Annotated in this window: 43 protein-coding genes and 1 pseudogene (1 of these 44 running past the window's edge); 17 read left to right on the top strand and 27 right to left on the bottom strand. The window is 66.9% G+C overall.

What is annotated here, in order from left to right; all coding sequences use genetic code 11:
- On the bottom strand, positions 1-324 hold the 5' portion of the coding sequence (locus ABE464_RS18225; protein ID WP_346473076.1) for a glycosyltransferase family 2 protein. The gene continues 696 nt to the left of window position 1, outside the view; the window shows 324 of its 1,020 coding nt (coding positions 1-324); its start codon is at positions 322-324; the stop codon falls past the left edge of the window.
- A gap of 39 nt (positions 325-363) precedes the next feature.
- Complete coding sequence (mtgA, locus tag ABE464_RS18220) at positions 364-1,113, bottom strand: monofunctional biosynthetic peptidoglycan transglycosylase (RefSeq protein WP_346473075.1); 750 nt, start codon at positions 1,111-1,113, stop codon at positions 364-366.
- A gap of 79 nt (positions 1,114-1,192) precedes the next feature.
- On the opposite strand from mtgA, the gene ABE464_RS18215 reads away from it, so the two are divergent.
- From ABE464_RS18215 to ABE464_RS18200, 4 genes are all read left to right on the top strand, one after another.
- Positions 1,193-2,089, top strand: coding sequence for an Hsp33 family molecular chaperone HslO (locus ABE464_RS18215; RefSeq protein ID WP_346473074.1), 897 nt, complete (start codon positions 1,193-1,195; stop codon positions 2,087-2,089).
- A 152-nt stretch (positions 2,090-2,241) separates the two neighbouring features.
- Entirely contained in the window at positions 2,242-3,066 is an 825-nt protein-coding gene (locus ABE464_RS18210; RefSeq protein ID WP_346473085.1) for a hypothetical protein, read from the top strand.
- A gap of 530 nt (positions 3,067-3,596) precedes the next feature.
- Positions 3,597-6,371 (top strand): TonB-dependent receptor, encoded by a 2,775-nt coding sequence (locus ABE464_RS18205; RefSeq protein WP_346473073.1) that lies wholly within the window; start codon positions 3,597-3,599, stop codon positions 6,369-6,371.
- Positions 6,372-6,468: 97 nt separating this feature from the next.
- Complete coding sequence (locus tag ABE464_RS18200) at positions 6,469-6,921, top strand: hypothetical protein (protein WP_346473072.1); 453 nt, start codon at positions 6,469-6,471, stop codon at positions 6,919-6,921.
- 90 nt (positions 6,922-7,011) lie between these two features.
- On the opposite strand, the gene ABE464_RS18195 is transcribed toward ABE464_RS18200, so the two are convergent.
- Positions 7,012-7,614 carry a TetR/AcrR family transcriptional regulator gene (locus tag ABE464_RS18195; RefSeq protein WP_123730448.1) on the bottom strand — a complete coding sequence of 201 codons (603 nt, stop codon included), beginning with the start codon at positions 7,612-7,614 and terminating at the stop codon, positions 7,012-7,014.
- Positions 7,615-7,753: 139 nt separating this feature from the next.
- On the opposite strand from ABE464_RS18195, the gene ABE464_RS18190 reads away from it, so the two are divergent.
- From ABE464_RS18190 to ABE464_RS18180, 3 genes are all read left to right on the top strand, one after another.
- The gene (locus ABE464_RS18190) at positions 7,754-8,674 is read left to right on the top strand and encodes an alpha/beta hydrolase (protein WP_346473071.1); all 921 of its coding nucleotides are present in this window, start codon (positions 7,754-7,756) and stop codon (positions 8,672-8,674) included.
- Positions 8,671-11,148: an acyl-CoA dehydrogenase gene (locus ABE464_RS18185; RefSeq protein WP_346473070.1), complete on the top strand. Its 2,478-nt coding sequence runs from the start codon at positions 8,671-8,673 to the stop codon at positions 11,146-11,148. Before ABE464_RS18190 ends, ABE464_RS18185 begins: the two co-directional genes overlap by 4 nt.
- Before the next feature lie 63 nt (positions 11,149-11,211).
- The gene (locus ABE464_RS18180) at positions 11,212-11,682 is read left to right on the top strand and encodes a hotdog fold domain-containing protein (protein ID WP_346473069.1); all 471 of its coding nucleotides are present in this window, start codon (positions 11,212-11,214) and stop codon (positions 11,680-11,682) included.
- Positions 11,683-11,769: 87 nt separating this feature from the next.
- Here ABE464_RS18180 and ABE464_RS18175 read toward each other — a convergent pair whose 3' ends face one another.
- Both ABE464_RS18175 and ABE464_RS18170 read right to left on the bottom strand, forming a co-directional pair.
- Complete coding sequence (locus tag ABE464_RS18175; RefSeq protein WP_121038995.1) at positions 11,770-12,126, bottom strand: DUF1304 domain-containing protein; 357 nt, start codon at positions 12,124-12,126, stop codon at positions 11,770-11,772.
- A 31-nt stretch (positions 12,127-12,157) separates the two neighbouring features.
- On the bottom strand, positions 12,158-13,492 hold the full coding sequence (locus ABE464_RS18170) for an MFS transporter (protein WP_346473068.1): 1,335 nt from the start codon (positions 13,490-13,492) through the stop codon (positions 12,158-12,160).
- Positions 13,493-13,692: 200 nt separating this feature from the next.
- On the opposite strand from ABE464_RS18170, the gene ABE464_RS18165 reads away from it, so the two are divergent.
- The 3 genes and pseudogenes from ABE464_RS18165 to ABE464_RS18155 all read left to right on the top strand — a co-directional run.
- Positions 13,693-15,285, top strand: a complete 1,593-nt coding sequence (locus tag ABE464_RS18165; protein WP_346473067.1) for a choline dehydrogenase — start codon at positions 13,693-13,695, stop codon at positions 15,283-15,285.
- A gap of 166 nt (positions 15,286-15,451) precedes the next feature.
- On the top strand, positions 15,452-16,846 hold the full coding sequence (locus ABE464_RS18160; RefSeq protein ID WP_346473066.1) for a serine hydrolase domain-containing protein: 1,395 nt from the start codon (positions 15,452-15,454) through the stop codon (positions 16,844-16,846).
- A gap of 261 nt (positions 16,847-17,107) precedes the next feature.
- Positions 17,108-17,563: pseudogene (locus ABE464_RS18155) on the top strand (hypothetical protein); the annotation flags it as partial.
- Positions 17,564-18,487: 924 nt separating this feature from the next.
- Here ABE464_RS18155 and gcvH read toward each other — a convergent pair.
- The 8 genes from gcvH to nudE form a co-directional block, all read right to left on the bottom strand.
- Positions 18,488-18,883: a glycine cleavage system protein GcvH gene (gene gcvH, locus ABE464_RS18150; protein WP_123730439.1), complete on the bottom strand. Its 396-nt coding sequence runs from the start codon at positions 18,881-18,883 to the stop codon at positions 18,488-18,490.
- A gap of 97 nt (positions 18,884-18,980) precedes the next feature.
- A complete protein-coding gene (gcvT, locus tag ABE464_RS18145) occupies positions 18,981-20,093 on the bottom strand; it encodes a glycine cleavage system aminomethyltransferase GcvT (protein WP_346473065.1) in 1,113 nt (370 codons plus the stop codon).
- Between the two features lie 86 nt (positions 20,094-20,179).
- Positions 20,180-20,611, bottom strand: coding sequence for an NfeD family protein (locus tag ABE464_RS18140; protein ID WP_259259452.1), 432 nt, complete (start codon positions 20,609-20,611; stop codon positions 20,180-20,182).
- A gap of 1 nt (position 20,612) precedes the next feature.
- Positions 20,613-21,575 carry an SPFH domain-containing protein gene (locus tag ABE464_RS18135; RefSeq protein WP_046272684.1) on the bottom strand — a complete coding sequence of 321 codons (963 nt, stop codon included), beginning with the start codon at positions 21,573-21,575 and terminating at the stop codon, positions 20,613-20,615.
- Positions 21,576-21,671: 96 nt separating this feature from the next.
- On the bottom strand, positions 21,672-21,995 hold the full coding sequence (locus tag ABE464_RS18130; protein ID WP_259259448.1) for a YnfA family protein: 324 nt from the start codon (positions 21,993-21,995) through the stop codon (positions 21,672-21,674).
- Positions 21,992-22,804: a nucleoside triphosphate pyrophosphohydrolase gene (gene mazG / locus ABE464_RS18125; RefSeq protein WP_346473064.1), complete on the bottom strand. Its 813-nt coding sequence runs from the start codon at positions 22,802-22,804 to the stop codon at positions 21,992-21,994. Before mazG ends, ABE464_RS18130 begins: the two co-directional genes overlap by 4 nt.
- 16 nt (positions 22,805-22,820) lie before the next feature.
- Positions 22,821-23,624 carry a 3'(2'),5'-bisphosphate nucleotidase CysQ gene (gene cysQ, locus ABE464_RS18120; RefSeq protein ID WP_346473063.1) on the bottom strand — a complete coding sequence of 268 codons (804 nt, stop codon included), beginning with the start codon at positions 23,622-23,624 and terminating at the stop codon, positions 22,821-22,823.
- Positions 23,621-24,169, bottom strand: a complete 549-nt coding sequence (nudE, locus tag ABE464_RS18115) for an ADP compounds hydrolase NudE (protein ID WP_346473062.1) — start codon at positions 24,167-24,169, stop codon at positions 23,621-23,623. The genes cysQ and nudE overlap by 4 nt, the downstream gene beginning before the upstream one ends.
- A 50-nt stretch (positions 24,170-24,219) precedes the next feature.
- Here nudE and bioA point away from each other — a divergent pair, with 50 nt between their 5' ends.
- Together bioA and ABE464_RS18105 are read left to right on the top strand one after the other, a co-directional pair.
- Entirely contained in the window at positions 24,220-25,611 is a 1,392-nt protein-coding gene (gene bioA / locus ABE464_RS18110) for an adenosylmethionine--8-amino-7-oxononanoate transaminase (protein ID WP_346473061.1), read from the top strand.
- Entirely contained in the window at positions 25,602-26,336 is a 735-nt protein-coding gene (locus tag ABE464_RS18105) for a 16S rRNA (uracil(1498)-N(3))-methyltransferase (RefSeq protein WP_346473060.1), read from the top strand. The genes bioA and ABE464_RS18105 overlap by 10 nt, the downstream gene beginning before the upstream one ends.
- 61 nt (positions 26,337-26,397) lie before the next feature.
- Here the strand turns inward: ABE464_RS18105 and ABE464_RS18100 are convergent, their stop codons facing one another.
- The 7 genes from ABE464_RS18100 to pilG all read right to left on the bottom strand — a co-directional run bounded on the left by ABE464_RS18100 (position 26,398) and on the right by pilG (position 38,119).
- Positions 26,398-26,871 (bottom strand): chemotaxis protein CheW, encoded by a 474-nt coding sequence (locus ABE464_RS18100; protein WP_346473059.1) that lies wholly within the window; start codon positions 26,869-26,871, stop codon positions 26,398-26,400.
- Between the two features lie 29 nt (positions 26,872-26,900).
- On the bottom strand, positions 26,901-28,139 hold the full coding sequence (locus ABE464_RS18095; protein ID WP_346473058.1) for a chemotaxis protein CheB: 1,239 nt from the start codon (positions 28,137-28,139) through the stop codon (positions 26,901-26,903).
- Positions 28,126-34,632, bottom strand: a complete 6,507-nt coding sequence (locus tag ABE464_RS18090) for an Hpt domain-containing protein (RefSeq protein ID WP_346473057.1) — start codon at positions 34,630-34,632, stop codon at positions 28,126-28,128. Before ABE464_RS18090 ends, ABE464_RS18095 begins: the two co-directional genes overlap by 14 nt.
- 94 nt (positions 34,633-34,726) lie before the next feature.
- Positions 34,727-36,763 (bottom strand): methyl-accepting chemotaxis protein, encoded by a 2,037-nt coding sequence (locus ABE464_RS18085; RefSeq protein WP_346473056.1) that lies wholly within the window; start codon positions 36,761-36,763, stop codon positions 34,727-34,729.
- 43 nt (positions 36,764-36,806) lie between these two features.
- Positions 36,807-37,337 carry a chemotaxis protein CheW gene (locus ABE464_RS18080; RefSeq protein ID WP_346473055.1) on the bottom strand — a complete coding sequence of 177 codons (531 nt, stop codon included), beginning with the start codon at positions 37,335-37,337 and terminating at the stop codon, positions 36,807-36,809.
- Positions 37,337-37,699: a response regulator gene (locus tag ABE464_RS18075; RefSeq protein WP_123730426.1), complete on the bottom strand. Its 363-nt coding sequence runs from the start codon at positions 37,697-37,699 to the stop codon at positions 37,337-37,339. Before ABE464_RS18075 ends, ABE464_RS18080 begins: the two co-directional genes overlap by 1 nt.
- An 18-nt stretch (positions 37,700-37,717) precedes the next feature.
- Positions 37,718-38,119: a twitching motility response regulator PilG gene (gene pilG / locus ABE464_RS18070; RefSeq protein ID WP_121039045.1), complete on the bottom strand. Its 402-nt coding sequence runs from the start codon at positions 38,117-38,119 to the stop codon at positions 37,718-37,720.
- A gap of 258 nt (positions 38,120-38,377) precedes the next feature.
- Between pilG and gshB the strand changes: the two genes are divergently transcribed.
- Together gshB and ABE464_RS18060 are read left to right on the top strand one after the other, a co-directional pair.
- Positions 38,378-39,328 (top strand): glutathione synthase, encoded by a 951-nt coding sequence (gene gshB, locus ABE464_RS18065; protein WP_346473054.1) that lies wholly within the window; start codon positions 38,378-38,380, stop codon positions 39,326-39,328.
- Positions 39,325-40,212 carry an energy transducer TonB gene (locus ABE464_RS18060; protein ID WP_346473053.1) on the top strand — a complete coding sequence of 296 codons (888 nt, stop codon included), beginning with the start codon at positions 39,325-39,327 and terminating at the stop codon, positions 40,210-40,212. Before gshB ends, ABE464_RS18060 begins: the two co-directional genes overlap by 4 nt.
- Before the next feature lie 66 nt (positions 40,213-40,278).
- Here the strand turns inward: ABE464_RS18060 and tsaB are convergent, their stop codons facing one another.
- The 4 genes from tsaB to mrcB all read right to left on the bottom strand — a co-directional run bounded on the left by tsaB (position 40,279) and on the right by mrcB (position 46,106).
- On the bottom strand, positions 40,279-40,989 hold the full coding sequence (gene tsaB, locus ABE464_RS18055; protein ID WP_346473052.1) for a tRNA (adenosine(37)-N6)-threonylcarbamoyltransferase complex dimerization subunit type 1 TsaB: 711 nt from the start codon (positions 40,987-40,989) through the stop codon (positions 40,279-40,281).
- A gap of 5 nt (positions 40,990-40,994) precedes the next feature.
- Entirely contained in the window at positions 40,995-43,052 is a 2,058-nt protein-coding gene (locus tag ABE464_RS18050; protein ID WP_346473051.1) for an ATP-dependent DNA helicase, read from the bottom strand.
- Between the two features lie 69 nt (positions 43,053-43,121).
- A complete protein-coding gene (locus tag ABE464_RS18045; protein WP_346473050.1) occupies positions 43,122-43,649 on the bottom strand; it encodes a hypothetical protein in 528 nt (175 codons plus the stop codon).
- A gap of 15 nt (positions 43,650-43,664) precedes the next feature.
- Complete coding sequence (gene mrcB / locus ABE464_RS18040) at positions 43,665-46,106, bottom strand: penicillin-binding protein 1B (RefSeq protein ID WP_346473049.1); 2,442 nt, start codon at positions 46,104-46,106, stop codon at positions 43,665-43,667.
- Positions 46,107-46,202: 96 nt separating this feature from the next.
- Between mrcB and ABE464_RS18035 the strand changes: the two genes are divergently transcribed.
- The gene (locus ABE464_RS18035; protein WP_346473048.1) at positions 46,203-48,302 is read left to right on the top strand and encodes a glycosyltransferase; all 2,100 of its coding nucleotides are present in this window, start codon (positions 46,203-46,205) and stop codon (positions 48,300-48,302) included.
- Here ABE464_RS18035 and ABE464_RS18030 read toward each other — a convergent pair.
- Together ABE464_RS18030 and ABE464_RS18025 are read right to left on the bottom strand one after the other, a co-directional pair.
- The gene (locus tag ABE464_RS18030; RefSeq protein WP_346473047.1) at positions 48,299-49,861 is read right to left on the bottom strand and encodes a hypothetical protein; all 1,563 of its coding nucleotides are present in this window, start codon (positions 49,859-49,861) and stop codon (positions 48,299-48,301) included. The two genes, ABE464_RS18035 and ABE464_RS18030, sit on opposite strands and share 4 nt — an antisense overlap.
- Positions 49,862-49,890: 29 nt before the next feature.
- Positions 49,891-52,044: a bifunctional (p)ppGpp synthetase/guanosine-3',5'-bis(diphosphate) 3'-pyrophosphohydrolase gene (locus ABE464_RS18025; protein WP_346473046.1), complete on the bottom strand. Its 2,154-nt coding sequence runs from the start codon at positions 52,042-52,044 to the stop codon at positions 49,891-49,893.
- A gap of 132 nt (positions 52,045-52,176) precedes the next feature.
- Between ABE464_RS18025 and ABE464_RS18020 the strand changes: the two genes are divergently transcribed.
- Positions 52,177-52,713: a hypothetical protein gene (locus ABE464_RS18020; RefSeq protein WP_346473045.1), complete on the top strand. Its 537-nt coding sequence runs from the start codon at positions 52,177-52,179 to the stop codon at positions 52,711-52,713.
- Between the two features lie 49 nt (positions 52,714-52,762).
- Here the strand turns inward: ABE464_RS18020 and hrpA are convergent, their stop codons facing one another.
- Positions 52,763-56,866, bottom strand: a complete 4,104-nt coding sequence (hrpA, locus tag ABE464_RS18015; protein ID WP_346473044.1) for an ATP-dependent RNA helicase HrpA — start codon at positions 56,864-56,866, stop codon at positions 52,763-52,765.
- Positions 56,867-56,962: 96 nt separating this feature from the next.
- Here hrpA and ABE464_RS18010 point away from each other — a divergent pair, with 96 nt between their 5' ends.
- Positions 56,963-57,514 carry a Dps family protein gene (locus ABE464_RS18010; protein WP_019185151.1) on the top strand — a complete coding sequence of 184 codons (552 nt, stop codon included), beginning with the start codon at positions 56,963-56,965 and terminating at the stop codon, positions 57,512-57,514.
- Positions 57,515-57,671 lie beyond the last annotated feature (157 nt).

Here is a 57,671-nt window from a genome sequence, read left to right as displayed (position 1 = left end):
CTCCGGAATCAGTTCGGGCGGGTCCTGTCCATCGGCGTCGAGAATCATCACCGCGCCGTTGTCGACAAAATCCAGCCCGGCGGTCAGCGCCGCCTCCTTGCCGAAGTTGCGCGACAGCCGCAGCACGCCGACACGGGCGTCCGCGTCCGCCAACCCCTGCATCACGTCCCACGTCGTGTCGGCACTGCCATCGTCCACGTACAGCACCCGCGCATCGAGACCGTCCAGGCTGTCGAGCACCGTGCGCAGACGTGAATGCAGCATCGGCAGAGCCAAGGCTTCATTGTGGGCAGCAACCACGACGGTCAGGCGTTGGGCGTTCATGCCGCGATTGTAGCGTCAGCCAATCACGTACATGAATGCTCAGTCCTGATCGAGGTATGCGCCCCCGCCCAGCTGGCGCGCCTGCCGCTGGATCCACGCCGCACGGCGCTGGACATAGGGCCCCGGCTTGGCGGCGTTGTAGCGGCGCGGCGATGGCAGCACCGCGGCCAACCGGGCGCTTTCGGCCGGGCTCAGCCGCGAGGCGTCCTTGTTCCAGTACTGCCGTGACGCCGCCTGCGCGCCATAGATGCCGTCCCCGAACTCGGCGATGTTGGCGTACATCTCCAGGATCCGCGACTTGGGCCATAGCGCTTCGATCAGCACGGTGTACCAGACTTCCAGCCCCTTCCGGATCCAGCTGCGGCCCTGCCACAGGAACAGGTTCTTGGCGACCTGCTGGCTGATCGTGCTGGCCCCGCGCAGGCGGCCACCGCGCGCGTTGTGATCGCGTGCCTTTTCGATCGCCTGCAGGTCGAAGCCATTGTGGTCCGGGAAGCGCTGGTCCTCGGCGGCCACCAGCGAAATGGGCAGACTCGGTGCCATCTGGTCCAGGTCACGCCACTGGTAATGCAGACGATAGCCCCAGTCGCCCTGCCCCAGGGCCTCGCCGTAGCGCCACACCATCACGCTGGACACGGGCGGGTCGATGAAGCGCAGGGCCAGTACCTGCAGCACGCTGATGCCGACGAACAGCACCGGCAGCCACATCAGGCGTTTCCAGCGCCAGCGGCGCGGCGGTGACGGTTCCAGGTCCGGCTCGACCTTGAGGTTGCTGCGCTCTGCCCCCATTACTGGTGCATCCTTTACTTGCACGGTTGTCGGCGCATTATCCGGCAACCGGCACTCCTTTCGCGCAGCCACCGAACCGATGACCGCCCAGACCGACACCCTTGCCCGTTTCCTGCTCCCCGATGCCGGCGTCCGCGGCGTGCACGTGCACCTCGATGCGACCTGGCAGGAGATCCTGTCCCACGCCGCCTACCCGCCGGGGGCAGCCGAACTGCTCGGCGAAGCGAGCGTTGCCTCGGCGCTGTTCACCGGCCACACCAAGGTCGATGGCCGTCTGTCCATCCAGCTGCGCAGCAACACCGCGCTGCGCACCCTGTTCGCCGAGTGCACGGCAGCCGGCACCCTGCGCGGCATCGTCCAGCTGGCTGATGGCGGTGGCGATGCCCCGCGCGATCTGACCGCGCTGGGTGACGATGCGCTGCTGGCGATCACCATCGAGAACCCCGGCCTGGACCCGCGCGAACCACAGCGTTACCAGAGCCTGGTCGGGCTGAGTGCCGCTGGCCTGGACGAGGCCTTCGAAGACTACTTCCGCCAGTCCGAGCAGCTGCCGACCCGACTGCTGCTGGCTGCCGATGGCACCCGCGCTGCAGGCCTGTTGCTGCAGAAGCTGCCGGGCGATGAAGGCGACCAGGATGGCTGGTCGCGTGCCAGCGCGCTGTTCGAGACCCTGGGCAAGCAGGAACTGCTGGACGTGCCCGGTCATGACCTGCTGCATCGCCTGTTCCATGAGGAGCACCCGGAGCTGCTGGGCGACAAGGCGCTGCGCTTTGCGTGCTCGTGTTCGCGCGAGCGCGTCCAGGGCATGCTGCAGTCGCTGGGCGAAGACGAAGCGCGGGCGGCCGCCGAGCCGACCGGCGCGGTCGAGGTGCGCTGCGAATTCTGCGGGCAGGAGTATCACTTTCCGTTGACGGAATTCGACATACTGTTCCGCGAGATGGATGTATCCTCGCCGGCACCTGAACGGCTTCAGTAATTTTTGTACGAGTTTTGTTCTGGGGAGAACCAAGACTTGTTAAGAAATCATAAACGCCCTACGATCAATGTCCCGCTTCTGCGGGAACTTGTCATCACCGCGCTTGTCTGAGAGTTCCCATGCATCCCCTTCTGCGTCTACCGCTGGCCCTGATGATCGCCCTTGGCGCGGTCTCGGGCGCGCATGCGCAGGCCAAGGGCAAGCAGGACGGCACGGTACTGCCGGTCTGGAACAAGGGCAGCGGCAAGGTGGAAGCGCTGCTGTATCTGGAGCCGACCGGTGAACAGGCCGTCGGTGCCCGCTGGCACTTCGGGCGCAGTTCACTGGATGCGGCCTTCGGGCTGTCGTCCGGTGATTCGCTCGGCCTGCTGTGCAACAGCAGCCGCGGCACCAGCATCAGCGGGTTGGCCAGTCATTGCATGCTGGCCACCCTGGGCGATGAAGAAGACAACACGCTCAGCCGTCGGGTCAGCGGCACGGCCGCCTTCAACCGTCCCGGTGGGCGCGTGGGCATCACCGCCGGCAGCGGCCGTGACACCCTGCCAGCCTGGCTGGCAGGCCCGAACAAATCGCCGTCGCTGCGTGCCGAGCAGAACGATCTGACCGTCTTCGGGCAGAAGAACATCGGCCGCGAAGGCTTCGTATCGATCGGCGGCACCTATGCCAAGGCGCGTCTGGTCCCGATCGCGGACGCCTCGCCGGCCATCGTCGATCGCTGGGACAGCAAGAGCCTCACCATCGGTGCCGGCTACGGCAATTTCAGCGGCAACATCATCGGCCGCGTGGTCGACGTACCGGGGCAGCCCGGCAAGTGGGAAGGCCTGGGCGTCGGCTTGACCTGGCGCACGCCCTGGAGCGGTCAGCTCACCGTAGGCGCCGAGAACGTCGTGACCCGCGGCAAGAATCCGTTCGCTCCGCGCAATGAGAGCACCGACGAAGGCACCGTGCCCTACGTCCGTTACGAGCAGGATCTTTAAACCCTCGCTTACGGGCCGGCAGCGGTCTGCACTGGCGAACGGACGATCCCTCCCCCTACCTGTATTGATTCACCGCAGCCGGGTCTGCGGCGGCGTTGCCGTGCGCGTGTTCACCGTGCCCCCCCCTATTACCGCCACCTGCGTAACGACTCCTAGCATAAGGCGTGCCGAAACACCCGCTGACGGGACAATCGCGACGCTTCAGAAATTCGCGACCCGGTCGCGCGCGGGGTCCCGTGGCTGCCCATTCAGGCGAAATCGATACAAATCGACATAAAAAATGTGCCAAAAGTCATCACATCTCAGACGGCTTCGATAGGGCAAGAGAGCGGATGACACCTCAAACGCCTTGTGGCACAAGGACTTTGCCGAATTTCACCTGAATCACATGAAGTATTAACGGGTCTTTAATTTCTCCGAATACGTGGTTACTATCGAGTCAGCTTCGCGACTTGGAGACGCCTTTCGTCTCCGCCCCGCAGAAGCCAACTTCGTGTCGTACCCAAGCCCACTTGGAGAGAGAGAGAGCAATGAATTTCAAGCACAACAAGCTGCGTGATGCAGTGGTGATCGCGCTGGTCGCGACGGCAGGCACTGCCACCACCGCTGTCGCCCAGGAGTCGGCATCGCCGACCAACCTCGATCGCATCGAGGTCACCGGTTCCCGCATCCGCTCCGTGGACGTCGAGAACTCCCAGCCGGTCTTCATCATGGACCGCGCTGCGATCGAAAAGCAGGGTCTGACCTCGGTCGCCGATGTGCTCCAGCGCATCTCGGCCAACGGTGCCGGTCTGAACACCAACTTCAACAACGGCGGTGACGGCTCGTCCACCATCAGCCTGCGTAACCTGGGTTCGGAACGCACCCTGGTGCTGGTGAACGGCCGCCGTTGGGTGTCCAACACCTCCGGTTCGGTGGATCTGAACACCATCCCGGCCTCCATCATCGAACGCGTTGAAGTGCTGAAGGACGGCGCCTCGTCGGTCTACGGTTCCGACGCCATCGCCGGCGTGGTCAACCTGATCACCCGCGGCGATTACGAAGGTGCGGAAGTCAACGCCTACGTCGGCCAATACGGCCAGGGCGACGGTCAGCGCACCTCGTTCGACGCCACCGTCGGCACCAGCAGCGATCGCGGCAACCTGGTCATCAGCGTGTCGCGCGTTGAAGAAGACGCCGTCTCCGCCGGTGACCGCGCCATCTCGGCCGTGCCGGAATTCGGCCGCGGCAGCGCCACGTACAGCAGCTACTCGGCCAACGGCAAGATCAACGCCTCTGCAGCTGCAGGCGGCAATCTGGCCCTTCGCCCGGGCGCCATCGCGAGCGGTCTGGCCAGCGATCCGTACTACGCGCTGAACCAGTACATTCCGTACACCAGCGACTTCAACTACAACTTCGCCAAGGACAACTACCTGGCGACCCCGCAGAAGCGTAGTGCTCTGTTCGCGCAGGGCAGCTACAACCTGTCGGACAACATCACCTTCAAGATGGATGCGCTGTACAACGAGCGTCGCTCGGCCCAGCAGCTGGCCGGCTTCCCGCTGAGCACCATCAACACCGGCCTGAGCCTGAGCGGCGACAGCTACTACAACCCCTACAACGCTGCTTACGGCGGTGATGGGCGCGATGTCAGCTGGACCCACCGTCTGACCGAAGCGTCGCGTCTGTACGACCAGAACACCAAGACCAGCCACGTCTATCTGGGCCTGGATGGCTTCTTCGAGTTCGCCGGCCGCCAGTTCAACTGGGACGCCGGTTACGCGTTCAACAAGACCAACGAAGTGGAGACCCAGGTCGGCGACGCCAACCTGCTGTCGCTGGAAGCTGCACTCGGCGCGTCCGAAGTGCGTGGCGGCCGCGTGGTCTGCGTTGACGGCCCGGGCGGCGACATCATCAGCGGCTGCACCCCGTTCAACCCGCTGTCGCCGGCCGGTGGCGTGAGCCAGGAGATGCTGGACTACATCCTGTTCACCGCGCACAACACCTACCAGTACCGCAATGAGAGCGTCACCGCGAACCTGTCCGGTGAACTGTTCGAACTGCCGGCTGGCTGGCTGAGCTTCGCCGCTGGTTTCGAACACCGCAAGGAAAGCGGCTACTCCTCGCCGGACGCCTTCATCGCCAACGGCCTGACCTCGGGCAACTCCTTCACCGCGACCTCCGGCGAGTACTCGCTGGATGACGCGTACATCGAAGTGGCGATCCCGCTGCTGAAGGACCTGCCGGGTGCCCAGCTGCTGGAACTGAATGCTGCGACCCGTTACTCGGACTACAGCAACTTCGGCAACACGCTGAACAGCAAGTTCGGCTTCAAGTGGAAGCCGCTGGACGAAGTGCTGGTCCGCGGTAACTGGGCCGAAGGCTTCCGTGCACCGTCGATCACCAACCTGTACCGCGGTGACTCCGACACCTTCGCCACCTACTCCGATCCCTGCTCGGCCAATGGTCGCTTTGCCGGCAACGCTGCCGTGCTGGCCAACTGCGGCGCCCGCGGCGTCCCGGCTGGCTTCGTGGCCGATTACAACAGCGGCGGCGGCGTCAACGGTGGCCAGACCATCTATCCGTTCACCCTTGGCGGCAACCCGGATCTGACCCCGGAAACCGCCACCAGCAAGACGCTGGGCGTGGTGTACAGCCCGTCCTGGGCGACCGGCCTGAACATCTCGCTGGACTGGTGGTCCATCGAGCTGGAAAACCGCATCAGCAGCTTCGCGGCCAACACGATCCTGGACAAGTGCTACGTTGACAACATCTCCAGCTACTGCGACCTGATCACCCGTGATGCGACCGGTCTCGTCACCGGCATGTTCATCGGCCCGATCAACGCCGGTTTCCAGGAACTGGAAGGTTACGACCTGACCGTCAAGTACCGCCTGGCAGACACCAGCGTCGGCACTTTCGGCTTCACCCTGGATTCGACCTACGTCACCAAGAACCGCTCGCGCGATTCGACGCAGGACGATTGGGAAGCGCTGAACGGCAAGTACTTCGAGTCCGATCCGTACTGGCGTCTGCGTGGCAACCTGACCACCGACTGGACCTACGGTGATTTCAGCGCCAGCTGGATGATCCGCTACCGTTCGGGCCTGACCGAAGATGTGAGCGAAGGCACGCTGGAATCGATCACGTACCACGATCTGCAGCTGAGCTACAACCTGCCGTGGAATGCGACCGTGCGCGTCGGTGCCAACAACATCTTCGCCAAGGACCCGCCGGTCACGCTGGATGCGTTCGCCAACTCGTTCGACCCGCAGTACGACATCCCGGGTCGTTACATGTACATGCAGTACACCCAGCGCTTCTGATGGGTCTGAGGTAGTAGCAACCGCTTGAGGATGGCCCGGTTCGCCGGGCCATCCTTTTTTCCTTCCAGGACCGAGGATGAGCCCCATGAATAAAAGGATGTTGACCGGCCTGCTGCTTGCGTTCGCCGTTTCCGGCGCCGCGTGGGCGCAGGGCAAGAGCGTGATCGATCTCAATCGGTCGTTCGCCGAACAGCGCAAGACGGTCATGGCCGATCTTGAGAGCGACAAATATCGTGAAATTTCGCTGGAACAGAAGAGCTCGGTGGTGGCGGCGCTCAACCGCATCCAGGCCAAGCTCGGCACGGCCGACGATGTCTCTCGCCTGCACGAAAACGACCGCGTTGCGGTCATGAACGACCAGTCGCAGATCAATACGATCCTCACGCAGGCCGCCGCGGACAGCCGCCTGGTGTGCCGCCGCGAGAAGACCATCGGCAGCAACCTGCCGCAGAACAACTGCCTCACTGTCGCCGAGCGCGCCCGCCTGAAGCTCCGCGCGCAGGACGACACCGTCCGCGCACAACAGCGGATCGGTCAGAGCCAGAAGTAAGAAGATGCACCACCGCTGATACGCAAAGGCCTGCCCCGATCGGGGCAGGCCTTTTTTGTGCGTGCAGCGGTCATGCGTGCAGCACGGACTTCACCCGATCGGGATCAACGTCTCGATCACATGCTCCACATACGCTTCGAAGTCCTCGCGCGCCTGCTTGGGCTGCTGCAGCTGCAGCGACAACTGCAGGAAGCCGACATAGGCGGCATAGGCCAGGCGTGCACGATGCTGCGCGTCGGTACGGCTCAGGCCGGCCTGGCGGAACGAGGCGACCAGGTATTCCAGTCGACGATGCGAAACGCGGTCGATGACCGGGCGCACCATCGGGTGATCGAGCGCCTTGAGCAGCTCGCTGTAGATGATGTGCGGCTGCACTTCATGCGCCACCACCTGGAACAGCTGACGCAGGCGCACACGCGGATCGGTGACGTCGGCGAGGCTGCCAAACACCTGCTCCTGCTCGAACAGTTCCCAGCGCTCCAGTGCGGCCTGCAGCAACGCATCGCGCGAGGGGAAGTGCCAATAGAAGCTGCCCTTGGTGACACCGAGTCGACGCGCCAGCGGCTCCACCGCGACCGCGCCCACGCCTTGTTCGGCAATCAGATCCAGTGCGGCCTGGGCCCAGTCTTCGGCACTGAGGCGGCTGTTGCGGCCGGCACGTGGCTCGCCGGCGGAAGCTTCGGGTTCATTCATAGGTGGATTTAACCATACGCCGGGGTTGGTTGCAGTATGTGAATCACTCGAAGGGCGCTTCGCGCCTGCTGGCACAAGGGATGGACCCACCATACTCCGAAGTATTGACATCGCACAGGGCAGGTCCATACTAGCGAGTATGGTCACTCCTTCCTCTACCCTGCCCCGCTTTGACGATGAGCGACTGACTGGCGCGCATGACGCCGTGCTCGGCGCCACCCGTTCGGGGCCGGGGCGCCGCGGCACCGTCCTGTTCGCCCACGGCTTCGGCCAGACCCGGCATGCTTGGAACGCCACCGCGAACGCGCTGGTCGACGCCGGCTACCAGACCCTGGCCTACGATGCGCGCGGCCACGGCGATTCGGACTGGAATCCGGCCGACCTTGCCTACCACGGCGAACAGTTCGCCGATGATCTGATCGTGCTGGCCGGTGAACAGCCGCAGCCGCCGATCCTGATCGCCGCCTCGATGGGCGGTCTGTTCGGCCTGCTCGCCGAGTCGCGCTGGCCGGGTCTGTTTTCGGCGATGGTGCTGGTGGACATCACCCCACGCTGGGATACCGCCGGTGTCGAAAAAATCCTGATGTTCATGACCGCGCACCCGGAGGGCTTCGCGTCGCTGTCCCAGGCCGCCGACGTGATCTCCTCCTACCTGCCGCACCGCCCGCGCAAGTCTGAAGAGTCCCTGCGCGCATTGCTGCGCGAGGACGGCCACGGCCGCTGGCGCTGGCATTGGGACCCGCGCCTGGTCGCCGAACTGGCGCGTGACAGCGAACAACACCAGGACGCGCTTGCCGACGCGGCGCGCCAGGTGAAATGCCCATTGCTGCTGGTCAGCGGTGGCCGCAGTACCCTCGTCACCCCGCAGACGGTGGCCGAGTTCCTCGCGTTGGTGCCACACGCACGTCACGTGCAGCTGCCGGAGGCCACGCACATGGTCGCCGGTGATGACAACAACGCCTTTACCGCTACTGTGTTGGACTATCTGGACGTGTTGCCCTCGGCCTCCGCCGTCGCATCGTCCGCCATTACCGAGCACGTCACCGGAGCACGCTCATGAGCATTGTCGTTCCCTTCCTCGCGATCCTCCTGGCAGGTGCGTTCGTCGCCTACCACCGGATGCGCCTGATCACCTGGACGATCATCAGCCTGGTGCTGCTGGCCGCCTGCTGGTTCATCCCGTACGTCAACCAGACCGCCACGATCGTGGCCGCGGCCATCGTCGCCGTGATCGCCGTGCCGCTGCTGCTGCCCTTCATCCGCAAGCCGCTGCTGACCGCACCGATGATGAAGGTGTTCCGCAAGGTGCTGCCGCCGCTGTCGCAGACCGAGCGCATCGCGCTGGAAACCGGCTCGGTCGGTTTCGAAGGCGAGCTGTTCACCGGTGACCCGGACTGGAACATCCTGCTCAACTATCCCAAGCCGCAGCTCACCGCCGAAGAACAGGCCTTCCTGGATGGCCCGGTGGAAGAGCTGTGCAAGATGGTCAACGACTGGGAAATCACCCACGTTTACGCCGACCTGCCGCCGGAGCTGTGGAGCTTCATCAAGAAGAACAAGTTCTTCGGCATGATCATTCCGAAGGAATACGGTGGCCTGGGCTTCAGCGCGCTGGCCCACCACAAGGTGATCCAGAAGCTGGCCTCGGTGTCGAGCGTGGTCAGCTCCACCGTCGGCGTGCCCAACTCGCTGGGCCCGGGTGAACTGCTCAACCATTACGGCACCCAGGAACAGAAGGACCAGTACCTGCCGCGTCTGGCCGATGGCCGTGAAGTGCCCTGCTTCGGCCTGACCGGTCCGTTCGCCGGTTCGGATGCCACCTCGATTCCCGATTACGGCATCGTCTGCAAGGGCGAGTGGAACGGCGAGCAGGTGCTCGGCGTCAAGCTCACCTTCGACAAGCGCTACATCACGCTGGCCCCGGTGGCCACGCTGATCGGCCTGGCGTTCCGCATGTACGATCCGGACGGTTTGATCGGCAGCACCCGCGACATCGGCATCACCCTGGCGCTGCTGCCGCGTGATACCGCCGGTGTGGAAATCGGCCGCCGCCACTTCCCGCTCAACTCGACCTTCCAGAACGGCCCGATCCGCGGCAAAGATGTCTTCATCCCGCTGACCCAGCTGATCGGCGGCGCCGAGAAGGCCGGCAAGGGCTGGAACATGCTCAACGAGTGCCTGGCCGTGGGCCGCTCGATCACCCTGCCCTCCACTGCCAGTGGCGGTGCCAAGGCCGGTGCCGTAGTGACCGGTGCCTATGCCCGCATCCGCAAGCAGTTCGGCCTGTCGGTCGGCCGCTTCGAGGGCGTGGAAGAAGCGCTGGCCCGCATCGGCGGCAAGGCGTATGCGATCAGCGCGCTGTGCCAGGCCACGGCGGCGGCGGTGGACCGCGGCGACGTGCCGTCGGTGCCGTCGGCCATCGCCAAGTACCACTGCACCACCATGAGCCGTGAAGTGATCTCGGACGTGATGGATGTGATCGGCGGCAAGGGCATCATCCTGGGGCCGCGCAACTTCGCCGGCCGCAGCTGGCAGGCCGCGCCGATCGCGATCACGGTCGAAGGCGCCAACATCATGACCCGCAGCCTGCTGATCTTCGGCCAGGGTGCGATCCTCTGCCACCCGTGGGTACTGAAGGAAATGAAGGCCGCGCAGGATCCGGACACCCGTGCCGGCCTGCAGGAGTTCGACCGCAGCCTGTTCGGCCACATCCGCTACGGCATCTCCAACGCCGTGCGTTCGTTCTGGTTCGGCCTGACCGGTGCGCGTTTCGGCGCGGCCCCGGGCGATGCCTACACCCGCCGCTACTTCCGCAAGCTGGACCGTTACTCGGCCAACCTGGCGCTGATGGCCGACATCTCGATGATGACGCTGGGCGGCAAGCTGAAGTTCAAGGAATCGCTGTCCGGCCGCCTGGGCGATGTGCTGAGCCACATCTACATGACCAGCGCCATGCTCAAGCGCTACCACGACGAAGGCGCACCGACCGCCGACCAGCCGTTGCTGGCCTGGGCCTTCCATGACAGCGTGCACAAGATCGAAGAGTCGCTGTCGGCCGCCCTGCGCAACTTCCCGGTGCGTCCGATCGGCTGGCTGATGTGGGCGCTGATCTTCCCGTTCGGCCGCCGTGCCGAAGCCCCGGGCGACCGCCTGGGCCACCGCGTGGCCGCGCTGCTGATGGCGCCCAACGAAGCCCGCGACCGTCTGGCCAGTGGCGTGTTCCTGACCCCCTGCGAGAACAACCCGGGTGGCCGCATCAACAGCTACCTGTCCAAGGCGATCATGGCCGAGCCGGTGGAGCGCAAGTTCATCAAGGCGCTCAAGACCAAGGGCATCGAAGCGCTGGACTTCGTCACCCAGCTGGACGAAGCGGTAGCCGAGGGCGTGATCACGCAGGACGAGCGCACCCTGCTCGAAGAGCTGCGCACGCTCACCCTGGAAACGATCACCGTGGACGACTTCGATCCGGAAGAACTGCGCTCGGCGGGCTACTACAAGCTCCAGCAGAAGGACGCGCAGTCGCAGGCTGCGTGATCCCGCCCACCCTGTAAACGACAACGGCGGACTTCGGTCCGCCGTTTTTTTGGGAGATTCCCGATGTCCGCTCCACTGCTCACCCTGTATCGCCGCATGCAGCGCTGGCCCGCCGGCAACTGGCTGTTCTCGCGCGCGGTGTGCGTCAAGGCGCCCTATTTCGCGAGCATCGCCCCGCGCATCACCCTGCTTGAGCCGGGCCGCTGCGAAGGCCGCATCGCGCACCGGCGCAAGGTCACCAACCACATCGGCACGGTGCACGCGATCGCGCTGTGCAACCTGGCCGAGCTCACCGCTGGGCTGATGGTGGATGCTTCGCTGCCCAAGGGCATGCGCTGGATCCCGAAGGGCATGGAGGTGCAGTACCTGGCCAAAGCGACGGGCACCCAGCATGCGGTCGCCACACCCGAGCAGCCGATCGTGGCGGCCGAGGCAGGCTACGCGCTGCCGGTGAAGGTGCAGGTGCGCGATGACGCCGGCACGGCCGTGTTCGAGGCGCGGATCGCGATGTGGGTGTCACCGGTCAAGCGTTGATCGCTGGTGCGCAGCCACCCATGGGGTGGCGCTACCTCCGATCCGTCTGTCGCAGGGTGGCGCCACGCCATGCGTGGCTGGCGCCTGTCAGGCAGGCACCATCCACCATGCCGCCACGGCCAGGATCGCCGGCACTGCCTGGATGAAGAAGATCCGCTTGTTGACGCTGTACGCGCCATAGCAGCCGGCCACGATCACGCAGCCCAGCATGAAGTTCACCAGCATCGGCAGGTGATCGAACAGGCCCCAGAACAGGCCGGCGGCGAGGAAGCCGTTGTACAGCCCCTGATTGGCCGCCAGCACGCGCGTGGCCTGTGCCTTTTCCGGCGTATTGCGGAAGGTCTTCAATCCCAGCGGCTTGGTCCACAGGAACATTTCCAGGACCAGGAAGTACACGTGCAGCAGGGCGACCAGCAAGGTCAGTGACAGCGCGATCCAATACATGGGTTAAGGTTCCTGGAAGACTGCAGAGAGCTTACTCCGGGCGCTCGCCTGGCAGCTTCTTTTCTTCCCGCAGCAGGCCGAGGGCTGCAACGGTCATCGCGCCAGCCACGACCAGGCCGCCGACGAACACGATATGCGAGCCGAACAGCGACAGCCCCTTGTGCAGCCAGGCGAAGGTCAGATCGCCTCCGCGGTAGACTACGGTGTCGATCGCCGCGCCGGCCTTGTAGCGCCACTGGCGGTCCACCCGGGTGTAGATCGTCTCGCGCGCTGGCTTGGCCAGTGAGAATTCGCTGGCGCGGGTCATGACCTGCACTATCGCCACCATCAGGGGCAACGGGGAGGCAGCGAGGATCGAGAACCCGATGATGATCGCCGCGCCGGGAATCAACAGCGCCGGGGCGATCCCATACCGCGACAACAACCAGCGCGTGAAGCCAAGCTGGATGATCAGGGTCAGCGTGTTCACCGCCAGGTCCACGCGTGAAAAGAACGCCGTGCTTGCCGCCGCATCGGGGTACAGGCGGCGCACGATCGAGGCCTGCTCGTTGTAGAGCATCGTGCCCACGCCCACGCCGAACAGCACCAGTACGGCCAGCCAGCGCAGCAGCGGCTCACGCACGATCAGCTTCAGGCCGTCGAGCACGCTGCCGCCCATCGGGGTTTCACCCGACACCAACTGCTGCTCCTTCTCCCGCGCCACCGCCCACAACCGCAGCCGCCAGATGCAGACCAAGCAGGCACTCAGAAAGCCGGCCGAGACCAGCATCAGGTTGGCAATACCCACCCGCTCCACCAGCGCCGCAGTGATGATCGGCCCCAGGAACGCACCGAGAGTGCCCGCCGCGCCAATGTAGCCGTATACCTCGCGTGCCTGAGCGTTGGAAAACACGTCGGCCATGAAGCTCCAGAACACCGCCACCGCAAAGAGGTTGAACACGGCGGCCCAGAAGAAGAACGCCATGCCACGCCCTGGCACGCCACTGTCGAACAGAAGGTAGAAGCCCAGCAGGGAGACGATGAAGAAGACATACACCGCGGGCAGGAATACCCTCCGCGCATAGCGACTGACCACCGCGCCGTACAGCGGCTGCAGCACCAGCATGATGAAGAACACCCCGGTAAACAGGAACTGCAGCACGAAGTCCTGCACCGCAATGCCATGCGCGCTGAACCAGTCGATCAGTACCGGCGGAAACACCGCCTTAGCGTCGGCCGAGGCAGCCATTGCCTCGCGCACCGGACGCAGCACGTAATAGCCGCTCAAGAGGCAGAAGAAGTACAGGCACGCCCAGATCAGGGGCGGCGACTGCCGCAGCGCCCCACGCAGGCCCGATTGCACCGGTGCTGCTGCGGCAGCACTCATCGCACCCACTCCCGGCTTGGGCGGCGTGACAACGGCGGCATCGTGGAAACTCCGGGCAGGAAAGCGCGCAAGGTAAACGATGCACCGCAACATCGCCAGCCTCCGGCACGCCCATCGGCGCAACGCTGCGTGGCGCACCGGGCAGCCCCTGCCTGCCCCAACCTGTCTTATGCTCGGTGCGCACCCCGGCAAGGAGCGGCATGTACGACTACATCGTGATTGGTGCCGGCTCTGCCGGCTGCGTGCTGGCCAACCGGCTCAGCGAAGACCCGGCCTGCCGGGTACTGCTGCTGGAAGCGGGCCCGCGCGATACCAACCCCTTCATCCACATGCCGGCCGGCCTGGCGCGGCTGGTCAACAACCGCCGCATCAACTGGAATCTGGAGACCGCCCCCGAGCCTGCCCTGGGCGGCCGTCGCCTGTGGTGGCCGCGCGGCAAGGTGTTGGGAGGATCGAGTTCGATCAATGCGATGTGCTACGTGCGCGGCGTGCCCACCGACTACGACGGCTGGGAAGCAGGCGGCGCCACGGGCTGGGGCTGGGACCAGGTGCTTCCGTGGTTCCTGCACAGTGAGCGCAACAGCCGCGGTGCCAGCGCGTTGCACGGGGATGCGGGTCCGCTGTCGGTGTCCGACCTGCGCCACCACAATCCCCTCTCGGCTGCGTTCATCGCCGCTGCCCAGGAGGCCGGGCATCCCCACAATGCGGACTTCAACGGTGACCGGCAGCTCGGCGTAGGGCTGTTCCAGGTTACCCAGCGCGACGGTGCACGTTGCTCGAGCGCGGACGCCTACCTGCGTCCTGCACGTCACCGGCGCAACCTGACCGTGCTCACCGGCGCGCAGGCAACCGCGCTGAGCTGGCAGGGCACCACGGCGACCGGCGTGCACTATCGACGCGGCCGCCACCACCTGCATGCACGCGCGGCGGTCGAGGTGATCCTCAGCGCAGGTGCCATCCATTCCCCGCACCTGCTGATGCTGTCCGGCATCGGCGAGGCCGACACGTTGCGCTGCCACGGCATCACCCCGCGCGTGGATCTGCCCGGCGTCGGCCGCAATCTGCAGGACCACCTGGACATCTGCACCGTCGTGCACACCACACCGGGCGTCAGCTACGACCGCAGCAACGAGCTGCGCATCGCCGTGGACTACTTCCTGCGCGGTCGCCGCGGTGCCGGCACCAGCAACCTGGCCGAGGCCGGTGGCTTCGCCCGTTCGTCGCTGGCCACCGATGCCCGCGCCGACATCCAGTTCCATTTCGTCCCGGCGATGCTGGACAACCACGGCCGCCACCGCCTGCCGGGCGATGGCTACACGCTGCATGCCTGCCCGCTGCATCCGCGCAGCCGCGGACAGCTGCGCCTGCGTGATGCCGATGCGCGCTCACCACCGCGCATCCTCGCCAACTACCTGGGCGACGCCGCGGGTCACGATCTGAAGATGATGCTCGAATGCGCTCGGCTGTCGCGCGAGATCCTGCAGCAGCCGGCCTTTGACCGCTGGCGCGGTGCGCCGGTCTTTCCCGCCCGCATCGATCTGGACGACACCGCACTGGAGGCCTTCATCCGGGCCAAGGCCGAGACCATCTACCACCCGGTGGGCACCTGCGCGATGGGGCAGCATGCCGGCGCCGTGGTGGATCCGGGCACCCTGCGCGTGCACGGCACGCAGCGGCTGCGGGTGGTGGACGCGTCGGTCATGCCGCGGCTGGTCAGCGGGAACACCAACGCCCCGACCATCATGATCGCCGAACGTGCCGCGCAGTGGATCCGGACCGGCGCGACTGCCTGAACAGGGGTGCGCTGGACCATCCTCACTGTCCACCTCCGCACGTGTGTCGGGATCGGCAAAACCCGCATGTTTTCAACGCGATACGCATTCATCTTCGATTCGTTTGTGCAATCACGAAAAGCGGCGCTAGAATCGGTCACAGCAGTCGCGCACGGGCACCCATACGATGAACCAGAACAACAGGCGCCGACCGATCCGTTCGGCGGCAACCGGGTTGTTGGGCATGTTGATGCCCATCGCCATGTCTTCCACCGCGCAGACCCCTGCCGCCACGCCCGACGCGTTCCCGGTCAACATCGAGGAATCGGCGCCGAGCGCCGCCCCGCACACCCAGCCTGCCGCGTATCGCACCACGCCGGCCGGCCTGAAAGTGCAGCCGCCGGCGCAGGGCTTCAACGTGGCTTCGATCGAATCGATGGCCCAGCAGCTCACCTACGGCGAGCGCGTGCCCGGCATGGCCGTCGCGATTGTCCAGGGCGGCCGTGTGCTCAGCGCGCGCGGTTACGGCGTCACCGACGTCAACAACCCGCAGCAGGTCGATGCCCACACCGTGTTCCGCCTGGCTTCGCTGTCCAAGGCGTTCGCCGGCACCATGGCCGGCCTGCTGGTCAACGATGGCACGCTGCGCTGGGACAGCAAGGTCACCGACTATGTGCCCGGCTTCCAGCTGAGCACGCCTGAAGCGACCGAGCGCCTGACCGTGGCCGACCTGCTCAGCCACCGCGTTGGCCTGCCCTACAACGCCTACGACCGCGACGTCGAAGCCAACGCCGAGTACTACACGCTTACCCACAAGCTGGCGGCCACCTCGCTCAAGTGCCTGCCGGGCGACTGCTATGCCTACCAGAACGTGGCCTTCAGCCTGATCGGTGATGTGGTCTACGCCGCCTCCGGCAGCTTCTACGAACAATCCGTCGAGCGCCGCCTGTTCAAGCCGCTGGGCATGGACGACGCCAGCCTCGGCCTGGCCGGCATCCAGGCCAGCTCGCGCTGGGCGCGCCCGCACGTGCGCAGCCGCAACGGTTGGGTCGCGCTCACGCCCAAGCCGACCTATTACCGCCTCGCTCCCGCCGCTGGCGTCAACGCCAGTGCCAGCGACATGGCGCAGTGGCTGCTCGCCCACACCGGCCACCGCCCCGACGTACTGCCCGCTCCGCTGCTGGCCACGCTGCACGCCAGCCTGATCAGCACCCCGGGTGAGATGCGTTCGGGCTGGCGCCGCGAACGCCTGAACTCGGCCGGCTACGCGCTGGGCTGGCGCACTTTCGATTACGCCGGCCATGAAGTGATCTTCCACGCCGGTGCCGTCCAGGGTTACCGCGGTCTGGTCGCGCTGGTGCCCGAACGCGACCTCGGCATCGCCATCATGTGGAACGGCGAAAGCAGCCTGCCCAGCGGCCTGCTGCCCACCGTACTGGACCAAGCCATGGGCCTGCCGACGCAGCGCTGGCTGGACGTGGATACCGACTTCGGCAGCGACAACCTGATGGCCGAAGACGCCGCTCCGCAGGGCAACCGCAAGGGCGTCTCGTCGAACCGCGCGGTCGCCTCGCCGCGCTGATCGCGCCCGCAGGTGGCATCGAAAAAGGCGGCCGGATGGCCGCCTTTTTTTGTGGTTTTTTGGCGTCGCCCATAAAAAAACTCCTTCCCCGCTGGGCTGCCAGGGAAGGAGTCTCAGGTACGGCTATCGGGAAAAACTCAGATCAGCGGTGCCGGGGTTGCCGGCAGAGCGACCGGTGCGGCCTTCTTCTTGCGAACGGCCGGCTTGCGCTTTGCGACCTTCTTCACTGCCTTCTTGGCGGATGCCTTCTTGGCCGGAGCCTTGCGGGCAGTCGCCTTCTTGGCGGTGGCCTTCTTGGCTACCTTGCGGGTGGCCTTCTTGGCGGTCTTCTTGGCAGCCTTCTTCGGAGCGGCCTTCTTGGCTACCTTGCGGGTCGCCTTCTTGGCCGTCTTCTTTACCGCCTTTTTCGCGGTCTTCTTGGCGGCTGCCTTCTTTGCAGTCTTCTTGACGGCCTTCTTCGCCGTCTTCTTGACTGCCTTCTTCGCGGTCTTCTTGGTGGCGGCCTTCTTCGCCGTCTTCTTCACTGCCTTCTTTGCCGTCTTTTTCACTGCTGCCTTGCGGGCGGTCGCCTTCTTGGCCGCCTTCTTCACCGTCTTCTTGGCGGCCGCTTTCTTGGCTACCTTCTTCACGGCCTTCTTGGCAGTCGCCTTCTTAGCGACCTTCTTGGCTGCCTTTTTGGCGGCCGGCTTTTTCTTCGCAGCTTTCTTGGTTGCCATGGGATGGCTCCTCGTCAGTGATCTATGGAGTGGAAACGCCCAGGTAAAGCAAACCCGCCGTTGCTGCGTCGCGGGGACCGCCGTCGCGTCATGCGCGTCGTAACGGATACAGAGACACCTGCCACATGCGGCCAGGCAGGTATCGGATCAGGAAGGGTCTTGCGGTTCGCTGAAGGAAGCGAAGCCATCTCCACCGTCATCGGACGCGAGGTGGATGTCCAGGTTGTGCTTCGCGACTTGATGTCGATTCTGCTCACTCTGTTCGCAGGCAAGGTCTGCTGAGGCGAAACCTAATCACGCTTTTTTTCACTGTCAACAACCCCGGCGAAAAATTTTCACACCAGCACCCCGCCGCGCGCCCCTCGCCGCACCTGCCAACGCCCCGGCAAACGCACCACACCCTTGCCATCGCGAACACCCCGGGCGAACCGCGACGAACAACGCTGAAAAGAAAAACACTTAAAAGAAGCACTTTCGTGTCGCAACATCGCAACATGCACGTGCGCTGCCGCACAGCGCCGCACCTGTGCGATGTCCGCTCCCACCCGCTGCCAGTCTTCCCGTGCGGACCTTAAACGGACCACAAAACTTTTCACATCCGTCCGCGCTTTTTTCGACCCGATTCGCGCAACTGCGCAAACTTTTGACCGTCCGGCACCGACGCTTTCGTGTCTGGCGTTCGTCGTCGAGCGTCGCTGCACGTTCCCATCGATGCCTTATCGGCACGCCTTCGGGTCGTCGATGCGGACCCGATCACCGACGCGCAGCGGCACCGAACCGATCGTCATGAGGCGGTGGCCGCGCACAACGCGACGACTTGCATGCGGCGATCCTCACGCACCACTAACGCGATCGACGTGCCTCCAGGAGAGCAGGCAAAAAAAAACGGCCGCACCAGGCGGCCGTTTTTCAGCAGACACGACGATCAGTGATCTTCGTTTTCCAGCAGCTCGGCGTAGTCGTCCGGACCCAGCAGGTCGTTGACTTCGTCCAGGCCGGCCACTTCGACGACATAGATCCAGCCATCGCCGTAGGCATCTTCGTTGATGGTTTCCGGCTTGTCGCTCAGGGCCGAATTGACCTCGACCACGGTGCCGGTGATCGGGCTGTACACGTCCGAGGCGGCCTTGACCGACTCGACCACCGCCGCCTGTTCGCCGGCCTTGACCTCCTGGCCAACCTCCGGCAGTTCAACGTAGACCAGGTCGCCAAGCAGGCCCTGGGCGTGGTCGGAAATACCGACGGTGACGCGGCCGCTGCCTTCAACGCGTGCCCACTCGTGGGACTTGAGGAATTTGAGGTCGCCGGGGATCTCGCTCATGGGACTGCTCCGAGGAATATCAGGGGGGTCAAGAAACGGGGGTAGTGTAACCAACCGGCGCGGACACGAACGCGTCCGCACCGGGTACATCACGGCATCAGCCGTCGATCAGCACGCCGGGCTGGGCCTGACCTTCGCGCACGAACGGGAACTTCACCACGCGCACCGGAACCTGCTTGCCGCGGATGTCCACATGGACGTCGCCCAGTTCGCCACCCGGCACGCGGGCGAACGCGATGCCCTTGCCCAGGGTGGGCGAGAAGGTGCCGGACAGAATCTCGCCCTCGCCGCCGGCGGTGAGCACCACCTGGCCATGGCGCAGCACGCCCTTTTCGTCCATCACCAGGCCGATCAGCTGGCGGGCGTTGCCGGTCGCCTTCTGCGCCTCGAGCACGTCGCGGCCGATGAAGTCGCGACCTTCGTCCAGTGCGACGGTCCACGCCAGGCCGGCTTCATACGGCGTGATCTCCTCGTCCATGTCCTGGCCGTAGAGATTCATGCCCGCCTCCAGGCGCAGCGTATCGCGCGCACCCAGGCCGGCCGGACGCACGCCGGCGGCGCTCAGGGCATTCCAGAACGCGACCACGGCGGTCTGCGGCAACAGGATCTCGAAGCCATCTTCACCGGTGTAGCCGGTACGCGCGACGAACAGCGCGGTGCCGTCGGCGGTGGTGGTTTCCAGCGCGGCGAATCGGCCCAGCTTCTCCAGCGCAGCGCGGTCGCTCTCGCCCAACAGGCCGATCACGCGCTCGCGTGCGGTCGGGCCCTGCACGGCGATGATGGCCAGGTCTTCGCGCTCGATGACCTCCACGTTGAAGGCGGCGGCCTGCTCGCGGATCCAGGCCAGATCCTTTTCGCGGGTCGAGGCGTTGACCACCATGCGGAAGAAATCGTCGGCCATGTAATAGACGATCAGGTCGTCGATCACGCCGCCGCGGGCATTGAGCATGCACGAGTACAGCGCCTTGCCGGTGACCTTGAGCTTGTCCACCGAGTTGGCCAGCAACGTGCGCAGGAACGGCTTGACCTGCTCACCGCGCAGATCGACCACGGTCATGTGGCTGACGTCGAACATGCCGGCATCGCTGCGCACCAGGTGGTGCTCGTCCAGCTGCGAACCGTAATGAATGGGCATGTCCCAACCACCGAAATCGACCATCTTGGCGCCGAGTGCGCGGTGGGTATCGTTGAGAAGCGTCTTCTGGGTCATGACCGGTTCCGGGGGAATGAAGGCAAGGCATCCATTATCCCAGAACCGTCTTCACAACGCCTGCGGCGGTGCGGGAAAACCGCGGATCAGGCCTGCTGCACCTTCAGCGTCATCCCTTCCACCGCGACCACGCGCACCGGGCTGCCGGCAGGCAGATCCGGCCCGGCGACCACCCAGAACGCATCGTCGATCTTGGCCCGGCCCTTGCCGGCCACGATGCCCTGGTCGAGCACGACCACCCGCCCGATCAACTGCTCGGCGCGCCGGTTCAACAGCGGCTGATCACTCTGGCGATCGTGCGATCGCCCCCAGCGCCGGTAGCACTGGATCGACACCACGCTGAGCACTACGAAGGCGACCACCTGCCACAGCAGCGGGATGTCGGCAAACACCGCGACCAGCACGAACACCGCCGCCGCACCGATCCCGATCCACAACATGAAGGCACCTGGCGCGAGCGCCTCGGCGGCGAACAGCACCAGTGCCAGCGCGCCCCAGGCCACCACTTCCCAGCGCATGTCAGCCCCCGATCCGCGGCGGGACGCCGCGCGTGGCTTTCTTTTCTTCCTGCTTGGCGAAGGCCTCGCGCGCCAGTTCGGCGACACCGGCGATCGAACCGATCACGCCACTGGCCTCCATCGGCATCAGCACCAGCTTCTGGTTGGGCGAGGTCGCCAGCTCCTTGAACGCCTCCACATACTTCTGCGCGATGAAGTAGTTGATCGCCTGTACGTCGCCCTGAGCGATCGCCTCGGACACCATCGTGGTCGCCTTGGCCTCCGCTTCGGCCAGGCGCTCGCGCGCCTCGGCATCGCGGAAGGCGGCTTCCTTGCGGCCTTCGGCCTCCAGCACGGTCGCCTGCTTTTCACCTTCCGCGCGCAGGATCTCGGACTGGCGCGAGCCTTCGGCTTCCAGGATCTGCGCGCGCTTTTCGCGTTCGGCCTTCATCTGCCGCGCCATCGCGTCGAGCAGATCGCGCGGTGGCTGGATGTCGCGGATTTCGATGCGGTTGACCTTCACACCCCAGGGGTTGGTGGCATGGTCGACCACGCTCAGCAGCTGGGCGTTGATCACCTCACGCTGGCTGAGCGATTCATCCAGATCCATCGAGCCGATCACGGTACGGATATTGGTCTGCACCAACGCGATCATCGCCACTTCCAGGTTGGCGACTTCGTAAGCGGCCTTGGCCGCATCGAGCACCTGGAAGAACACCACGCCATCCACGCGCACCGCGGCGTTGTCCTTGGTGATCACTTCCTGGCTGGGCACATCCAGCACCTGCTCCATCATGTTCACCTTGCGGCCAACCCCATAGACGATCGGGATCAGGAAGTGCAGGCCCGGCGACATGGTGTGGGTATAACGGCCGAAGCGCTCCACGGTCCATTCGTAGCCCTGCGGCACCATCCGCACTGCCTTGAAGAGGATGACGACGGCCACGAAGGCCAGCACCAGCGAGAACAGCATGGTCGGAAACATCAGGTCACTCCCTTTCCCCGGATTCGTAACGCCGAGTATAGCCACGGCATCTTCACACCGGCATCGGGAAGTGCCCTGGCGGGCCGTCAGCCAGGATCAGGCAGTGCGCGGGGCGAACATGATGACCATCATGCCGGCCAGGCACAGGCCGACGCCGAGCAGGTCCCACCGGCTGGGACGGATGCCATCCACCAGCCACAGCCACATCAGCGCGGTGCCGATATAGACCCCGCCATAGGCGGCGTAGACGCGCCCGCTGGCGGTCGGGTGCAGGGTCAGCAGCCAGGCGAACAGCGCCAGGCTGGCGGCCGCCGGCAGCAGCAGCCACGCACTGCCGTCCTTGCGCAGCCACAGCCACGGCAGGTAACAGCCGACGATCTCGGCCACGGCGGTGAGGACGAACAGCAGCAGGGTGTTCATCCCGTGCGCTCGGCGTCCTTGGCCTGCTGCCAGAGCGCTTCCTGTGCATCCAGATCGAGGGCACCCATCGATTGCCCCGCCGCCTCGGCCTGGGCTTCCATCGCCCGGAAGCGACGTTCGAACTTCTGGTTGGCCAGCCGCAGGGCGGCACCGACGTCGACCTTGGCGTGGCGGGCCAGATTGGCGCAGACGAACAGGAGATCGCCGAGTTCTTCCTGCAGACGCGCCTGATTTTCCTCGACTGGACCGCGCGCGAATTCCGCGGCGACTTCGTCCAGTTCTTCGCGCACCTTGTCCATCACCGGCGCAGGGCCCGGCCAGTCGAAACCGACCCGTGCCGCGCGGGCCTGCAGCTTCACCGCCCGCTGCCACTCCGGCAGGCCGCGCGAGATGCCGGCCAGCGCCGAGGTATCGGTGTGCCCCTTGGCGGCGCGTTCGGCGCGTTTGATCGCCTCCCAGTTGCTGTTGACCTCCTCGGCCCCCTCGACCTGGACCTGGGCGAACACGTGCGGGTGGCGACGCTCCATCTTGTCGCTGATCGCGCGGGCGACATCGACAAACCCGAAGGCGCCCTGCTCCTGTGCCATCTGCGCGTGGAACACCACCTGCAACAGCAGGTCGCCGAGTTCATCCTTGAGGTCATCCAGATCGCCGCGGTCGATCGCGTCGGCGACCTCGTAGGCTTCCTCGATGGTGTATGGGGCGATGCTGGCGAAATCCTGCTGCAGGTCCCAGGGGCAGCCCTGTAACGGGTCGCGCAGGCGCGCCATGATGCCCAGCAGGCGGTCCAGTTCGGGGGTGGCAGGCATCGTTGCTCCAGTCAGGTCAGGCAGGCAACCACTCGCGCCACGGCAGGCGGGTATCGCCCAGCGCGATGAAGTCGCCGTTCAAGAGGCTCTCGCGGCGGTTGTAACGGAACGGTTTGCCGGTCTCGGCCGACAGCACCGCGCCGCCGGCAGCGTGCAGTACGCACTGCCCCGCGGCGGTGTCCCATTCGGAGGTCGGGCCCAGCCGCGGGTACACGTCCAGCGTGCCTTCGGCCAAGCGGCAGAATTTGAGCGAGGAGCCCTGTGCGAGCACCTCGATGTCGCCCATGCGGTCGAGCAGCGCCTGGGTCTGCTCGCTGCGATGCGAGCGGCTGGCGGCCACCCGCAACGGTGCCGTGGCCGGCGTGCGGGTGCGCAGTACCGAATCACGCATGCCATCGCGGCGGTAGGCCAGCTCGCCACGCATCGCATGCCAGACCTGGCCGGTAGCCGGGGCCAGCACCACGCCGAACGCGGGCGCGCCCTGATAGATCAGCGCGATGTTGACGCTGAACTCGTCGTTGCGTTTGACGAATTCGCGGGTGCCATCCAGCGGATCGACCAGCCAGTAGGCGCCCCAGTGCTGGCGGATCTCCCACGGCACCTGCGCCGATTCCTCCGAGAGGATCGGCAGCTCCGGGGTGAGCTGCGCCAGCCCACGCTCAATGACCTGGTTGGCGCCGAGGTCGGCGGCCGTGACCGGGCTGCGGTCGGATTTGATCTCCACATCGAACGGCGTGGCATACACCGCCATGATGGCGGCGGCCGCGTCCTGGGCGATGGCGATGACGGTTTCGCGCAGATCCGTCGTGAGTTTGATCATTCCTTCCGTCCCAGCCACTCGCGGGCGATGAACAGCGCCGCCAGCGATCGGCCTTCGGAGAAATCCTCGCGCAGCATCAACTGGTCCAGATCGGCCAGCTTCCACGGCACGACCTCCAGCTCCTCCGGCTCATCACCCACCAGCCGCTCGGGGTACAGATCGCGCGCGATCACCAGCCACGATTGATGACTCATATAGGTGGGGGCCAGGGTCATCGCGCGCAGCACGTCGACCCGGCGTGCACCGTAACCGGCCTCTTCCTTCAATTCGCGGTCGGCCGCCTGTTCGGGGGTTTCGCCGGCATCAATGCGGCCCTTCACCAGGCCCAGCTCGTAGCGGTGCATGCCGGCGGCGTATTCACGCACCAACAGCACGGTCTCGTCATCGAGCATCGGCACCACCACCACGGCCCCATGGCCGCGGGTCACCAGCCGTTCGAAGCGGCGGCGTTCGCCATTGGAGAACTCCAGATCCAGATGCTGGCGCTGGAACGGCCCGCTTTCCTCGTCCGTGATCTGGTGGATGATGGGCAGGCGACGGCTCATGCGAGCATCTCTAGAATGGGTACTGGTGAAAACGTGTTCATGAGCCCGAAATGCTAGCAGACCCAGCCCCCCTCACGCTGGCCGATCAGTGGCGGCAACGCGATCTGGCCGTGCTGTGGCACCCGTGCACACAGATGCGCGAGCACCCGGACACCCTGCCCCTGCTGCCGATCGCCCGTGGCGAAGGCCCGTGGTTGATCGACCATGACGGCCATCGCTATCTGGACGCGGTGAGCAGTTGGTGGACCAATCTGTTCGGCCATGCGCAACCGCGCATCGGTGCGGCCATTGCCCAGCAGGCCACCCAGCTGGAACAAGTGATGCTGGCCGGCTTCAGTCATGAGCCGGCGGTACGGCTGGCCGAGCGCCTGCTGGCGATCGCCCCACGCCAGGCCGGGCGCGACCCGCTGGCCAAGGTGTTCTATGCCGACAACGGCTCGGCCGGGGTGGAAGTGGCGCTGAAGATGGCGTTCCACTATTTCCGCAATCGGGGCGAGAACCACCGCACCCGGTTCGTCGCGCTGGAGAACGGCTATCACGGCGAAACCCTGGGGGCGCTGTCGGTCGGCGATATTCCGTTGTATCGGCGGGTGTACGCCCCGCTGCTGACCGAGGCGCTGTTCGCTCCCTCGCCTGATGCCTACCTGGCCGAGCCGGGCCAGAGTGCCGCGCAGCGCGCGCACCAGGCCGCCGATGCGCTGGCCACGTTGTTTGACCAGCACCCGGGGGAGATCTGCGCGGTGATCCTGGAGCCGCGCCTGCAATGTGCCGGTGGCATGCGCATGTACGACCCGGTCTATCTGCAGCGTGCACGTGAGCTGTGCGATGCCAACGGTGCGTTCCTGATCGCCGATGAGATCGCCACCGGCTTCGGCCGCACCGGCACGATGTTCGCCTGCGAACAGGCCGGGGTGATGCCGGACCTGCTGTGCCTGTCCAAGGGCCTGACCGGTGGATTCCTGCCGCTGTCGGCGGTGCTGGCCACGCAGGCGCTGTACGACGCCTTCCTGGATGATTCGCGCGAGCGCGCCTTCCTGCATTCCCACAGTTACACCGGCAACCCGCTGGCCTGCGCCGCCGCGCTGGCGACGTTGGACATCTTTGCCGGCGAGGACGTGATCGCGCGCAACCGCAGCACCGCTGCCGTGATGCGCACCCTTGCCGCCCCATTTGCCGACCATGCACACGTCGCCGATGTGCGCCAGGCCGGGATGGTGGTGGCCTTCGAGTTGACCCGCAATGGCGACAAACGCACGCCGTTCCCGGCGGACGCCCGGATCGGGCTGCACGCCTATAAAGCCGCGCTCAAACGCGGCGTGGTGCTGCGCCCGCTGGGCAATGTGCTGTATTGGATGCCGCCGTACTGCGTGGAGGATGAACACTTGGATCTGCTTGCGTTGACCACCCTGGCCGCCATCAACGAGGCCGTCGCATGCGCGTGACCCGAAGCCATATCGATCAACCGCTGGCGGTCGGCCAGACCCTGGCGCTGCCCGAGGATGCGGCCAATCATCTGGTCCGCGTGATGCGCCTGCGCGAGGGCGATGGCTGCGTGCTGTTCAATGGCGATGGCCACGATTACAGCGCCACCCTGGTGACGGTCGGCAAGCGCGATGCGCAGGTGCGGATCGAGAGCGCCACCGCGCTGGGCAACGAGTCGCCCTTGCACATCACGCTGCTGCAGGGCATTGCCCGTGGCGAGAAGATGGACCTGATCCTGCAGAAGGCCACCGAACTGGGGGTCCAGGCCTTCGTGCCGGTCAATGCCGAGCGCACGGAAGTGAAGCTGGATGCGGCCCGCGCCGAGAAGCGCCTGGCGCACTGGCACAGCGTGGTGGTCTCGGCGTGTGGCCAATCCGGCCGCGCCTGCGTGCCCAGCGTGGCCGCACCACAATCGCTGCAGGACGCCGCCAACGCCGTGCCGGCCGAAGCAGTGAAGTTGACCCTGGATCCGCAGGGCGAGCACCGCTTGTCCACCCTGTCCGCCGCACCGGGCGGCGTCGTGATTGCGATCGGCCCGGAAGGCGGCTGGTCGCCGCGCGACCGTCAGGCCTTGGCCGCAGCAGGCTTCCAAGGCCTGCAGCTGGGGCCGCGCGTGCTGCGCACCGAGACGGCGGGCCTGGCCGCAATCGCTGCCGTGCAGGCACGGCTGGGCGATCTGGGCTGAAAAATAACGGGGACGGAGGTAGTTAATCGGCACGATTAACTACCTCCGTCCCTATTTTTTTTCACCCCGCGACGGGGAATGACTCGTCCAGCGCCGCTTCCAGTGCATCCAGGTCCGGCAGCAGCGCGCTCTGCTCGCCCAGCAGTACACGCATGTGCACGCCCTGCGGCAGGGTTTCCTCGGAGGCATCGGCCAGCAGACCGTCGCGCGGCACTGCGATCAGCTGCGGGAAGGTCTGGGTCAGCAGGGCAAAGTACGGGCGGCGGGCATTCCCACCCAGCGCCTTGAGCACGACCACCTTGTTGTTGGTCACGACCGGTTCGTCGCCCTGTCCGGACAACCGGGCAAAGGACAGCAGCGGCACGTCCCAACCGTGCCAGGCGATCTGACCGACCAGCCAGGATGGTGCGTCGGGCACCGTTTCGACCGGCACCTTGGACATCATCTCGGCCACGGTGGCGTTGGGCAGCAGCACGCGTTCGTGCCCGGCCTGGATCAGGACACCGCGGATTTCGTCGTTGCTGGCGTAGCTCATGGATCTTCCTTTAAAGGTGCGTGGCGCGCTTACGCGTCCACGCCCCAGCGTTGGGCGATGGTGGCGGCCAACTGCGGCGGTTCACCGGCGTCCTGCCCTGCGACCACCACGGCACTGGCCGCCGTCGGGTCGTAGCAGCCTTCGCCCACCTGACCGGCAACCCAGGCCCCCGAAGCCGCCAGCGCAAGCACGGCATCCAGCTGGGCGGCGTCCGCGCCACTGAGCAGCACCACGCCACTGTGGGCCGCCGGCAAGGCATCGATCTGGATCCCGGCGGTGTCGGCAATGAACTGCAGGCCACCCTGGCCGGCGACGACGCCGACGTCGTCCGGCAGGATGTAGACCTGTCCGGCGTCCACCGGCTGTGCCACCTCGGCGAGCACCACCGGCAACGCCGACACGCGCGCCATCTGCTTGACCAGATTGCCGTAGCGGCCACCGTCCAGGCGCATGTGCACCAGGATCGCGGTGCTCAGCGATTCGGGCAGGGCGGCGAGCAGGCGACGCAGCGCGTCCGGACCGCCGATACCCGCCAGGACCAGCACGGCACCGGGGCAGCCACCCTCGATGCCCGAATCCGGCTCAAGCTCGACCAGCGACCAGCGGCTGTGATCGCCGATCGCGGCGATCGGCGCCACGGAGGCTGCGATGTCAGCAGCGGGTACCGGGACTGGAATCCCGGGCATGCCCGAGGCGTCGGGAAGAGGCTGCAGGGCCGCCAGCGCCTCCTCCAGCGAGACTGGCTCGCTCAGGTCCTGAGGTGCCTGGTACAGGCCGTCGGACGGGACCTCGGGTGCCGCATCGGCCGCTTCGCGCAGGTGGAACTCCAACGGCGCGTCCGCATGCAGCTCGGCCGGTGTGGTCGGCAGCCCCGGCTCGGGCTGCAACTGCTGATCCTGCTCCGATCCCGGCGGCAGCACATCCTGATGGCCGTGCAGCTTGGCCACCAGATGGCGTGCCCAGCGCTGCGCTTCCCAGCCATCCCGACGCGCGGCCAGCTCGGCTTCGTCGAAGATCAGGGTCAGCGAGGGCGAAGCCAGCACCGGGTCCAGTCGCTCCAGCGCGTCTTCGATGGCCGGCTCCAGTGCGATCAGCACCGCACCGGGATCAGCATCGCGCAGCGCCTGCAGCTCCAGCGTCGTGGGATCGTCTTCGAAGACCACGCGCGCGCCGGCATGATCCAGCGCCTCGCGCAGGCGCTCGCGGGCCGCACCGGGGCGGGCCAGCAGTGCGATCGTCAACAGGGCGTGGCCGTCACTCGCGGACACGGGCGATCCCCAGCAGGTCGTAGACGTTGCGCATCAGATCCAGCTCCTGGTACGGCTTGCCCAGGTAGCGCTGGACACCGATTTCGAAGGCACGTTGGCGATGCTTGTCGCCGCTGCGCGAGGTGATCATCACGATCGGAACCCCTTGGTAGCGCGGGTCCGCACGCATCACGCTGGCCAGCTCGTAGCCGTCCATGCGTGGCATTTCGATATCCAGCAGCATCAGATCGGGCACGCGTTCTTCCAGGCGCTCCAGAGCTTCGATGCCATCGCGCGCAACGGTCACCTCGAAGTTGTGTCGCTCCAGGATGCGGCCGGTGACCTTGCGCATGGTCAGCGAATCATCGACCACCATCACCAGCGGCGCATCGCGATCGCTGACCTGGGTGATCGCGGCGATCGGCTTGTGCGGATTGGCGATGTAACGGCGCACCAGCGGGGCGACGTCGAGGATGACCACCACGCGGCCGTCGCCGGTGATCGTGGCACCGTAGATACCCGGCACCGAGGCGATCTGCAGGCCGACCGGCTTGACCACGATTTCGCGGTTGCCGAGCACCTGGTCGATCGCCACGGCCACCCGCAGGTCGCCGGCGCGGACGAGCAGCAGCGGCACCTGGGCCTGGCCTTCGGCGCGGGCCTGGGCCTGGCCGATCAACGTCCCCAGATCATGCAGGGCGAATTCTTCGCCGCCGTAGTGGTACCCGCCGTTGGCGGTTTCAAAGCGCTCGCGCGAGATCCGGCCGATACCACTGACCGAGGCCACCGGTACGGCAAAGGTGGTTTCACCAATCTGCACGAACACGGCCTGGGTGACGGCCAGCGTCTGCGGCAGGCGCAGAGTGAAGGTGACGCCCTGCCCGCGCACGGAGTGGATGTCCACCGAGCCGCCGAGCTGGCGCACTTCGTTGTGCACCACGTCCATGCCGACACCGCGGCCGGCCAGCTGGCTGACCTGGTCGGCGGTGCTGAAGCCGGGCGAGAAGATCATCGCGTCCAGCTCGGCGTCGCCCAGCACGGCATCGGCGGCGATCAGGCCACGCTGTTCGGCACGGCGACGGATCGCCTCGCGGTCCAGCCCGGCGCCATCGTCGGCCACTTCCAGCACGATTTCAGAACCTTCGCGGCGCAACCGGATCGCGATTTCGCCTTCCTCCGGCTTGCCGGCGGCACGACGCTGTTCCGGGGTTTCCAGACCATGTGCCACGGAGTTGCGCAGCATGTGTTCCAGCGGCGCGACCATGCGGTCCAGGACGTTGCGGTCCAGTTCGCCGTGGGTGCCTTCCAGGGTGACGTGGACCTGCTTGCCGGTGTCCTGGCCGGCCTGGCGCACGACCCGGCGCAGGCGCGGCACGAGGCCATCGAAGGGCACCATGCGCGCGCGCATCAAGCCGTCCTGCAGTTCCGAGCTGACGCGCGACTGCTGTTGCAGCAGCACGTCGTACTGGCGCGAGAGATCGTCCAGCACACCCTGCAGACCGCCGAGATCGGCCGCCGATTCATTCAGCGCACGGCTGAGCTGCTGCAGCGTGGAGAAGCGGTCCAGTTCCAGCGGATCGAACTTGTGATCGGCCTGGTCCTGCTCACGCTGGTAACGGGCCACGATCTGCGCTTCGGTTTCCAGGTCCAGCCGGCGCAGCTGATCGCGCAGACGGGCATTGGTGCGGTCCAGTTCGCCCATGGCGCCACGGAAGGCGCCGAGCTGCTGTTCCAGGCGCGAACGGTAGATCGCCACTTCACCGGCATGGTTGACCAGGCGGTCGAGCAGGTCGGCGCGCACACGCACCTGCTCCTGCTGCGGACGCGGCAGACCGTCGTCTTCACTGGCGGTTTCCAGCGGTACCGGTGCGGACAACGGCGCGGCGACGAGCGCGGCAATCGCCGCTTCAACCTTGGCGTCGCCGGAGGCAAGGGCCGACTCGGCGGGCTCGATCTGTTCCGGCTCGGCACGGCCCTGGGTGCGCCGCTCGAAGGCGGCGATCAGGTCGTCGGGCATGGCCACGGTGCGGTGCTGGCCGGTGCGGGTCAGCAGCTGGTGCAGACGGTCGAAACCGCGCTCCAGCAGGTGCACATCGCTGCGCTCGATATCGGTACGGTTGGCCGCAACGGCCTCCAGCAACGACTCGATTCCGTGGCCGAGGTCACCGATGGGATTGATGCCGGCCATGCGTGCGCCACCCTTGAGGGTGTGCAGATCGCGCTGCAGGCCGGCGATCACGTCGCGGTCCTGTGGTGCGGCACGAAGCTCGCTGATCAGCCCATCGCAGTGGTCGAGCAGGTCCTTGCCTTCTTCCACGAAGATGTCGACCAGTTCCTGATCGAGCTGGGTGAAATCGAGGGCGTCACCTGCATCGAGCTCAACGTCATCGTCCGATGCTGCCGCCGCGAATGCGGTGCTGGCAGGCGGCGGCGCCACGTGCACCGGCGCCGGAGCCTCTTCGAGTTCGAAGAAGCGCGCGGGTGACGTATTGTCTTCGTTGATCGCATCCGCATCTGCATCGGTGCTGTCGCCCAGGGCGGTTTCGAACGCCTCAGCAAAGGCATCCCGTTCCACCGGCGCCTCGGCAGCTGCATCCAGGCCGAGCACGCCGACGTCCTCGGCCGCTTCGGCTTCCGGTGCGTCCAACACGGTCAGACCATCGTCAATGGCCTGCTGGGCATCCACCACGTCGCCGAAGGCCGGCGGTGGCGGCAGGACGTCGTCCAGGGCCTGTGCGTCGTCGTCGTTCTCGTCGGTCTCGCGCCAGCCGTCATTGGCGGCATCATTGGCGGCCTCTTCGACGGCGACCGCGTAGGCGTCTGCCGGCGCGGCTCCCGTGTCACTGGCGCTGGCGCTTGGCTCCTGATCGGCGGCCAGTCCGGAGGGCGCAAGATGATCGAAGTACCGCGACAGATCTTCGGCCGAGGTGAGTTCCACGGCATCCAGACCGGCAGGCACCGAGTCCAGATCGGTCTCTTCGGCAGCGGTGTCCTGCGTGGTGTGAACCTCGTTGACCACCGGCGAGGTCGGCAGCTCGGCATCGAAGTAGGCGGACAGGTCATCGGTTCCGGTCAGCTCCGCCGCGACCAGCGCGTCGTCCGCCGTGGTCTCGACATCGACGGTATCGGCAGTGTCGAGCAGGGTCAGACCATCGGCCTCGATCAGCGCCTGCTGCGCGTCTGCATCGGCAGCATCATCGATGCTTGCCAGAGCCGGTGCCTCCACATACGCCGGCGCGTGGTCGGCGATGGCCTCTTCAACGACGATGGGCTCTTCAATGACGGCGGCTTCTTCAACAACGATGGCCTCGTCGGTGTCGCTGGCCTCATCCGCCGCGTCGGCATCCAATTCCGCCAGGTGATCGGCATCGGTCACGTCCAGCGCCGAGGCCTCCTCCAGGTCCAGCTCGTCATCGACCAGCGCCGGCCAGCGCGCTTCGGGCAGCGTATCGGCCAGCGCGACCAGGCGGGCGGCGAGCGCCCGCTGGACCGGGACGCGCGGCGCCTCGTCCTGCAGGGCATCCATCGTGGTGGTGATCGCAGCGCAGGTCTCCACCAGTGCCTGCAGGCCTGCGTCGCTGGGCAGCGCATCGGCAGCCAGCGAGCGCTTGATGTAACTTTCCGCCGCACCGGTGACTGCGGTGATCTCGGGCACGTCGGTCATGGCGAAGGCGCCGTTCATGGTGTGCACGGCGCGCAGCAGGCCATCGCTGACCGGCTGCGGCGCCTGCGCCGCGCTGTCCAGCCATGCCTGCAGCGTCGCCTGGTGCACCTCGACCTCGGCTTCCAGGATCTCGCGCAGCACGCTGTCGATGTTGGCCGGGGTGCTCTCCACCATCGGCGCGGGCGCGGGCGCCGTATCGTCTGCCACCGGATCCGGCACGGTCGCAACCGGTGCCACGGCCGGGCGCTGCAGCGGAACGTGGAAGGTCTCCTCGCCTGCGGCCACGCGATCGGCGATCGCCTGCATGGCCTGCAGGTCGGCGGTCACGCGGCTGCCATCACGCAGCGCGGCGTTGAGCTGCGGCAGGACGTCGTAGGCCTGGCCGACCAGCGCAACCACCGCCGGCGAGGCCGGACGACTGCCATCGAGCACGCGGTTGAGCATGCCCTCGATCTTCCAGCTGAATTCTCCCAGGGTGCGTGCACCCACCAGGCGACCGCTGCCCTTGAGGGTGTGGAACACCCGGCGGATCGGACGCAGCCGGTCCATGTTGTCCGGCGCGATGCGCCAGGCCGGGACCAGATTGCCCAGATTCACCAGCTCTTCGTCGAACTCTTCGATGAAGACCTCGCGGATGTCCTGGTCGATGTTCTCGCCATCGTCCTCGAACCCGGCCTCGATGCTGGTGTCGTCGGCCGTCATGGCCGCGACCTCGGGCATCAGGCCGGTAATCGGTGCCGCAACAGGATCGACACCCTCCGTGCGGAACTGCGCGGCGGCAGCATCCAGCTCGGCCAGGAACCGCACCGATTCGTCATCCAGCTCAATCTTGCGGATGACCGCGTCCTGCACGCCCGAGGTCGGAAGTGGCGCGGCCAACGCATCGTTACTCTCGTCCGCAGATGCGACCGGGATGTCCTGCACCGATTCAGATCCGGATCCGGATTCGGCGGCAATTCCGGCGACAGGCTCGGCGTCGGCCGCCACCGAGTCGGCATCGTCGATCTGCAGCGACAACACGTCATCGGCGTTGTCCAGCCGCTCATCGAAGGTGAACTCGATCGGCTCGTCGCTCAGCTGAAGCGCCTCGTGCTCGGCTGCGACCGGATCGAACCCGGTCCCGTCCGCCACGAATGCAGGCATCTCCAGGAAGGACGGGTCCGTATCGTCGGTGCGTTCCGACGGCGTCGCATCGAGCTCAGTCTCGGCGGCGTCCTCCACGGGAGTGGACACCACTGGAGGCACGCCCCATCCGGCACCGGCCGGGGCCTCGGCGATGACCGGATCGAAATGCGCGAAGGTCGGCAGCTCGTCCACATCGTTGTTGCCGGCCAGGGTCCACTGCGGCGCATCGGCCGCAATAGGCGCGGTCGACGCATCGAACACCAGCGCGGCCGGCGGGGCCACGGGCGTCGTAGCCGGCTGCGGCGGCGGATCGAAGGTGAAGTCCGGCAGCGGCGGCGGCAGGTTGGCCGGGCGCGGTATCCCGGCGGTGACGTCCAGCGCGATCGGCTCGGCGGCCGGCGCGTCCCATGGGGTCAGCTCAATGTGTTCCGGTGCCACCGGCAGTGCATCCGGCCCGGTATCGGCCGAGGGCTGGTTGGCATCCGGCAGCGGCCAGTAACGCAGGGTCTCCAGGCTGCTGCGGGTGATGTCCAGAATCTCGTCGCGGCCCGCGCGGCCTTCGCGCAGGGCTTCGAGGTAGTACTCCAGGCTGGCCATCGCATCGGCCAGGGTGTCGAGCTGGCGACCGCTCGGCACTCGCTGCTTGCCCAGCAGTTCCACGGTGATGTACTGGCGTACACCCTGCAGGTAGTCGGCCGGCACCGTCAGATCGAGCATGCGCAGCGCACCGGCGACCTCGCCGAGCAGGCGCGGCACTTCCTGCAGCTGCTGGTGGTTCCAGTTCGTTTCGATGAAGGCCACGAAGTGCTCGCGGGCGGCCGCGAAGTTGGCGATCGCCTCATGGGCCAACACTTCCACCGTGCGCCGGTTTTCGGCGGCGCTCGGGTCATCTTCGCCGCTGCCGCCGGCGCCCAGATGGGCGACCTGGTCATCCAGCGAAGCATCCACGTACAGCAGTGCGCCGGCGATATCCAGCAGCAGCGTTTCATCGATCTGCTGCACGCCCTCGACCACATCACGCAGTGCGTCACGCTGCTGCACGACCACGCCGCGGGCCACGCCCAGGCCCATCATGCCCAGCGTATCGGCCACGGCACCCAGTTCGTTGACCTGGGTCTGCAGCTGCACCGGCTCACCGCCGGTGCGCAGGTGCAGGTCCAGCGCATCCTTGATCCGCAGCAGCTCTTCCTTGACTGCGCTGCCGACGGTGTCGAGCAGCTCGCGGTTGCGCCCGCTCAGGCTGCCGCGGGCATGGTCGAGTTCGGCTTCGGTGGCGCTCGCGCTGTCCGGCGCGAAGGCGAACAGCACGCTTTCATTGATGCCCGGCGCCGCACGCGCCGACCGGATGTCGTTGAGCAGCGGCAGCAGCACGATCGGAATATCACGGTGACCGTTCTGCAGGCGTTCCAGATAGTCGGGCAGCAGCACGCTGCCACGCATCAGCGTGGCGCAGGCTTCGTCGCGGTCGGGCACTTCACCGGCACCGATCGCGTTGGCCAGCTGCTCCAGCTCCTCGGCCACCATCGCCGGGGCGTACAGCTCGACCATGCGCAGCGTGCCCTGCACCTGGTGCAGGTAACCGGCGCAGAAGCGCATGCGGCTGCCATCGGCAGGGTCGTCCACGTAGTACTCGACCTCGTTGCGCACCTGGCGCAGGGTCTCGTCCAGCTCCGGCTTGACCCAGCCCAGCGCAGCGTGGCTCATGGCATCGCGCAGCGTGCTCATGCCAGGTCTCCCGGCAGCTCGGCGCACATGGCGTGCGGTGATTTCTCGCGATGCATCATCTGCTTGTTCCTTCCCTCTCCGCCCTGCCCGTGGCTCACGCCGGCAGCTTGAAGTCGGCAACCGAGCGGCGCAGGTCGGCCGCCAGCTGTGCCAGGTGGCCGATCGACTCGGCGGTCTGTCCCGCGCCCTGCGAGGTCTGGCCGGTAATCTGACGGATCACGCCCATCGTGCGGGTGATGTCCGATGCCGCGGCCGACTGCTGCTGGGCAGCGATCGAGATGTTCTTGATGAGGTTGTTCAGTGCGTTGGAGACGCGCTCGATTTCCGTCAGCGCGGTACCGGCGTCTTCGGCCAGGCGCGCACCGGACACCACTTCGGCCGTGGTCTGTTCCATCGAGCTGACCGCTTCATTGGTATCGGCCTGAATGGCCTGCACCAGGTTCTCGATCCGTCGTGTTGCACCGGAGGTACGTTCTGCCAGGCGCTGCACTTCGTCGGCCACGACCGCGAAACCGCGACCGGCCTCACCGGCCGAGGCGGCCTGCACCGCAGCGTTCAATGCCAGGATGTTGGTCTGCTCGGAAATGTCGTTGATCAGTTCCACGATTGAGCCGATCTCCTGCGAGGATTCACCCAGACGCTTGATGCGCTTGGAGGTTTCCTGGATCTGGTCGCGGATCTGGTCCATGCCCTGGATCGTCTCGCGCACCACGCCGGCACCTTCGGCGGCGATGATCACCGAGCGCTGCGCCACGTCGGCCGATTCAGCCGAGTTGCGCGACACCTGCTCGATGCTCGAGGCGATTTCGCCGATGCGGTCCGAAGCCGAGGTGATCTGGTTGGCCTGGTGGCCGGCCGCCTCGGCCAGCTGCATTGCCGTGGCCTGGGTTTCCTGGGTCGACACGGCGACCTTGGCCGAGGTGTCGTTGATCGTGGTCACCAGGTGGCGCAGCTCGTCCACGGCGTAGTTGATGGCGTCGGCGATGGCGCCGGTCATGTCCTCGGTCACCGAAGCCTTCACCGTCAGATCGCCTTCGCCCAGCGAGCTGATTTCGTCCAGCAGCCGCATGATGGCCTGCTGGTTGCGGCTGTTGTACTCCACCTGGGTCTGGTAACGCAGTTCCTGCTCGCGCGAGCGGCTGCGCACGGTGCTGCCGACGAAGCCGACGATGGCGATCAGTGAAAGCGCACCGGACACCACGCCGAGCCAGAAGTTCGGGAACAGGCGGGTATCACGCAGCGAGCCGAACGAGGAGAACGCTTCGAACAGCTTCTTGCTGTCGCGCAGCATGTCAGCCGAGCCGCCGGTCAGCGCCGCGGCCGAGGACTGCGCCGCGAAGAGCTGGCGCGAACTGGCCAGGATCGCATCGGCGTCCTGCTTCATGGTGTCCCACTGCTTCTGCGACTGCTCCAGCGCGGCCAGCGCCGGGCCGTTGCGGACCGGGGCGATGCCCAGTTCTTCGTTGCCGTTGCGCAGCGCGTCCAGTACCTGGGTGAACACGACCGAGTCGCGGGCCAGTGCATCGCCCGCGGCAGCGGCGTTGGCACCACCGGCGCGCATTTCCGTCACGCGGCGGGCCATGGACCCGACCACCACGACCTGCTGCAGGGCGTTGTAGACCTGCGAGGACGGCGCACCACTGGCCGACATCGCGCGGACCACTTCGTTCAGCTGCGCCTGCAGTGCGGGCACGCCGTTGACGAAGTTGTTGGCGTTGCCCGCCAGAGCCAGCACCGCCGGTTCACTGGCGACCAGCTGCCCGGCGCTCTTGCCGAGCGGCTCCCAGGTCTGGATCAGCGCATTGAGCGGGCCGGCAACATTGGTCTCGGTACCGTAGCGGCCCTGCAGCGCGCTGACGGTGGTTTCGATGTCGGTCTTGGTCAGCTTGAACGCGGTGAACGCCTGGGCGTTGCCGGAGACCGCTTCGCGGCCCTGGTTGGCCAGCTGCTGCGAGAGCACCTGCAGGTTCGCCGCATCGGTGCTCGCACTGGCCAGGAGGCTGCCCTGCCAGGTGGCTACGCCGGTGTTGACGCCGAACACGATCATCGACACGGCCAGCAGGCCGAGCCAGAAATTGGTGCCCACCGAGCCGAGCTTGCCGGCCTTGGCGGATTCCGAAGCAGTACTCATCGTTCAACCTCGATCTTCAATACGGAGAGACAGGCGCCTGCGGTCAGGCCGCGGCCTGCCTGAATTCGGGGGTACGCGACAGCAGCGACAGCGAGAACACGCCCCAGTCATGACCATCGCCGTGGAAGGCGCGATCGACAAAATGCGCATAGCGACCGGTCGCCAGATCGCCTGCGGCGATATCCTGGTCCTGCTCGAAACTGCGCTGGCCGAACAGTTCATCGATGGTCAGCGCGACGTCGCCGCCGGCCTGGCGCATGATCAGCACGCGCTGGCCTTCCTGCTGCACGGTGCGCTCGCCTTCCAGGAAGAACTTCAGGTCCACCACCGGGAACAGGTTGCCGCGCAGGTTGCCCACGCCCAGCAGCCACGGCTGTGCGCCCGGCACCGGGGTGATGGGGGGCATCGGCACGATTTCCACCACTTCACGGAAGTCCGAGACCAGCCGCCGCTTGCCCACGCGGTAACCCACGCCACGCCACAGATCCTGCGAGAACTGCCGCTCGGGCAGCTGCACCGCATGGGCCAGGCTGCGCCGCTCGTAGGCCTCGAGGATGTCAAAAGGAGAACGCATCAGACCACCAACTGGTTGATCCGCGCGATCAGTTCCTCCTCGCGCGGCGGCTTGACGATGTAGTCGGCCGCCCCTTGGCGCAGCCCCCACGCCTTGTCGGTTTCCATCGCCTTGGTGCTGACGATGACCACCGGGATGTGCTTGATCGCCGCGTCGCGCGCCATCGCGCGGGTGGCCTGGAAGCCACTCATGCCCGGCAGCACCACGTCCATCAGCACCAGCTGCGGCGACTGCTCGCGCACGAGCTTGAGCCCGTCCTCGGCGTTGTCCGCTTCCAGGACTTCATGACCGGCCTTGGTCAACCACTGCGTGAACACCGCACGGTCGGTCGGTGAATCCTCGATCAGTACGATTCGAGCCATTGTGCCTTTCCCCCCTGGTCAGGCGTTGACGTATGTGCGGATGGCACCCAGCAGTTCTTCACGCGTGAATGGCTTGGTCAGGTACTGCTCCGAGCCGACGATGCGCCCCCGCGCCTTGTCGAACAGGCCGTCCTTGGACGACAGCATGATCACCGGCGTCGACTTGAACAGCTGATTGCCCTTGATGAGCGCACAGGTCTGGTACCCGTCCAGGCGCGGCATCATGATGTCGACGAAGATGATCTGCGGCTGTTGGTCGGCGATCTTGGCCAACGCCTCGAAACCATCGGTCGCGGTCACCACCTCGCAGCCTTCGCGCTTGAGCAGTGTTTCCGCCGTCCTGCGGATGGTCTTCGAATCATCGATGACCATCACGCGTAACCCTGCGAGTTCCCCACCCGCAGCCATGTATTCAGTCATTACCTTTCCCCAAGCGCGCGACGCGTGCACTGGTCCGGCGTCGCTGCGAAAGCGTATCTATATCCCAATACCGGCGCGCGCTTCAAGCATCCCCATCCCGGCCCCGCCGCGAGCGGCTCCGGCAGGCGCGGCCCGGGGCATTCTGCGCAAACCCGGGGGCGGCCCGCCGCCCGGCCGGACACTGCGTTGCGCTGCCCGGGGCAGGCATTGGGCGGCCATTGTCGCTACCATCATCGGCCTGCCTGACAGGTTGCGACCATGCCGTTGAACGTCATCGTGGTGATGGACCCCATCGCCCATATCAAGATTGCCAAGGACACCACCTTCGCGATGCTGCTGGAAGCCCAGCGCCGCGGCCATGCCCTGCACTACGTCAGCCCCGGCGGGCTGGCCCTGCGCGACGGTCAGGCCATCGCCCGCACCGCCCCGCTGCAGGTGCGCGAGGACAAGAACGACTGGTTCAGCCTGGGCGAGTTCAGCCAGACCGTGTTCGGCCCCGGCCAGGTCGTGCTGATGCGCAAGGATCCGCCGGTGGATGCCGAATTCATCTACGACACCCATGTGCTCAGCGTCGCCCAGCAGGCCGGTGCGATGGTGGTCAATGACCCGCAGGGCCTGCGCGATTACAACGAGAAGCTGGCCGCCTTGCTGTTCCCGCAGTGCTGCCCGCCGACGCTGGTCAGCCGCCGCAACGCCGACCTGAAGGCCTTCGTGCTTGAACACGGCCAGGCAGTGCTCAAGCCGCTGGACGGCATGGGCGGGCGCTCGATCTTCCGCAGCGGCACCGGCGACCCCAACCTCAACGTGATCCTGGAAACCCTGACCAACGGCGAGCGCACGCTGGCCCTGGCGCAGAAGTTCATCCCGGACATCACCGCCGGCGACAAGCGCATCCTGCTGGTCGATGGCGAGCCGGTCGATTACTGCCTGGCGCGCATTCCGCAGGGCGATGAGTTCCGCGGCAACCTGGCGGCCGGCGGCCGCGGCGAAGGTCGCCCACTGAGCGAGCGCGACCGCTGGATCGCCGCCCAGGTCGGGCCGGAGATGAAGCGCCGCGGCATGCGCTTCGTCGGCCTGGACGTGATCGGTGACTACCTGACCGAAGTGAACGTCACCAGCCCCACCTGCGTGCGCGAGCTCGACGCCCAGTTCGGGCTGAACATCGCCGGCACCCTGTTCGACGCGATCGAGGCCGGCCTGCCGCGATGAGTGCCAGCGTCGTCCCGGCCCCGACGTGGCAGGCGCGCGAATCCCAGCGCCTGGGCGCGACCCTGACGCTGTCGGTGCTGGTGCATGCGCTGTTGATCCTGGGGGTCGGCTTCGCGGTGAGCGACAACGCACCGCTGGTGCCGACCCTGGATGTCATCTTCAGCCAGACCCAGACCCCGCTGACCCCCAAGCAGGCCGATTTCCTGGCCCAGGCCAATCAACAGGGCGGCGGCGACCACGACAAGGCGCAGCGCCCGCGCGACAACCAGGCCGGCATCGTACCGCAGGCGCAGGCCGGGCTGTCACCGGTCCCGCAGCAGCGCCAGGACGCGGCCAGCGTGCCGCCCCCGCAGACCCGCGTGGTCAACAGCCGCAACGGCACCGATTCCATCGCCGAGGCGCAACCCCAGCCCCTGCCGGACCAGCCACGGCCGGATGCACCGATGACTGCGCGCGAGCAGCGCGACGTGGAGATGGCGCGGCTGGCCGCCGAAGTCCACCTGCGCTCGGCGCAGTACGCCAAACGGCCGAACCGCAAGTTCGTCTCGGCCAGTACCCGTGAATACGCCTATGCCAATTATCTGCGCGCGTGGGTCGACCGCGCCGAACGCGTCGGCAACCTGAATTACCCCGATGAAGCCCGCGCACGGAGGCTCGGCGGCCAAGTCGTGATCACCGTCGGCGTGCGCCGCGATGGCACGGTGGAAAGCGCCCGCATCCTGCAGTCCAGCGGCACGCCGCTGCTGGATGAAACCGCGCTGCGCGTGATCACGCTCGCCCAGCCGTTCCCGCCGCTGCCCAAGACCGAGGACGCGATCGACATCCTGCAGGTAACCCGCACCTGGGTGTTTCTGCCCGGCGGCGAGCTGCGCGACGACCGCTGATCGCGCGCCATGCGTGGCTGGGGCTTACGATGCGATGCGCAGCTGGACGCTACGAGGCCGCCTGCGTTACGAAGCCGCCTGCTTTGCCGCCCGCGCCGCCTGCTGTTCCACCAGGGTCAGCGCCACGTTGTTGCGCAGATAGGCCGGCTCCACCAGCTCCGGCGCCATACCCCCGCCACGCTCGAACGCCGGTACCGCCAGCGCCAGCACATCCGACGCGCGCGGCAGTGCCAGCGCATCCACGCCGGTCAGTTGATCGGCCAACCGCGTGGCCAGCACGCCTTCGGCCGCGCCGAAACCGGTGCCGACGCCGAACCAGCGCGTGCCCTCAGGCAACACGACCTGCTCAGGCGCACACACGATCTCCTCGCCCTGCAGCTGCCACAGCCCGTCCACGCGGATGTGACGGGCGGCATAGACCTCGCCCATGCGCGCGTCGATGCTGGCCAGCACCTGATCGGCTTCCGCCGGGGCACGCAACGCCAGCGCCTGCAGGGTGGAGACCGGAATCAGCGGGCGGTCCAGCGCCAATGCGATGCCCTGGGCAATGGCAATGGCCAACCGCACACCGGTGAACGCGCCCGGGCCACGCCCCAACGCGATTGCGTCCAGCTGCGAACGGGCCACCCCAGCCTCGGCCAGCAGCGCCTCGGCCCAGGGCAGGCTCAGCTCAGCGTGGCGGCGCGGCGCGATCTCGAAGCGCTCACTGACCTGCCCATCCACATACAGGGCAACGGAGCAGGCTTCGGTGGCGGTTTCAAAGGCGAGCAGTTTCATGGCGGTCAGAACAGGGAAGTGGGAAAGTCATCGATGGGCGGCACAGCCTGCACGGGCTGCGCAGAGACGGGCCCGGCCGCAGACGCGGGGCCCGCGACAGGCCATTGTGGCGCAAAGAAGGCCTGCACATCGGTCAGCGAGCGGGTACGCCGGAACGGTGGCAGCGAATCCAGGAAGATCCGGCCATAGCCGCGGCTGAGCAGGCGCGGGTCGCACAGCACCAGTACACCGCGATCGGTCTCGCTGCGGATCAGGCGGCCCACGCCCTGCTTGAGCGCGATCACCGCCTGCGGCAGCTGCTCATCGCGGAACGGATTGCCGCCGTCGCGGCGGATCGCATCCAGCCGCGCTTCGAAGACCGGATCGTCCGGCGCGGCGAAGGGCAGCTTGTCGATCACCACCACGCTCAGCGCATCGCCGACCACATCCACGCCCTCGCGGAAGCTCGCCGAGCCCAACAGAACACCGTTGCCCGATTCACGGAACCGCTGCAGCAGGGTCGCGCGCGGTGCCTCGCCCTGGACGAACAGCGGCCACGGCGCATCGCGCAGCGCCTCGGCCGCTTCGCGCAGCGCGCGATGCGAGGCGAACAGCAGGAACGCGCGGCCGTGCGAGGCCTCCAGCACCGGGGTCAACGCGCGGATCAACGCGGTGCCGAAGCCGCGCGCGGCCGGATCGGGCAGATCCGTCGGCAGATAGCACAGCGCCTGGTGGGCCCAGTCGAACGGGCTGGGCTGCAGCAGGCTGACCGGATCCTCCAGGCCCAGCCGCTGGGAAATGTGCTCGAAACCGCCATCCACGGTCAGCGTGGCCGAGGTGAACACCCAGGCCGCCATTGAGCGCTGCCGGTGCTCGCGCAAGGGGCCGGACACATCCATCGGCGTGCGCTGGCAACGGAAGCCACGCGGGGTCAGCTCGTACCAGAGCACCTCCGCTGGCGGCGGCGCCTCGTCCGGATCGGTGTCGAAATCCAGCATCGGCGCGTCGTCGCCCAGCCAGCGCGACAGCCGCGAGACTGCTTCCATCGCGCGCGCATGACAGGCATCCAGACCGGGGGACGCCTCCCGCACCCCGGCCAGTGCATCGCGCAGCTGAACCAGCGTGCTCATCGCCGTATCGAACCCGTCGCGGACCTGTGGCACGGTCATCGCACGCCACTGTGTGCCGCGCGGAGGAAGGCCCTCCATCGCCACGCGCAGGTCGCGCAGGGTCTGTTCCAACGCGGCCGCAGGCTCCTGCAGGGCGGCCTGCGCACCGGCCACGCTGCGGCTCTCGGCCAGGCAATCGCGTGCCAGCTCCTGCCACGGGCGCATGCCGAAGCCCTCGCCGAAGAAGTTGGCCGCCAGCTCCGGCAGCTGATGCGCCTCGTCGATCACGAACGCCTGCGCGCCCGGCAGTATCTCGCCGAAGCCTTCCTGTTTGAGTGCCAGATCGGCCAGCAGCAGATGGTGGTTGACCACCACCACGTCGGCGGCCTGTGCGCGCTGCCGTGCCTGCACGACGAAGCAGTCATCCCAGAACGGGCACTCCGTGCCCAGGCAGTTGTCGACGGTGGAGGTCACCATCGGGTACAGCGGCGAGTCTTCCGGCAGCGCCTCCAACTCGGCCATGTCGCCGTACTTGGTACGTCCGGACCACGCCAGGATGCGTTGGAACTGCGCCACCTGCTCCGGAGAACTGAAGCGGGGTTCGCCCCGGGCCTGCTGCAGCCGATAGCGGCACAGGTAATTCGCCCGCCCCTTCAGCAGGGCACTGCTGTGCCCCACGCCGAGCGCGGCCCGCACGCGCGGCAGATCGCGGTGATACAGCTGATCCTGCAGCGCGCGGGTGCCGGTGGAGATGATGGTCTTCAGCCCCGACAGCAGCGCGGGCACCAGATACGCGTAGGTCTTGCCGGTGCCGGTACCGGCTTCGGCCAGCAGCACGTCGCGCTGGTCGAACGCTTCGGCGATCGCCGCGGTCAGGCGCAGCTGGGCCGGGCGCGGTACGAAGGCATCGAGCTGGCTGGCGAGCGCCCCGCCCTCACTGAGGGCATCGCGGCTGGCGTGGGCAAGTTGGGACATGACGCAATGATAAAGGGTGCCGGCCGATGCCCGGCGCTACGCCGTCACGCATCCGCCTGCATCCCTGCCTCAGTAGCGCATGATCCCCGGCACCGTGCAGCCGTCCAGCTGGGCGTGGGCAGAGGCTGCGTTTTCTTTTTCACCGCGGGCCAGGCGCGACTGTTCGATCGTCGCCCAATGACGGCGGCACAGCGGGCCGGTCTTGGAGCCCAGTTCAACCGACTTGCGGGCGAAGGTTTCCGCCGCAGCCCAGTCGCCCTGCAGCAGCGCGATTTCGGCGCGGTCCTGCAGCACCGACGGATCCGACGCCATGATCGCCAGTGCCTGATCGAGCGCGGCGGCCGCGCCGGTCAAGTCGTTGGCCTGGCGACGGGCATGCGCGGCCTGACGCAGATCTTCCACTTCGCTGTCGCGCAACGGCTGCACGGCGAGCTCTTTGTCGTCATTTCCCGCAGCAGCATCGACGGCCGCCAGGCGCTGGGCCGGCGTAGTGGTGTCGACCGGCGCCTTCACTGCGGGCGGCGGCGTGACGCAGGCGGCCAACGCCAGACACAACGTGGCGAGCGAGGCGGAACGGATCAGCAAACGGGTGGTCATGTGGGCAGGCCTCGATCAGGGTTGACGCGCGGGGGTAGCGGCCGGTGCATTCTGCGCCGGTTCGGGGGCAGGCTCGGGCTTTTTCTCCAGGCCGAACCAGCTGCGCCAGCCACCGCCTTCACTCTGCTCGCCGCCCTCGCCTTCGGGTACCGCGCTCGGCGCGGCGCACGGGACGTAGGCCGGGGTGTAACCCACCACGAACGGGAAGCGACGCGCGCCGGGGCAGGCTTCATCGGTCGTGGCCGTACCGCTGGCCTCCACGTACTGCCAGTCCAGGCCCTTGTTGCTGACCTTCAGCGGCGCGCTCGGCAGACGCTGGAAGATGCCCGACCAGACCCGCATCGACCCGGTCGCACCATACAGCCCGGCCTGTTCGTTCTGGTCGTTACCCATCCAGATCACGGCCAGGTGGTCACCGGTGTAGCCGGCGTACCAGCTGTCGCGGCCATCGTTGGTGGTGCCGGTCTTGCCCGCCGGCTGCAGGCGCCCCAGCCCATCGGCGTTGAGGCGCTGCGCGGTGCCGCTGGCCACGACCTGCTGCAGGCCGATGCTGATCAGGTTGGCGGCGATCGAGTCACCTTCCTGCGCAGGCGCCGGGGTCTTGTCGTAGCGCTTCATCAACTTGCCCTGCGGATCGAGCACGCCACGCACCGCATGCAGCGGCTGGATCTCGCCCCCGGACGCCAGGAACTGATACAGCTGCGCCATCGCGTACGGGCTTTGATCCGTGGAGCCCAGGATCACCGCCGGGTTGGGGTCGGCCTTGATCCCGGCCAGCACGTGGATCAACTGCGTGACCCGCTCCGGGCCGACCTGCATGCCCACCCGGACCGTGGCCTGGTTGTAGGAATGGGCCAGCGCATCGATCAACCGGACCGTGCCGTGGCTGCGGTTGTCCGCGTTGCCGGGGGACCACTGCTTGCCGCGGCTGAGCTGCACCGTCACCGGCGAATCGTCGACCCAGCTGGACAGCGAATAGCGGTCCGGCTGCGCCAAGGCCAGCAGATACACGAACGGCTTGAGCAGCGAGCCGACCGGGCGCTGGGCCTCGATAGCCCGGTTGAAGCCCGGCTCGGAGACTTCACGGCTGCCGACCACGGCCAGTACATCACCGTTGTGCACGTCGGTCAGCACCAGGCCGGCCTGCAACGCGGGACGACGTTTGCTCTCCAGCGATTTGATCGTCTTGGTGACCGCGCCTTCGGCATAGGCCTGCGCCGACGGTGCCATGCCGGTCATCACGCTCAGGCCCGCGCCCTGCAGCACCGACTCGGGATAGTCGTGGCCGAGCTGGCGACGGACCAGATCCACATAGGCCGGGAAGCGGTTGGCCGCGATCAGACCCGGTGTCTTGGGCACGCCCAGCGGCGCATCGACGGCGCGTTTGTACTCGGCATCGTCAATCAGGTTCGCTTCGCGCAGCTTGCCCAGCACGAAGTTGCGGCGGTCCAGCGCGCGCTCGGGATTGCGGCGCGGATCGTAATAGGACGGTCCTTTGACCAAGCCGATCAGCAGCGCGACGTGTTCGGTATTGAGCGAGGCCAGGTCACGACCAAACCAGAATTCCGCGCCGGAGGACATGCCGTGGATCGCCTGGCTGCCGCGCTGGCCCAGGTACACCTGGTTGAGATACGCCTCCAGGATGGTGCGCTTGTCGTAGCGCGCCTCCATGATCAGCGCGTACAGCACCTCGTTGAACTTGCGGGTGACGGTCTGTTCCTTGCCGATCCCCAGCAAGCCGCTGCGGGCCAACTGCTGGGTCAACGTCGAGGCGCCCTGGCGGCTCTGGCCACCGGAACGCACGGTCACCCAGATCGCGCGGGCGATGCCGCTCAGGTCGATGCCGTGATGGCGGTTGAAGTCCTTGTCTTCCACGGCCTGCAGGCCGGTCACCAGCAGTTCGGGGGTTTCTTCGATCCGCACCAGCCGGCGTTCTTCCTGTTTCTGGCCGTACAGCGTGGCGATACGGGCCGGATCCAGGCGTGCGGCCTTCAGGGGCTTGCGGGTGTCGGGATTACGCAGCGACGCGATCGATCCGCCGGACAGGCTCAGCTCCACGCGGCGCGGTGCAACCCGCCCATCAACGTCGTTGTAACCGCGGCTGGAAATGACGAAGCGGCCACCGTCCTGCGAATACGTCGCCGGTGACTTGCCGATCCCGTCATCGCGGTACGCAGACGCCGCCAGCTCGGTCTTGAGCGTGGCTGCATCCATCGCCACGCCCGGCGCAAGCGCCAGCGGCCGGGCATAGACGCGGGTGGGTATCTGCCAGCGCAGCTCACCGAAGCGTTGGGTGACCTGTTGGTTCAGGTACACCGTATAGGGGATCAGGAAGCCCAGCCCCAGCGCGACGGCCGCCATGCCCCAGGTGATCAACCGGCGCCGCCACAGCGGGCCGCGGCTTTCGGTGTCGTCTTCGAACTCGTCGATGTCGTCGGAATCGTAGCGTCGGGGCACGGGGATGCGAGAATATGAATTCCGGCGAGTCTAACGCAGCCACCGCGAGCAGCGCGTTCTCCCGGGTTCCCCCGCTTAAGCTGGAGTTGCAACGGGATGTCGATGTCCTTGGCCGATGCTCGCTATTTCCTGAACCGCATGACCGGCCTGTTCCGTCGCAGTCTGGCCAGTCTGCGCACCCGGGGCTGGCGCGCCACCTGGCAGCGCATCCGGGTCCACACCCAGGCTGTTCCCGCGCCACGCGGGGCGGCGCTGTATCTGCCCGGGGCTGCGCCGTTCGCACCGTTCAGCGTCCCGGCCAGCGACGCGCCGGTGGTCAGCATCATCATTCCGGTCTACAACCACGCCTCGCATACCCTGGCCTGCCTGCGGGCGCTGGCCGCGCATCCGCCGCAGGTCGCGTGCGAGATCGTGGTGGTGGACGACGGCAGCAGCGATGAAACGACGGCCTGGATGCCGCAGATCAACGGCCTGCGCTACGAAGTGCGGGCAAGCAACGGCGGCTTCATCGAGGCCTGCAACGATGGTGTGGCGCGTTCGCGTGGCCAGTACATCGTGCTGCTCAACAACGACACCGTACCGCAGCCGGGCTGGCTGGATGCCCTGCTGGCCACCTTCGCGCGCGTGCCGCACGCCGGCCTGGTCGGTTCACAGCTGCTCTACCCTGATGGCCGCCTGCAGGAATCGGGCGGCGTGATCTTCCAGGACGGCAGCGGCTGGAGCTATGGCCGTTTCGAATCGCCCGAAGATCCCCGCTACAGCGCGCTGCGCGATGCCGACTACTGCTCCGGCGCGGCGGTGATGATCCCGCGCGCGCTGTGGGATGCGCTGGGCGGATTCGATCTGCGCTATAAACCGGCGTACTACGAAGACACCGATCTGGCGTTCGCGGTGCGCGCCAGCGGGCATCGCGTGCTGGTGCAACCGGCCAGCCGCGTGCTGCATGACGAGGGCACCAGCAACGGCACTGATACCGGCAGCGGGATCAAGGCCTACCAGGTCCGCAACCGCAGCATCTTCGCAGCCAAGTGGGCCAACGCGCTGACAGCGCAGCCCGCCGTAGGCAGCGTGCCCTCCCCTGCCCTGCTGCATCGTCATCAACGCCAGGTCCTGATCCTGGATGAAGAGGTGCCGCAGCCGGACCGCGACTCGGCCTCGCTGCGCCAGTACAACCTGATCCGCATGCTGCTCGAGGAGGGCGTGCATGTCGTGTTCGTGCCGACCCGTCGCGAGCATGGCGGCGCGGCGACAGCGGCGCTGCAGGCGCTCGGGGTCGAGGTCTGGTACGCGCCGTACCTGGTCGGCGTCGCTCCGTGGCTGCGCGCCAATGGCGCCCGCTTCGATGTGGTGATGATGGTGCGCTATCACGTCGCGCACGAATGCCTGCCGCTGCTGCGCAGTTTCGCCCCGAAGGCACGCACCGTCTTCGACACCGTCGACCTGCATTACCTGCGCGAGCGTCGCGGCGCGGAGATCGCGGGGGATGCCGGGCTGCTGCGCAATGCCGAGCGCACGCGCGCGCGCGAGCTTGAGGTGATGGCGCAGGTGGCAGTGACCGTACTGGTCAGCGCAGCCGAGCGCGAACAGCTGCGCGTGGATGCCCCGGGCGCGACGGTGGAACTGATCTCCAATCTGCACGAAGTGGCCGGTGCCGGCCCGGACTGGGCCGAACGTCGCGATCTGGTCTTCGTTGGCGGCTTCCGCCATCCGCCGAACCTGGATGCCATGCAGTGGTTCATTGGCGAGGTCTTTGCGCGGATCCGCGCACAGTTGCCCGACATCCGTTTCCACTGCATCGGCGCTGCAGTGCCCGATGCGCTGCGTGACCTTGCGGCGACGCAGCCAGGCGTGGAGATCCATGGCTTCGTGCCGGATGTCGTGCCCTACATGGATGGCGTACGCATCGCGGTCGCGCCGCTGCGCTTTGGTGCCGGGGTCAAGGGCAAGGTCAATCTGAGCATGGCGCATGGCCAGCCGGTCGTCGCCACCACCTGTGGTGTCGAAGGCATGCACCTGCGCGACGGCGAGGATGTGCTGGTGGCCGATGATGCCGAGGCGTTCGCGCAGGCCGTGGTGCGGTTGTACCAGGACGAGGCATTGTGGCGTCGGCTCTCCAGCGCCGGGCTGCAGAACATCGTGGACCACTTCTCGCTCGATGCCGCCCGCGCCACGGTGCAGCGGGTCTTCCTGGCCTAACTGGCCGCCCCGCCGCCGGCGCTGCGCAGGCGCTCGGCGAACGCCGGCAGCTCGGGCAGGTCCGGTTGCCAGCGGCGGGCCTGCATCAATGCCTGCTGCGCGAAGGCGATGTCGCCCGATCCCAGGCGCTCGCTGCCGATGGCCAGCCAGCGCTGCGCCAGCCGACGCCGCGCAGCGGCCTGCCCCGCATCGTTGCTCGACAGGGTCTGCCAGGCATCCAGGCACGCACCGGCTGCCAGAACACGGTTCTCGCGCAACCGATCCTCGAAGCACTGCCGGCTCGCCGGCAGCAGGCGCTGTGCGGCCGCCCGCACGCGCGGATCCTGCGGTGCAACTCCCTGGGCTTCGCGCAGGGCGTCGTAGGCACTACGCCCGGGGGGCTCAAGGAACTGCCCGGCGCCCTCCGCATCGTCCAGGCGCTCGAGCAGACGCTGAAGGGTGCGTTTGCGCTGGGCGCGTGGCACCGCCGGGGTCGTCAACGCTGCCTGGGAACGGCGGGCCTGTTCGATCGTATGCCGCACCGTCTCGAGCGCACGCGTGGACGCCCCCAATGCTTCGGCAGCCTGCAGCGACCGGGTGGCCTCGTCGAAACGGAAATTGCCGGCCTGACGGGTCGCCCTCATCAACTGCGCGTCGGCTACCTGCAGCTGCCCTCGGTACGCGGCAGTGTCATCGGGCAGGGCTGACAGCACAGCCGCGAAGGCATCGGCCGCCGCCTCCAGCTTCTGCCGGCGCAGGGCCGCCTCGCCCTCACGCTGACGGCGCTCCAACGCATTGTTCAACGCTTCCTGGGTCGCCGGCAGGTCTACATGCCCCGCATCGAAACCACGCGCGCTGCGCACCAGCGCCGCCGCGCGTGCGACATCGCCGCGGTCCGCTGCAGTGCGTGCCTGCTGCAGAAGGTCGGACAACGCGTCCTCACGTCCTTCCAGTGCGCGCAGCTGGTTGGGCATCAGTGCCAGCACCTGCTGGAACAGGGGCAAGGCGCTGTCCGGGCTGCCATCGAGTCGTTGCGCCTGCAGGGCCGCTTCGGCACGGCCGAGCAACGTGCCGATCCCGGCGCGGGCCTGATCGCGCGCGCGAAGCTGCTGGGCCAGTGCATCGGCATCGCGTTGCGGTACCTGCAGGTCGCGGGCCAGCGCCAAGGCGGCGGTCGCTGCGTCATGATCGCCCCGCTCCAGCGCATCGCGTGCCTGCTGCAGCGCGGCCTGGCCGGTCCGGGCGAGCCCGGTACGGGCCTGCAGCCGGTCATTGTCCAGCGCCAATGCCGCTTGATATGACTCACGCGCACCGCTGCCATCGGGCAGGGTCAGCCGTCCTGCCGCCAACGCACGATCGCCCTGGTCCAGCAGTTGCTCGATCTGCGGCTCATTCCAGAACCAGTTGGCCAAGGGCCGCCGCAGCAACGCCAGGCTGACGAACAAGAGCACTGCCACCAGCGCCGCCCAGCGCCAGATGCGCCGGGCGTGGCGCGCCTGCAGCCACCACCAGCGGCCCTCGCGGCGTACCCGCCGCAGCGCCTCGTGCGCGGCATCATGCCTGTCATCGTCCCGGCTCATGCCGCGAGCCTAGCGTGGGGCACGTGAGGTCAGCCTAGACGCCGGGCTTCGCTGACGCCGGGCAGCGCGTCCAGCTTGCCCAGCAGGGTGGACAGCTGCCCGTAATCGCTGACCTTCAGGCGCAGGCGCAGATGCGCCCGCCCGCTGTTGCGGACGTTGTCGCTGTGGATGTCCAGCACGTAGGCATCCTCCTGCGCGATCAGGTTGGTGATGTCCTTGAGCAGCCAGCGCCGGTCGACCGCGTCGACCACCACATCCACTTCGTAACCACCGCCGGCCTGGCCCCACTCCACCGGCAGGATGCGCTGTGGACTGGCCGCCGCCAGCCGCGCCAGCGCAGCGCAATCGGTGCGGTGCACGGTGACGCCGCGGGCACGGGTCAGATAGCCCACGATCGGCTCACCGGCCACTGGCTGGCAGCAGCGCGCCAGCTGTACCAGCAGATTGCCGACGCCCTGGACGGTGAAGTTGGCGCTGCGCACGCTGTCGCGCCGCGCGGTCGGGCGCGGCAGGGCGGGCACCGCCGGCTGGCTGGCGGCCCGCTCGGCTTCCAGCAGCGTGCGGCTGACCTGGTTCGGCCCGGTGTCGCCCAAGGCGACCTGGATGTAGAGATCATCAACGCTGTCGGCATGAAACTTCTTCACCGCGATGGTCAGATCGGCGTGCTGCAGGCCCAGGCGCTTGAGCTCGCGTTCAAGCAGCTCGCGGCCGGCCTGCACGTTGCGCGCGCGGTCCAGCTTGTGGAACCAGCCGCGCACCTTGTCACGCGAGCGGTTGCTGGCCAGGAAACCGCCGGAGGCGAGCAGCCAGTCGCGGCGCGGATCGGCTTCTTTGCCGGTCAGGATCTCGACGCGGTCGCCGCTGCGCAGGCGGTAGGTCAGCGGCACGATGCGGCCATTGACCTTCGCCCCGCGGCAGCGATGCCCGACCATCGTATGCACGTGGTAGGCAAAATCCAGCGGCGTGGCGCCCTGCGGCAGGTCCATCACCTCGTCCTTGGGGCTGAGCGCGTAGACCCGGTCTTCGGTCAGTTCGGCATCCAGCGCGCCGGCCAGTTCGCCGGCATGGCCCTCCTGGGATTGCTCCAGCAACTGGCGCATCCAGGTGATCTTGCGATCGAACGCCTTCTCCGCACCCTTGCTGCCTTCCTTGTAGCGCCAATGCGCGGCGACACCCAGCTCGGCCTGGGCATGCATGTCATGGGTACGGATCTGCACTTCGATGGTGCGCCCTTCCGGGCCGACCACGGCGGTATGCAGCGAGCGGTAATCATTGGCCTTCGGGCGCGCGATGTAGTCATCGAACTCGCTCGGCACCGGCGCCCACAGGGCATGCACCACGCCCAGCGCGGCGTAGCAGGCGGCCACATCGTCCACCATCACGCGCACGGCGCGGATGTCGTACAACTGCTCGAACGCCAGTCGCTTCTTCTGCATCTTCCGCCAGATGCTGTAGATGTGCTTCGGGCGGCCGCTGACCTCGGCACGGATGCCCTGCGCCAACAACTCACGCGAGAGCGCTTTCTTGACGCCCTCGACATAGCGCTCGCGGGCCAGACGGGTTTCATCGACCTCACGCGCGATGCGACGGTAGGTTTCCGGCTCCAGATGGCGGAACGCCAGATCCTCCAGCTCCCACTTCAGCTGCCAGATGCCCAGCCGGTTGGCCAGCGGCGCGTGGATGTCGCGGGTGAGCTGGGCCAGCGCGCGGCGCTCGTCTTCGGGCAGGCGATCGGCACCGCGCATGCGGGCCAGCTGCCTGGCGAGCAGGATGGGAACCACGCGCAGATCACGGATGATCGACAGCAGCAGACGACGCAGGCCCTCACTGTTGCGCCCGGCCTCACGACCGGCATGCAGTGCCCAGACCTGGTCGGCCGCATCCTGGCCATCGAGCAGACCGACGATCACCGGCTTGAGGGCGCCCAGCGGCAACGCATCCATGCCCGCACGCAGCCACGGCAGGTCGAACAACAGCGTGGCCAACAACGCCGACTCGTCGGCCGACAGCAGCGAGAGGGCATCGAGGGTGTCGGCCAGCACCGGCCAACCCACGCGCATGTCCGGATCGGCCTCGGGCAACTGCCAGCGCTGCAGCAACGCCTCACGCAGTTCAGGCGGCAGCGAAGCCACCGAGGGACGGTTCAACAAGGCATCCAGGCCGGGGGCAGAAGCGCGGTTCACAGCATCGTACAGACAAGATAGAGGCCACCTACACTAGCGCCGCAGCGTCCCCCCTACAATCGCCGTCGCCTGCATGTGCACATGCCGGGGCGCTGGCACTACACTGCGGCCATTCCTAGGAGAGACCCTGCCATGCGCTATTCCCGTCTGCGGTTGTTGGCCTGCGCGGCCGTTCTGATGAGTCTTTCGCTGCCGGCCCTGGCCCAGCGTGTGGTTGATGGCGATCTCCAGCAGCAGATGTCGCCGGCCGAATTCAAGGCGGCCGGGCTGGACAAGCTCAGCCCACAGGAAATGGCCTCGCTCAACAACTGGCTGCAGGGCAAGGTGGCTGCGGCAGCCGCCGATGCACGCGAGCAGGTGCGTGAGCAGGTGCGCGAACAGGCCCGCGAAGAAGGCCGCCAGGAGGTCATCGTCAAGAACCGCGGCTTCTTCGACTTCGGCAGCAAGGACCCCATCGACAGCACGCTGCCGGGCGAATTCACCGGCTTTGGCAAGGGCCGCACCTATACGCTCGCCAACGGACAGGTGTGGGAGCAGACGGATGCGGCGGCCGTAGCCGGCGTGCGCAGAACCGATGCGAAGGTGTCAGTCATTCCGGGCATTTCCGGCGTGTGGTATCTACGCGTGGAAGGCAACAACACCCGCGCCAAGGTCCGCCGCGTCAAGTAATCCCAGCGCCCCGTGCCGTAAGGGCACGGGGCAAGTGGCAAGGGTCGGATCAGGCCTTCTGCAGCGCCGCCACGCGCTGGGCAAGCTTCTTGGCCGAAATGCCCGTCCTGGCGCCCAGCTCCTGGGCGAACAGCGACACCCGCAGCTCTTCCAGATCCCAGCGCAGGTCCTGCCATTGCGGTCGTTGCCGCAGGCCGCGCGCCTCGGCCTGGGCCAATGCGTCCACGAACGGCCGCAGCTCCAGCATCCGCGCCTGATCACGCGGCGGATCGCGCTTGGCACGTTCGGTCCGCAGGATCATCGCCCGCAGGTAACGCGGCAGCTGCGCCAAGGCATCGGCAGGGGTCTCGCGCAGGAAGCCGGGATGGACCAGCGCCGCCAGCTGCTGCTCCATGTCGTCCAGGTTGCCCCGTGCCCAGCCCATCAGCGGCGCTTCCAGCTGCGGCTTGAGTTCGGCCACATGGGCCAGGATGTTCTCGGCCAGCTTCAACCGTGACATCGCCTCGCCGAACAAGGCTTTGCCGGCCTCGGCACTGCGCTTGGCGAACGCGTCGGGATCGCGGATATCGCCCAGCCCCTCGGCCAACACCGCATTCATCGCCGCATCGACCAGATCGCCACGCAGGCGCTCCTGCGACTCGATGGCGGCATACAACAGCCCGGTCTTGGGCGGCACCGGCAACTGCTTGCGGGCCTGCTTGGCCTTGTCGGCCAGCGCGATCTCCAGCAATCGACGCACGCCGAGCGGATGCTGTTCCAACGCCTCGTTGCGATCGGCAAAAATCTTCAGCGCCGCCGTCTCACCTTGATCGACCAGCGCCGGATACGCAGGCACGCCCGCTTCACCAGGCACCTGGAGGGGGATCGGACTGGCCGGGAACGCGCGCAGTCCGTCCGCTGCCAGCGCGCGTCCGGCGCGTGCGGCAAACGCATCACCGGCCTTGTCGCCAAAGCGCGCGCGCAGCGCATCCAGATCGCGCGAGGTCGCCATCACCTGGCCATCGGCATCGCGCAGGCGCAGATTCATGCGCAGATGTGCGTCCAGCGCCGTGTCGTCGAAATCCGTTGCGGCCAGCGTGGCCCCCGTCGCCCGTGACAGGAACCGTGCCAGCTCGCCACGGATGTCATCGGCGGTGGGCTCGGCGAAGGCTTCGGCAAAGGCGCGGCCAAAGTCCGGAGCGGGCACATAGTTGCGGCGCATCGCCTTGGGCAGGCTGCGGATCAACGCAGCGGCCTTGTCAGCGACAAAGCCCGGTGCCAACCATGACAACCGCGCCGGATCGAGCGCGTTGAGCAGGTGCAACGGCACGTCCAGCGTCACACCGTCTTCGTCGGCGCCCGGCTCGAAGGTGTAATGCAGTGGCAGCCGCGCATCGCCCAGCGGCAGATACGCCGGATACCGTTCGGCATCGCTGCCCTCGCCCGGCAGCAGATCGGCCAGTGTCCACGAAAGCGCGCGGCGTTTCTCCGGTGCCAGTGCCTTCCACCAGGTATCCAAACCCATCGCCGAATGGATCTCGGCCGGAATCCGGTCCAGGTACCAGCGTGCCTGCCAGCCCTCATCGGCCACGATGCCCGCACGGCGCAGCTTGGCCTCTTCTTCGCGCGCCTGCTCCAGCACCTTGAGGTTGTCGGCGACGAAGCCGGCACGGGTGTTGATTTCGCCGGTCACCAAGGCCTGGCGCACGAAGATGTCGTGCGCCTCACCCGGGGCGATGCGGCCGTAGTGCACCGGCTTCTTCGGTGCCAGCACCAGCCCGAACAGACTTATCTGCTCCGAGGCCAGTACCTGGCCCTGCGCGCGCGACCAGTGCGGGTCGAAGTGCTTGCGCAGCAACAGGTGCGGCAGCTCGTTGATGACCCAGTCCGGCTCGATCGCCGCGTTGGTCAGGCCCCAGATTTTCTGGGTATCCAGCAGCGTGGCAGTCAACAGCCATGGCGGCGGCCGCTTGGCCAACGTCGAACCCGGGAATGGCAGGAAGCGGCGCTGGCGCGGTGCGAGGAAGTCGCCCTTGTCGCTGCGGTGGCCGATCTGCGTGGGCAGGCCGGCGATCAGCGCGCGGTGGAGAGTCTGGTAGGCAGCGGCACGCACCTTGTCGGTGAAAGCGTTGCGCGCCTCCGGGTCGACACCCTTGACGGGCGCGGCCTTGTTTTCGACCGGCGCCGGCTCGGACTTTCCTTCACGAGCCAAGCGCGCGGCACGGTGCTGCTGGCCGCGCGTCGCCTTGATCCTGGCCTCGTCATCGCGCGCCGGTGCCGGCGCGGAGGACCCGGCCAGCAACGGTGCCAGCGACGTCTCGGCGGGCTCCTCGCTCCAGCCCAGCTCCTCGCACAGCACGCGCAGCTGACGATGCAGCTCACGCCATTCGCGCATGCGCAGGAAGCCGAGGAAATGCCGCCCACACCAGTCGCGCAGCTTGGACTGGGTCAGGTCTTCATGGGCTTGGCGGTAGCCATCCCACAGGCGCAGCACTCCCACGAATTCCGAACGCCCATCAGCGAACAGCGCATGCGCGTTATCAGCCGCGGCGCGCGCTTCCGGTGGGCGCTCGCGCGGATCCTGGATACCCAGGAACGAGGCGATCACCAGCATCGGCCGCAGGCAGCCCTGCGCCTGTGCGGCGACCAGCATGCGGGCCAGTTTGACGTCCACCGGCAAGCGCGCCATCTGGCGACCGATCGGGGTCAGGCGGCGCTCGGCATCCACCGCTCCCAGCTCACCCAGCTGCTGCCAGCCATCGGCAATGGCGCGCTCATCCGGCGCCTCCAGGAACGGGAAATCCTCGATCTTGCCCAGACCCAGCTGCAGCATCCGCAGGATCACCCCGGACAGGCTGGAGCGGCGGATTTCCGGATCGGTGAACTCCGGGCGGGACTGGAAATCCGCTTCGGAATACAGTCGGTAGCAGATGCCTTCGGACACACGGCCGCAACGGCCTTTGCGCTGGTTGGCGCTGGCCTGCGAGACCGCTTCGATGTGCAGACGGTCCAGTTTCTGGCGCGGGCTGTAACGCTTGATGCGGGCGAAACCGGGGTCGATCACATAGCGGATGCGCGGCACCGTCAGCGAGGTTTCAGCGACGTTGGTGGCCAGCACGATGCGCCGGTTGGCGCCCGGGTTGAAGACCAGATCCTGATCCTTGACCGACAGCCGCGCATACAGCGGCAGCACGTCGGTACCACGGTACTTGCGTCGTTCCAGCGACTGGTGCGCGTCGCGAATCTCGCGCTCGCCGGGGAAGAACAGCAGGATGTCGCCGCGCGGATCGATGCGGGTGATTTCATCCACTGCCGCGACCACCGCGTCATTCACGGTGCGCTCGCCATCGCGCCCACCGTCGGCCTCGCCACCGCCCTCGCCTTCCAGCGGGCGGTAACGCACCTCCACCGGGAACGTCCGGCCTTCCACGCTGATCACCGGGGCATCATCGAAGTGCTGCGCAAAGCGTGAGGTATCGATGGTCGCCGAGGTGACGATCAGCTTGAGGTCGGGGCGCTTCTTCAGCAGTTGCTTCAGATAACCCAGCAGGAAATCGATGTTGAGGCTGCGTTCGTGCGCCTCGTCGACGATGATCGTGTCGTAGTTGGACAGCCAGCGGTCGCTGCTGATCTCGGCCAGCAGAATGCCGTCGGTCATGAACTTGATGCGGGTATCGTCACCAACGCGATCGGTGAAGCGCACCTGGTAACCCACGGTGGTGCCCAGCTCGGACTGCAGCTCCTGCGCGACGCGGGTCGCCACCGCACGCGCGGCGATCCGTCGCGGCTGGGTGCAGCCGATCATGCCGGCCGTGCCACGGCCGGCAGCCAGGCACAGCTTGGGCAGCTGGGTGGTTTTGCCCGAACCGGTTTCACCGGCGATCACCACGACCTGATGGTCGCGGATCAGGGCGGTGATGGCCTCGGCTTCACGCGCAATCGGCAACTGCTCGTCCAGAGTGATGGTCGGCTGATTCAGCGCACGTGCTTCACGGCGCTGCACGGATGCCTGCAAGGCCTGCTCGAACGCCGCCGCCAGCCCCGCATCCGCGGGCTTGGCCCGCCAACGCGAGAGCATCCCCAGCAAACGACCGCGGTCGCGGCTCATGGCCCCGTTGATGGCGGCCTGCTGCTGGGCCAGGCGTGCTGCATGTGGTTTTTCGATAGCGCTCATCAATCGATTCGTTTAGAACTTTTGTTTACTACTGAAAGGGTAGTCTGATCTATTGTGAAGGCCATCCGATTCATCCCATCCATAAGGAGTTCTCCCATGGCGAAGACGACCAAGACCCCGGCAAAGCCCAAGACGGCCAAGCAGAAGCTCGGCGCGGCAGCCCCGTCGGCCCCGAACATTGATATCGGGATCAAGGAGGGCGATCGCAAGAAGATCGCCGATGGGCTGTCGGCCTTCCAAGCCGATGCGTTCACGCTCTACCTGAAGACCCACAATTTCCATTGGAACGTGACCGGGTCGATGTTCAACTCGCTGCACACGATGTTCGAGACCCAGTACACCGAACAATGGGCGGCCCTGGATGACGTGGCTGAACGCATCCGTGCACTGGGCTTCAATGCCCCGGGCTCGTACCGCGAGTTCGCGGCCCTGACCTCGATTGCCGAGGAGCCGGGCCTGACCGACAGCGCGGACTGGCGTGAGATGGTACGCCAGTTGGTCACTGCCAACGAGGCGGTGTGCCGTACGGCGCGCAAAGTGCTGGACGTGGCCGATGATGCGGACGACGCACCGACCGAGGATCTGATGACCCAGCGTCTGCAGACCCACGAGAAGTACGCCTGGATGCTGCGGTCGCTGCTGCAGTAAGGGTTCGCGTGCCGGCGGGCTTGGCTGACTGAAGGCAAAGGCAAAGACAAGGGCTTTGGCTGACGGGGTCTCCGTGTTGGCGAGCGGGGGGGGGGGCCCGGCGGGGGCCCCCGGGAACCCCCCCAGGGGGGGGGGGCGGGGGGCCCCCCCGGGCGCG

Origin of the sequence: Stenotrophomonas sp. TWI587, from assembly GCF_039674145.1 — a bacterium.
Classification (GTDB): Bacteria; Pseudomonadota; Gammaproteobacteria; order Xanthomonadales; family Xanthomonadaceae; genus Stenotrophomonas; species Stenotrophomonas maltophilia_AY.
The sequence above is the reverse complement of the archived record's forward strand: the minus strand, read 5'-3'. Positions and strand labels throughout refer to the sequence as shown.

Bases quoted from the DNA above. Each gene is read 5' to 3' on its own strand.
- mtgA (WP_346473075.1), bottom strand. From the start codon at position 1,113: ATGGGGGCAGAGCGCAGCAACCTCAAGGTCGAGCCGGACCTGGAACCG.
- ABE464_RS18215 (WP_346473074.1), top strand. From the start codon at position 1,193: ATGACCGCCCAGACCGACACCCTTGCCCGTTTCCTGCTCCCCGATGCC.
- ABE464_RS18210 (WP_346473085.1), top strand. From the start codon at position 2,242: ATGATCGCCCTTGGCGCGGTCTCGGGCGCGCATGCGCAGGCCAAGGGC.
- ABE464_RS18205 (WP_346473073.1), top strand. From the start codon at position 3,597: ATGAATTTCAAGCACAACAAGCTGCGTGATGCAGTGGTGATCGCGCTG.
- ABE464_RS18200 (WP_346473072.1), top strand. From the start codon at position 6,469: ATGTTGACCGGCCTGCTGCTTGCGTTCGCCGTTTCCGGCGCCGCGTGG.
- ABE464_RS18195 (WP_123730448.1), bottom strand. From the start codon at position 7,614: ATGAATGAACCCGAAGCTTCCGCCGGCGAGCCACGTGCCGGCCGCAAC.
- ABE464_RS18190 (WP_346473071.1), top strand. From the start codon at position 7,754: ATGGTCACTCCTTCCTCTACCCTGCCCCGCTTTGACGATGAGCGACTG.
- ABE464_RS18185 (WP_346473070.1), top strand. From the start codon at position 8,671: ATGAGCATTGTCGTTCCCTTCCTCGCGATCCTCCTGGCAGGTGCGTTC.
- ABE464_RS18180 (WP_346473069.1), top strand. From the start codon at position 11,212: ATGTCCGCTCCACTGCTCACCCTGTATCGCCGCATGCAGCGCTGGCCC.
- ABE464_RS18175 (WP_121038995.1), bottom strand. From the start codon at position 12,126: ATGTATTGGATCGCGCTGTCACTGACCTTGCTGGTCGCCCTGCTGCAC.
- ABE464_RS18170 (WP_346473068.1), bottom strand. From the start codon at position 13,492: ATGAGTGCTGCCGCAGCAGCACCGGTGCAATCGGGCCTGCGTGGGGCG.
- ABE464_RS18165 (WP_346473067.1), top strand. From the start codon at position 13,693: ATGTACGACTACATCGTGATTGGTGCCGGCTCTGCCGGCTGCGTGCTG.
- ABE464_RS18160 (WP_346473066.1), top strand. From the start codon at position 15,452: ATGAACCAGAACAACAGGCGCCGACCGATCCGTTCGGCGGCAACCGGG.
- gcvH (WP_123730439.1), bottom strand. From the start codon at position 18,883: ATGAGCGAGATCCCCGGCGACCTCAAATTCCTCAAGTCCCACGAGTGG.
- gcvT (WP_346473065.1), bottom strand. From the start codon at position 20,093: ATGACCCAGAAGACGCTTCTCAACGATACCCACCGCGCACTCGGCGCC.
- ABE464_RS18140 (WP_259259452.1), bottom strand. From the start codon at position 20,611: ATGCGCTGGGAAGTGGTGGCCTGGGGCGCGCTGGCACTGGTGCTGTTC.
- ABE464_RS18135 (WP_046272684.1), bottom strand. From the start codon at position 21,575: ATGTTTCCGACCATGCTGTTCTCGCTGGTGCTGGCCTTCGTGGCCGTC.
- ABE464_RS18130 (WP_259259448.1), bottom strand. From the start codon at position 21,995: ATGAACACCCTGCTGCTGTTCGTCCTCACCGCCGTGGCCGAGATCGTC.
- mazG (WP_346473064.1), bottom strand. From the start codon at position 22,804: ATGCCTGCCACCCCCGAACTGGACCGCCTGCTGGGCATCATGGCGCGC.
- cysQ (WP_346473063.1), bottom strand. From the start codon at position 23,624: ATGATCAAACTCACGACGGATCTGCGCGAAACCGTCATCGCCATCGCC.
- nudE (WP_346473062.1), bottom strand. From the start codon at position 24,169: ATGAGCCGTCGCCTGCCCATCATCCACCAGATCACGGACGAGGAAAGC.
- bioA (WP_346473061.1), top strand. From the start codon at position 24,220: ATGCTAGCAGACCCAGCCCCCCTCACGCTGGCCGATCAGTGGCGGCAA.
- ABE464_RS18105 (WP_346473060.1), top strand. From the start codon at position 25,602: ATGCGCGTGACCCGAAGCCATATCGATCAACCGCTGGCGGTCGGCCAG.
- ABE464_RS18100 (WP_346473059.1), bottom strand. From the start codon at position 26,871: ATGAGCTACGCCAGCAACGACGAAATCCGCGGTGTCCTGATCCAGGCC.
- ABE464_RS18090 (WP_346473057.1), bottom strand. From the start codon at position 34,632: ATGAGCACGCTGCGCGATGCCATGAGCCACGCTGCGCTGGGCTGGGTC.
- ABE464_RS18085 (WP_346473056.1), bottom strand. From the start codon at position 36,763: ATGAGTACTGCTTCGGAATCCGCCAAGGCCGGCAAGCTCGGCTCGGTG.
- ABE464_RS18080 (WP_346473055.1), bottom strand. From the start codon at position 37,337: ATGCGTTCTCCTTTTGACATCCTCGAGGCCTACGAGCGGCGCAGCCTG.
- ABE464_RS18075 (WP_123730426.1), bottom strand. From the start codon at position 37,699: ATGGCTCGAATCGTACTGATCGAGGATTCACCGACCGACCGTGCGGTG.
- pilG (WP_121039045.1), bottom strand. From the start codon at position 38,119: ATGACTGAATACATGGCTGCGGGTGGGGAACTCGCAGGGTTACGCGTG.
- gshB (WP_346473054.1), top strand. From the start codon at position 38,378: ATGCCGTTGAACGTCATCGTGGTGATGGACCCCATCGCCCATATCAAG.
- ABE464_RS18060 (WP_346473053.1), top strand. From the start codon at position 39,325: ATGAGTGCCAGCGTCGTCCCGGCCCCGACGTGGCAGGCGCGCGAATCC.
- tsaB (WP_346473052.1), bottom strand. From the start codon at position 40,989: ATGAAACTGCTCGCCTTTGAAACCGCCACCGAAGCCTGCTCCGTTGCC.
- ABE464_RS18050 (WP_346473051.1), bottom strand. From the start codon at position 43,052: ATGTCCCAACTTGCCCACGCCAGCCGCGATGCCCTCAGTGAGGGCGGG.
- ABE464_RS18045 (WP_346473050.1), bottom strand. From the start codon at position 43,649: ATGACCACCCGTTTGCTGATCCGTTCCGCCTCGCTCGCCACGTTGTGT.
- ABE464_RS18035 (WP_346473048.1), top strand. From the start codon at position 46,203: ATGTCGATGTCCTTGGCCGATGCTCGCTATTTCCTGAACCGCATGACC.
- ABE464_RS18030 (WP_346473047.1), bottom strand. From the start codon at position 49,861: ATGAGCCGGGACGATGACAGGCATGATGCCGCGCACGAGGCGCTGCGG.
- ABE464_RS18020 (WP_346473045.1), top strand. From the start codon at position 52,177: ATGCGCTATTCCCGTCTGCGGTTGTTGGCCTGCGCGGCCGTTCTGATG.
- hrpA (WP_346473044.1), bottom strand. From the start codon at position 56,866: ATGAGCGCTATCGAAAAACCACATGCAGCACGCCTGGCCCAGCAGCAG.
- ABE464_RS18010 (WP_019185151.1), top strand. From the start codon at position 56,963: ATGGCGAAGACGACCAAGACCCCGGCAAAGCCCAAGACGGCCAAGCAG.